This is a genomic window from Shewanella sp. S1-58-MNA-CIBAN-0166 (assembly GCF_040310085.1).
In the GTDB taxonomy this organism is placed as follows: Bacteria; Pseudomonadota; Gammaproteobacteria; order Enterobacterales; family Shewanellaceae; genus Shewanella.
Map to the genome: position 1 here is coordinate 57,672 of NZ_JBEOPN010000015.1, position 45,963 is coordinate 103,634.

The following is a 45,963-nucleotide window of genomic DNA, read 5'->3' on the forward strand; positions in this document are numbered from 1 at the left end:
GAGTATAAAAATAGATAGCTTAGCAACATTTTTCCAATTTATCGGGTGATCAATTAATAGCTCAATATCAACTGTTGGTTGCCCTGACTGGTTACTTAAAAAAAGTAAATTGGATTGCATCTGCACATATATTATCGCCGTAATAAAAAACAATAATTGCGTGACAAAGGGGATATAAAAAATAAAGGCTAATTGGTCTGCCAAAAAAAAGATAATAAATAGACATTCCAGTAACATAGAACATAAAGCAAACAACAATGTCAGTAGCAAGTCACGTTCACTTGTTGATGCAAATTTTTTATCATTTAATATTTGTAAAAAAACTGCCGTACTGGAAATAAATCCTCCCAGAAAGCCCTGTAACTGGAATCGACTGCGTTTTGCTAGTAAGTGAAAACTAAAAAAGCTGAATAACTCTAGACAGGCAACTAAAGGCACAATTTTTAATAGAGGAACGTAGGCTGCAACAACAAACAATGCTACAAGCATGGTCATGTCAAACCATATATGTTTGTCTTTAAAATGATATGAGAGTGGTGTTTTATGCTCCATCGACAATATTTGCCTCTACAACTATGTATCCTGTGGACTAAATCATAAATTATTCAGAACTAACACTTTTCATCACAACATTAACCACTACATTTATCGTGGTCGGCACCGAGCACTTTTTAATATAGCTTAATTATACAGCAAGCCAACTTAAAACGATTTAGTGATTAAACAAATGCTTGTCCAATCTCGTAATCGACAGCTAAGGTGGCTTGATAAATTTTATAGCACGACTTGGCAGGGGGAAATAATATTAAATGTACCGCACTCATCATCGGTAATGAGCACTCACCCTGTGGTGCCAGCATTTAACCGTCCGCCAATAGGATGATCAGATAATTGTTCAACATCCACTAATGAAAAAAATATAGGCCAATAAAGCTTGTCTCTATATTTTAACGTATTCATCTGCCTTAAACACAAATCCTTAATACACTAATCTAAACGCTGATAACTAACGTATTAGAGCGCAAACCCAATAAACATTATCAAACTCAATGCTATCACCGCACGATACCTCAAGGATCATTGAAATGGCATGGGAAGACCGCACGCCATTTGAAGCTATTGAACACCTTTATGGCTTAAACGAATCAAATGTGATTAAACTCATGCGCTCATCACTCAAACGCAATAGCTTTAAGTCTTGGCGAGCCCGTGTTAGTGGCCGTAAAACCAAGCACCTTAAATTGCGACCTGAAGGTATTGATAGGGCTTATTGTCCAACCCAATATAAAATGCGTCAAAAGTAATCACATCAGTGATCAACTAAGGTAAAAAGGCAACATAAAAAAGGGAGATGACAATGCATCTCCCTTAATATTTGTAAGTACTTTAGCCCTCTTTTAACATGTCACTGCACGACTTATTGAGTAACTGACGACAACGCCAAACCCCTAAGATTGCCACAATTAACGCGCCTGCGATTGGAGTGATGCCCCACCATGGCCAATGCATGTATACCACTAACTCAAACACTTGGGTTTTTAGCATGTATAAAGCAAACTCAGCCACAATCACCGCTAATAAACCAGCAATTGCACCAAGCAAAGCAAACTCAATTCCAGTAGAAGCACGAAGTAACCAACCGGATGCGCCAAAAGTTCGCAACACTGCGAGTTCTCGTTGTCGAGTAGCCATGCCAGCCTCAGTTTGCGCAATCAACACCAAGGCACTGGCCAACAACACTAATGCCAACACTAGTGATAGTGATAATGACACTTGATCGATTATTTGCCGTAGCTGCTCAACCATCGCCCCAACATCAATAATCGATATCGTTGGAAATTGTTGGATCAGTTGCAATACCACTTGATTGGCGCTCAGCAAGCTACCATCAGCCGCTAATTGCGCATCATTAAGGTGAAAACTGGCCATCGAGGTATAGGCAAATGGCGCCAACGCTTCAGGGGTAAAAATCATGAAAAAGTTAGGTTGTAGGGTTTCCCACTGAACCTGTCTAATACTGGCAACCTTCACCGAAAAGGATTGATTATCGATGCTATAAGTGAGCTTGTCGCCAAGTATAACGCCTAGTCTATCTGCGACACCGGACTCAACCGAAACATCATCCGCAGCTTGATTAAACTTGCCCTCAAGCAGCTTATTATTTGGCGGTAAAGTATCTCGATAGGTTAAGTTTAGTTCGCGAGAAATCCCCACTCGCCCTTCAGCTCCGCTTTCAGCTTGTTTGCCCGAAATCAACTCCTCGTCGTTAACATGAGTGAGTCGGCCACGTACCACAGGATAAATATCAGTAGCGTTAATATGATTTAGGCTTAAAAAGTCATTTAATGGCTTAGCATCCTCAGGGGCTATATTCACTAGAAAGTAGTTAGGTGCATTTTCAGGTAACTGCTTTTGCCATTCATTAAGTAAATCTTGACGCAAGGCCAAGATGGTGAGCAATAATACCAATGCACTGCTAAATCCAACCAATTGCACAGCATTTTGACGAGCACGACGGCGAAGCCCAGCTAATGCTAGTTGGAAAGGATTGGTGGTTTTCATGCCAATGCCATGACCGAAACGGATCATCACAAAGCCCAGCACACTGAGTAAAAAACCTAACAACAGCACCGCAAGTACCACTGTCATCGTCAATGCTAAACTTCTTGAATACAAATACCCCAACAAGGCCATCGCGGCCAAGCTTAATAATAAATGGAGCCACATGCCCAGCTGCAGGCCTTCTAATTGGCGCTGCAATACTCTTAACGGCGGAATGGCTAACAGCCGCATTAACGGATAAGCAGAAAACATAAATGCACTGATTAGCCCCGTGCTTACACCTAATAGAATAGGCCGTAAATACGGTGGAGAATAAGCGGCTATCTCTGGTGGTAAAAATGCCGTAATGCCAATGTCGAGCAATAACCCGCCCAATAAACCCAGTGCAATACCCAATAAGGTCACTAACGACAAATGCAGCCCGAATAACACCCGAATTTGCTTGCCTGAAGCGCCAAAGGTTTTCAGCATGGCCACAACATCATAGTGGCGTTGACAGTAACGCTGCGCTGCAATACCAATCGCGGCGCACGCTAATGCAATACCGAGTAAACTGGCTAGCAGCAAAAAGCGCTCCGCACGTTGCACAGCTGAAGCGATCGGGGAATCTCCCGATTGCACATCTACCCAACGCTGGCTGTTATTGAGCAAAGGTTTAGCTTGCAGTTCAAAGGCCGTTAGCTGCTCTGCATCGCCAGTAAATTGGTATAAATACGTCACCCGACTACCAGGTTGAATAATACCTGTCGCCGCCACATCATCTAAACGTATGAGTAATACTGGTGAGGACGCAAACGGATTAAACCCTGCATCCGGTAAACGACTAATCTCTTCGGTTAGCGATAACTCACTATTGCCCAATTCAATGCTTTTTGGGTAGCCAAGCAAACCACCTAAACGATTTTCAAACCATGCTTGCCCCTTGCTTGGTAATGCTCGAGTGACACCGTTACTCAGTTCTATATCGCCTTTTAACGGATAACCATCACCTACCGCTTTAACGGTCACTAATTGAAATTTATCGCCCGAATACACCATCGAGTTAAATTGCATGTTAGTGACGTGGGCAAGGCCTAGCTCATTGGCAACAGTAAGGACTTGTGCATCAAGTTCAACCGGTGAGTCGATAATACGGTCGGCGGCAATAAAGTTAGAGGCTTCGCCATTAATGGCCACTTGTAAACGCTCACTAACCCGCGCTAGCCCGGTCACGGATAACACCGCTAACGTAATAGCCAACACAATAAGAATTAATTGTCCTTGAGCGAGTTCACGTTTAAACAATCTCCACGCAATTTGCCACTCCATTAATTAACCTCCGCAACAGGTTCCGCGCTCACATGGGCAGCCTTAAGATTATCTGCGTATGGTTCTGACAAATGGCCATTTTCCATCACTAATTGGCGTGCGCAACGTTTTGCTAAATGTAAATCATGCGTCACTAACACCAACGTGGTGTCACTTTCTTGGTTTAACTCAAACAACATATCAGCAATTTTATCACCATTCACACTGTCTAAGTTGCCTGTTGGTTCATCTGCAAACAGCACTTTGGGTTCACAAATAAAAGCTCTGGCAATAGCCACACGTTGCTGTTCACCACCCGATAATTGTTTAGGCAAATGATTTAATCGATGAGATAAACCAACGCGATTGAGCATGGTTTGGGCTTTCTGCTTGGCATCTTTGACCCCTGCAAGCTCTGCGGGTAGCATAACGTTTTCAAGCGCTGTTAAGGTATCAACCAGCATAAATGACTGAAAGATAAAACTGACTTTTTGCTTACGAAGCGCTGCTTTTTGCTCTTCATTTAATCCGGATAATGCCACCCCATCCAACACTATCTCACCAGAGGTAGGTGTATCTAATGCGGCAAGTAAACCCAATAGTGTCGACTTACCTGAACCTGATGGTCCCAAAATGGCGATACTGTCTCCTTGCTTGACTTCTATATTAATGCCGTTGAGGATAGTCAACTCTCCCTCTTGGGTCACGACAGTTTTATTGAGGTTAGTTACAGTAATGGCACTGGTATTTCGATCGATATTATTAGACATACAATCCTTCTTATATTCGTCACTTAAACGCGTGCTTACCAGCGTGTTTATACTGATAGTTATGAGTGTACCAACCTATGCTGCCACGATTTTGATATTAGGTGATAGCTTAAGTGCAGGCTATGGCATGCCAGAAGATCAGGGATGGGTACAATTATTACGTAACCAGTTGCCTCAGCATCAGATAATTAATGGTTCTGTTAGTGGTGAAACAACGGCAGGAGGATTACGTAGACTCCCGAGTTTACTGGCTTCAAGCCAGCCAGACCTGATTGTCATTGAGCTAGGTGGTAATGATGGGTTGAGAGGTTTTCCACCAAATAAACTGAAATCAAATCTTACAAAAATCATTACCCTATCGCAGCAACAAGGCGCCAAGGTGTTATTAACTGAGATTATGGTACCACCGAATTACGGCCCGAGGTATGCCAAATCTTTTACTCAGATTTATCATCAGTTAGCCAAACAATATACTATTAAGTTAATCCCTTTTTTCATGCAAGATATTGCCACCGACAAAACGCTTATGCAGCGCGATGGCATTCATCCGAATGAACAAGCTCAAGACACTATTACGCAGTTAATGTTACCTTGGATCACACAAGTTTTATCCGAGTAAACACTTAAATTTGAACAAGTTTTGTTCGACATGTTAAAAACATTTTAATAAAGTGATCGAAAGTCATTTTAATTTAAGCATCAATGTTTAAAATGGACACTCAGCAAGCGCATTAAATAAGCATAAACATATAACGATAAACTTTAGACAACAACTAAGGCAATAAGGAAATAATATGTCCGTCAGTCGTCAAAAAAAAGTATACTTGCCAACAGCAACACGTAAAAATCAATACATTACCATTGGTTTTCCGTTAACTGATGAATATCTTAATGCATACAGTGATTTAGAAACTTGTTACGATGAATTTAGCAAACTCGTCTATCAACTAGCCGAAAAGCAAGAATTGTACAACGTGCACGTTGTCACTACCGATAAATTGCCTATGGTACGCTTCCACAGTGAAGCTTATTGCTTAACCACAGATGAGCAATTACGTTTTTTCTATAACCCAGCCCACCATGAGGCTAACCGTTTACACAGCGTTGCAGGCTTTAGAGCTAGAAAACTTAGAATTGTATTTTTAGCCACTGGCAATGACCTTCGCAGTAATTCGGCTGAGTTTCACTCTCATGTACAAAAATTTATAGCTGAATTAAAACCATTATTACCCGTTAAAAATGTGCCAATTAAAGTCCGTGACCACCAGCATATTTCTTATGATTTCTTTGCTAAAGCAAAAGGACTAAAAGAAACCTACGGTTATAAATTACGCGCTGTTGATAGTCGCTATCACCGACGTCATTGCGAGCTACCAGAAAATGTCAGCACGCTCAATTATGTCACCATAAACATTCCAGTTGACCGCCGCATCAAAAAGCAGTTACTCGCAAATGATACCACCGACTTTACCAGTGTTTATCAAAAGGTATGTGACAAGTTTATCGAAGCGACTAAAAGCAAACAGCTTAATCGTGTTGCGGTGGTTGCCAACGGCAAAATACCACTTGTACGTAACAGTAAGTATGAGCAATTAACCAGTACTAACGAATTTCAGATGGTTGGGTTTGATCCTCATGCAGAATCACCAGAGCCGATTTGCCACTGGGATGCGAACAAGCTTGTAGACGTTTTCCGATTTGTGATTGTCGCAGGTAAAAGCGATGAAACAGACGAAGGCTATGGTCGTTTTATGAATCAAGTTGAAGAAGCTATACGTGTATTTACCAATGAGTTCGACATTGATAAAGAACACGCCGATGTCATTTTACGTTTCCATCAACACATCAGTTACAAAGCTTAGTCACTCATAAGCTTTACAGTATAAAAAACGACAGCCTAGGCTGTCGTTTTTGTTTTTAATCAATTGCGTTGTAGTGATGTTGCTGTACTACACCGATTGATTACGCTCCGCAAAACGATTCATCATAGTGGTCACTGATAGTGAAACGCCATGAGCAATTTTATCTGCTAGCTTTTTCTTCATTTGATATTGAATTTTAATCACTTGATGGGTGTTAACCAAGTCTAAAATTACATCATCGCTGGTAGAAACCGCATCGATAAGCCCTAAGTCAATTGCTTGCTGGCCATACCAATGTTCGCCAGTGGCAACTTTAGCAATGTCCATATTAGGACGATAACGGCCGACAAACTCTTTAAAAAGCACGTGAGTTTCTTCTAATTCCTGTTGGAACTTAGCTCTGCCTTCATCAGTGTTTTCACCAAAAACGGTTAAAGTACGTTTAAAGTTACCTGCGGTGTGCTGTTCATAATCAATATCATGATTTTTTAACAAGCGATTAAAGTTTGGTATTTGCGCAATCACCCCAATTGAGCCCACTATCGCAAACGGTGCGGCGTAAACCTTATTAGCCACACACGCCATCATATAGCCACCACTTGCAGCCACTTTATCCACGCAAATCGATAATGGGATATTAGCTTGACGCAAACGATCTAACTGACTTGACGCTAGGCCATACCCATGAACCATACCGCCACCACTTTCAACATTGACCAATACTTGGTCATCTTTATCTGCGATGGTTATAATAGCAGTCACTTCTTCGCGTAATGACGCGACTTCATTGGCATCTATACTGCCTTTAAAATCAATAACGAATACTTTGCCTTTGGTTAAGTTTTGTTTCTCAGCCGCTTTTTCGGCTGCTTTTACTTGCTTTTCATAGGCTTTAAATTGTTTTTTAGGCAGTAACTCTTCTTTCAACTGATGCTTTAATTGCATTAGCTCATCTGAAATATCAGTCAGTCTTAGCTCACCTTTATCAGATTTGTTTTTCATGCTTGCTGCCAGCACAAATATTACTACCGCTAAAATAGCGACAACAATGGTTACCGCTTTTGCTAAAAACAGGCCGTATTCATATAAAAATTCCAAAACTCGCTCCATACAGGGATGACAATCTTGCGGTATTTTAACAGTAATAACCGACAAGTAGACAATAAAAAACCCAGCTAATTGCTGGGTTTCTTAAGATATTGCGTACTAAATAGTAAACATTAGTTACAGCTTTGGATCACATCGCTGTTACTCACAACAATCGTAGCTTGTCCTAAACCTGCTGTTTTTGCAAAACCAGCAACTTGAGACTGCATTTCAACAGTCGCAGCAAGAGCCATTCCGTCTGTTACACCATCTACTTCACCTGGGCTAACAATCGAACTGTGATGGCCTTTAGAGAAGCGTACAGCACCAGAACCTGGCGTTGTAGTATCAACACATCCTAGCGCTAGCGAGGTAATTAACGGTTCAGTACCCGATAATGGGAAACCTTCAACGCTGTTAGGTAATGTTTGGTCACCTAAGTTGCCTGCCCCATCGCCAACCACTTCAATTAAATGCACTGGTAAACCAGTAGCCGCTAATTTTTCGCCATGGTTAATTGGGTCCGCAGAATCGACAGCTGTTTGCACTGCAAAAGCAAATGTTGGTATAAACTCAGCATACACTGCTTGAACTAAAGCAGCATACTCGGCACTACCTTCCTCATAACCTGCAGTATTTGCAGCAGTAACGAGAGCGGCAAACGTACTAGACGCGGTGACATTGGCGAATAACTGTGGACCAAATGCAGCAGAACCAGCAAATGCACCAGCTAAACCACCAGCAGGCGCCACTAACGATGTTGCATTAATAGCATAAGCGTTAGGTAAAGCATCACCCGTCATAGGATTAACTAATCCAGTACTAGCATAAGTAGAGAATGTAGTGCCAACAATGCCACCTAAACTCAAACCTTGTGCACTGATTTTAGACACATCAAATACTTGAGGTTGATTTGCCGCAGCGAGTTGTTGCGCCATTCCAGTCAATAATAATCTTAACCCTAATTGGTCTAAGGTTGCTTGACGGAAATTGTCACGCACTGTCAATGTGCTGGCGATGTTAACAAACACTAATGGGTTACCATTGGTGAACGCATTAGGCTTACCGACTACAGGACCAAAAGCTGGGGCTGTTGCAGATATCTCATAAGTGCCGTCTTTGTCTAAATCAAATGAACGAGCACCGTGCAATGGCATATCAATCGCAATAGTGGCAACACCAGCTGCAGCGTATGTACCCGCATAAGCTAGTGCCATTTCTTTACCACCACCTAAACCATGCATTGCGATTGTGGTTGGCCAACCACTTGTTGGAGGCACAAAAGTTCCACCTTGCGCAGCGGTAAATGCGGCAAGCTTAGCCGCATTCGGTAAGGTAATTTGAACTGAAACAGTTTCATAACCTTTGATAGCCGGAATAGGGTTAAACTTGGTTAAATGTTTCGTTTTATCTGCAGCAGTACCGTCATCAAGTTTCCACTGTTTACCTGCAAGCAATGCTGGGTTACTTAATGCAGCTTGAGGGTCAACACCATTAACAGATGCTTGAGCAAAAAAGTTAGCTTGGCTTAATGTACCCGCCTGTAAAGCTAGCAATACCGACACAGGACTGTCACCTTGAGCAAACCAACGGCCATTAGGTGCTGTTGGAGCACCATCGACGATTGGGATCACACAGCCAGCTGATGAACAATCACCGTAGATTGGCAGTTTAATTTTGGCTGTATAAAGATCAGCCATATCGGCGACTACATAGGCTGCACCCGATGCTGGCGTTAACCCAGCAGCCTGAGCAACTGTCAATCCAGTTGGCGTAGGTGCTTGCACAAATGAAGGTGTGTAAGCAGGATTAGAAGCCATCAATAATTTAGTGGTTTCATACACATCAGCGACTGACTGAGTGGTAAATAAACCTGAAAAACTAATCGATTCAGGATCAACACCGTGTGTTTCAGCAACACCTTTTTCATAACTGTTGACCAGATACTGCAGCATTTTTTGTTGTTCTGTTTCAAGCTGCTGTGTTTCAAAATCTAACTTTAACAGACCATAAGTTGTTGACGGAGCAATAGCACGGCCTAGCGAGTCTTGAATAAGATCTGTAGTCACATAGATATAAGACTGACCCGCTTTTAATGGTTTAATCGGTACTATGGCAACTTTATTGCCTGATGCTTTTGATACAAAATCAACACCAAATTGAAGCTCTTCACCTACTTTACAAGCTGAAACTGAAGGTGCTGATTTACACTCAGCATCACTTGATAATGCTCCGCCCACCGTCGCTTCAAACATACGCACCGCACCAGGTTGAAACACAGAAGCTGCATCTAACGTTAATGCATTGCCCTGTAAATCATTAGCAAGTTCGACAGTAATTGAAATTGGTGAACTAGTTGACCATCCATCTAATGCACCTAATGCAATTTGAGGATCAGTATAGTTACCGCTGGCTTCGCCAGGGATAGATAATGTGCCATCAGTGGTTCCACTGAAGAGTAAGTCGTTTGGTAATGGTACTTTGCTATTAGCAGGATCAAACTGCATATGTGAAACAGGCACTAACGGCTCAGCATTATCTACTGCTTCGTTAAAACTGTCACCACCACATGCTGTCAAGCCAAGAGCAGATGTTATTGCAACACCCAAAATGAGTCTTTTCATCTTTTTTCCCCAAATCTTGTTTTAATAATTTTGTTTTCCCCAAGAATTGGTCACAATAGTCCTATCATGCGACCATAAGGACTTATGTTAGTCCTTAACTATTCTCAAGTTAACGTAAAATTATTGAGTTAGCTACAAGTTTGTTACATGCAAATGACCTATTCTCATACAATTATTAATCATTTGTTTCAAACGGTCGTTTATTTTTTATCCGGTACTAGATTTGACGGGCGATTGCGCTAAGAGGAAATAATCAATCATGTTGGAATATCAAGCTGCAAAAGATTTACTCAATAACAAAACAATCTTGGTTACGGGCGCTGGAGACGGTATTGGTCGTGCAGCATCAATCGAATTTGCCAAACACGGCGCAACGGTAATTTTGCTCGGTAAGACCGTTAAAAAACTCGAAAACGTATACGATGAAATTGTTAATGCCGGTTATCCAAAGCCAGCCATTGTACCGTTAGATATGAAAGGCGCGACCGAACAGAATTATATTGATATGGCAGACACCATTGCCGAGCAGTTTGGTCATTTAGATGGTTTATTGCATAACGCATCTCAGTTGGGGGCATTAGGTCCATTTGAGCATATCGATTTAACCTCGCTTGAAACCATTTTAAAGGTCAATGTCACGGCTCAAGCCATCATGACCAAGTCATTATTGCCTATTATGCGTAAAACCGAGCATGCTTCAATTGTGTTTACTTCTAGCGGTGTTGGACGTAAAGGTCGTGCTTATTGGGGACCTTATGCATTTTCTAAATTTGCCACCGAAGGCATGATGCAAGTGTTAGCTGATGAATGTGACAATACCTCTGTAAGGGTTAATAGTATTAACCCAGGCGCGACTCGTACAGAAATGCGTGCAAAAGCTTATCCTGCTGAAGATCCACAAACACTAAAAACAGCTGAACAAATTATGCCGACTTATTTATTCTTAATGGGTAATGAATCTATCGACACCAATGGCCAGGCACTTAATGCACAATAGTTAACCTGCATGAGTTAACCTGCATGAGTTAACCTGCATGAGTTAACCTGCATGAGTTAACCTGGATTTGGGTTCGCTGAAATAAAAAACGGAAGCAATTGCTTCCGTTTTTGTATTAATAAGCGTCTCAGTTAGAAACTCATATTCTCGGAATTCTGGCTGACTAACTTTTCACCAATTCCTGTCACCATGGTTAACTGTTTCAGATCGGTAAATTTGCCGTTTTTGGTTCGATAGTCAACAATCGCTTTTGCTTTGGCTTGCCCAATACCTTTCAGCGCTTGTAATTCTTCAGCGCTGGCTTTATTGATATTGACCTTTTGCATAGCCGTTGACTTTTTCTCCATCGATTTTGTGGCTTGTTTTGTGGGCTCTGCCATTGTCTTTACCGTTTCAGCGGCGTAAGAATGACTACTTAGCAAGCAACATAAACCCATTAATAATGCAGTTAATGACAATGATTTCATTAGATTCTCCTTTCCTTCCTTAGTTTGCTGGTATGCGTCCTTCTCCATTACCAAGCTCGAACGATTCAGAACGCTATACGTTTCCGAATCGGAGGCTAACTGTAGTCAACAAAACTGAATTGTACAAAAAAACACTAATTTATTCGCTATTATCAGCTGACTGAGTTTGTTTCTGTTTATTTTTAGACATCATTGACGAAGTAAACTGCTTTAATTCACCGAGTAAATGTTGATGAACGTGGGATAATTTAGGCTTGTTGTGTTTGTTAAATGCAATCGGCCGGCACAAGCTCATGGCTTGATAACCTAACCTTGCGGTAAGTAAACCACCACCAAGTCCTTGTGCAATCCGAGCAGACACCTTGCCGGTCATTTCTACTGATAATAATTGGGTACCTAAATCGGTAATCACCTCGGTACTGCCAGCATAAATAATATTCGTCACAATACTACGAATCAGTTTTATGCGGCTCCAGTAACCCAGCTCCACGGCATAAATGGCAGCGACTTCATTAATCATTTTTTGATTTCGCCACAAGATAATAGCCATATCCAGCGCAGCTAAAGGGCTTGCGGCTAATAATAATGCCGACTCAGCAGCAAAGCGGTTAACGCGTTTCTTGGCCAGTAAATCGCGCTCGGATAACACGATATCTTCGAATAACAACACGATTTCTGCATCATTATGTTCATGGCTACAGGCTTGTAAATATTGTTGTTTAGCCTGATTATTTGGGTATTTGGCTAATATTGGTGCCAAAAACGTTTTGGATTCGCCCATTTGCATGCTTTGGGATAATCGTTCAGCTGTGCTTTGATGGTCACTGACTTTTTTAAGATTAACTAACTTACGCCATTCTTTAACCGTAACGACTGTGGCCCATAAGCTAACAATGGATAACACAGAAGCATAAAAACCAAATAACCACGGACTTTGTTGAAAAGAGTCAATTAACCCTATCACGGTTTGTACGATAACCAATAACACCAAACCAATTACCGATAGTGTAGCCAATAACGACCAACGCTTAGCCTTTGCAGGTTTAATGCTGTCTTCCATCGCTACTGGCAATTCAGTTAGCGATTGCTCACAAATAAAGTCAACTTCTTCAAATGATTTAGTCGGCTTAATTGCTTGTTCAGCCGATGGGTTCTCATCTGTCACAATAAGATCTGACTCGGTAAATATTTGCGTTTTTTTTATCGACGAATTACGTGTAGGTTCATTCATAACTAATGCTCACATTTATTCTCAAAATAAAACCATTAAGACAATTTATCGCCTAATAGAAACTCCAAGAGATGGTCGAGACGAATGTGTTCGAATTGCGGATTATTATCATGGATATGGCTCAAATTGGGCGGTAGAAAAGCACTAAAGCTAAACCCTTGTTGTTGCCAAAACTCTGCATCTGGTAATGATGTGGGTACATCTCCTGGGTATACGGTGACTTGCTTACCATCAAGCCCAGTGCCTTTTACCACTTCTTGTTGAACACCCTCTATATTAACCATCCCGTGTTGAGTGGCCTTAATCGCACTTATCGCCATGGTTTCAACTTCACTGCCTTCAAAGTTGGCATAATGTTGGCTTTGTTGCAGCATTGCGGTTAACAAACTAAGCACATGGCTTTGCTGATCACGGGTCACTCTGTCTACTTGGCTGGCAGCAAATAACACTTTATCTATCCGCGGTGAAAATAAGCGCCTAATTAAGCTCGACTGGCCAAACTGAAAACTTTCCATGATGCTGTTTAATGCGCGCCCCATATCATTAAACTGTGCCTGACCATGATTAAGTGCATTTAAACAGTCAACCAACACTAGTTGGCGATCAAATCGAGAAAAGTAGTCGCGGTAAAATGGCTTAACAACTTGTGATACGTACTGTTCATAACGGCGCTTAAGGACATGATAATTTGAATCGCTTGGACTTGCTGATAACTCTGAATGCTGAATTGGGCTTAAGGTAAGCAATGGGAAAAATGTCAATAACGGGGTATTTTCGTATTCGCCCGGTAACAACATACGCCCTGGTTGAGCATGATAAAATCCCTGTTGTCGAACCAAGTCGACCAATAAAGTTTGATACAAGTCAGCAATGTACTTAAGTTGCTGCTCATCAGCTAATTGGCTTAACTCTAACGTCTCTACAGCTTGGGTAAATGCGCTAAATAAGGGCGAGTGACGTAAACATGTCACATTAACCTGTTGCGATAAACACCATTGAGTAAAATCTTGTTTAAGCATCGGTAAATCAAGTAACCACTCACCTGGATAATCAACAATATCTACGTACAAGGTTGCGGTATCAGTTAGCTTTGCTAACAAACCTTGCTGAGGCTGATACTTAATCGCTAAACGTAATTCGGTAATGTTTTTGGTTGAAGCAGGCCAATACGGAGGTGACGAACATAATGCATTCATTGCGCCTTGATAATCAAAACTGGCAATGTCTAAATCGGGTTGCATGGCGCGGTTGACAGCAATTAGTCGACCTTCGCGAGCCACTTGCCATAATGGTAAAGGATTGTGCTTGGCACCTTTGCCAGCATGCAATAACTGGTTTACTAAGCCACTAATAAAAGCGGTTTTACCTGCACCAGATAACCCAGTGACGGCTAATCTGACATGACGATCGGTACTGCGGTTAACAATAGACTGAGCCGTTTGGCTGACTTTAAACAAGGAACGATCTAAAAATCTCATGATGGCTGATGGCTCCCCAAAAAACACGGGCGGATAACCGCCCATTAGAAGGATTAAAGACTATTGATTTGGCGTTTAAGATCAAAGTTGTCTGAGGTGACATGTTCTTCGAGTCGTCTTAAACGGAGTTCTAATCCGTTAAATTGACGATTAACATCAAACAATGCTTGCTTTGCAGGTTCACCTGCTTGCCAAATTTTCTTTTTAATTTCAATATCTTTGTGATTTTCTTTGTTGTCTAAGTTTTGTGGTTTGATGTCTAATATCATCCATAAGGCAATATAAACAACAAACACAATCCCTGTTCCACCGAGTAAGAATATCGACACAGCAATGACTCGCACTAGCCATGTTTCAAAGTTAAAGTAATCTGCAATACCTGAACACACCCCAGCCACTTTACCATTTTTTGGGTTGCGGTATAGAGTACGACCATTAGATGGGACCATGTTTTGCTCTCCATTCTGGTGATTCAGTATCTAAAATCGCTTCTAATGTTTCAATGCGACCGCTCATTTTTTCAGCTTTCGCAATGAGACCATTAAGCTGGTTAAATTCTTCCTCGGTGAGCCCCTGGCTCACTTGTCGCTTACTGCGATAATGAAGAACCAACCAGATAGGTGCCACAACAACCATAAAGATGATAATTGGTGCAATAAGAAGATCCATATCCATAACTCACCTCTGAATAAATTTACGCTTTAGATTTAGGTTGTGCTTTCGCACTCATTTTTGCTTTTAATGCTGCTAATTCATCATTGACAGAATCTTCTGCTTCTAATGCTGCAAACTCGTCAGCTAGAACGTTCTTTTTACCTAAATCATATGATTCTACTTGTGCCTCAAGTCCTTCAACTCGGCGCTCGTATTGTTCAAACTTCATCATTGCATCATCGATTTTGCTTGAATCAAGCTGCTTTTTGACTTCTAAACGTGAAGTGGCAGTTTGCTTACGCATAATGATGGTTTTTTGACGAGCACGAGCATCATTCAATTTTTCTTGAAGTTGAGCGATTTCATCTTTTAAACGAGCGACATGCTCTTCAACAACTTGCAGTTCCATCTCAAGTGTTTGCAATAAACCAACCGTTTTTTGCTTTTCACTCAACGCGGCTTTGGCTAAGTCTTCACGATCTTTGGATAACGCTAACTCAGCTTTATTCTGCCAATCTTGAACTTGCTCTTGAACACGAGCAATCCGGCGAAGTAATTCTTTTTTCTCTGCCAATACTTTAGCGGAGGTTGAACGTACTTCAACAAGTGTGTCTTCCATTTCTTGAATGATAAGACGGACCATTTTTTCTGGATCTTCGGCTTTATCAAGTATTGCGCTGATATTTGAATTAACGATATCTGCGAAGCGAGAGAAAATTCCCATAATGTGTTCCTCAAAATTAACGTGGATGTCGCAGTTGGTATTACACATTACGTGCCAACATTTACAAATGCAACAACATCATATACTTAAACAAATATTTAACTTTTGCTTTCTTTTAACACTCAAGCCATTTATTATGATTTTCACCAATTATTAGTCTAATTCACTAACAATTTTGCGAGTAAGCTAACTGTGAGCAAACAATTCCAGCAAGACAATCTCATCGGCCAATCTAATGCACTGCTTGAAGTATTAGAACATGTGTCTAAAGTCGCGCCATTATCTAAGCCGGTGCTCATTATTGGTGAACGCGGTACGGGTAAAGAATTAATTGCCGAACGACTACATTACTTATCCCCTCGTTGGGATCAAAGCTTTATTAAACTCAATTGTTCTTCATTAAGTGAAAACTTACTCGAAAGTGAACTCTTTGGCCATGAATCTGGTGCATTTACGGGTGCGAAAGGACGACACGAAGGCCGTTTTGAACGCGCCGATGGCGGAACACTGTTTTTAGATGAATTAGCCAACACTTCTGGATTAATCCAAGAAAAGTTGTTACGTGTCATCGAATATGGTGAATTTGAACGAGTCGGTGGCAGTAAAACGGTTCAATCTGATGTGCGACTGATTTGTGCCGCCAATGAAGATTTACCTACCTTGGCTGACAATGGTGAATTCCGAGCGGACTTACTCGATCGTTTAGCCTTTGATGTGATCACCTTGCCACCATTAAGACATAGAACCGAAGACATTATGCCATTGGCCGAACATTTTGCGATTAGCATGGCAAGGCAACTATCACTGGAATATTTTAGTGGTTTTAGTCCGTTGGCGGTAGAACAATTAATGATGCACAGCTGGCCAGGAAATATCCGGGAATTAAAGAATGTCGTCGAGCGAAGTGTTTACCGTGAAGGCGCTGATGGCCAAGAGATTGATCATATTATTTTAGATCCTTTTGCATCTCCCTATCGTCCTGTAAATCGTGTCAAAACCCGCGAACGTCAATTAAATCAAATAGAACATGCACCAACACCAGTGACGGAATCGGCTGAGTTAAATATTAAAACGGAAACATCTGTGGTGCTTAATAGCATCGAATTCCCGATAGATTTTAAAGAATACACCGAAAACAGCGAAATAGAACTATTGCAACGAGCATTAGCTGAAGGCCAATATAATCAGAAAAAAACCGCCGATTTATTGGGCTTAAGCTACCATCAGCTTCGAGGTATTTTGAAAAAGTACAATTTACTCGACAAGAGCTGAATCAAGCTTGGATATGCTCATTGCCCCAATGCAATGAACACTGTTAAAATACCCACTCAAAGTCGATAAAAAATGATCACACTATGCCTGTTATAGTAAAACGCTGGTATCAGCAGATGTCTTTATGTCTCTCCAGCATCATGCTGGCTGCATGCGGACAAGTGCAATTGCCTTCTGGCCTTGTGTATTGCAGTGAAGGTAACCCTGAAAGCTTTAACCCTCAGCTTGTTACATCAGGCACCACTATTGATGCAACTTCACATCAAATTTACAGTAGACTCGTCAATTACAGCCAAGAAAAAGCCGAAATCACACCTGGTTTGGCGACATCATGGCAGGTGTCCGATGATGGTTTAAATTATCTATTTACTTTACGTCAACATGTGAGTTTTCATAAGACCCGCCATTTTACTCCTGCAAGAGACTTTAATGCAGATGATGTGTTGTTTTCGTTTAATCGGATTATTGATCCACTGCATCCCTATCACTTAGTCAGTAGAACCGGTTATCCATTTTTTCAAAGCATTGGTTTTGCTGATTTAATTGGCTACATTGAAAAAGTAAACGACTACCAGGTTATGTTTCATTTAACTCGGAAAGACGCTTCTTTTTTATCTAATCTCGCCACTGACTTTGCCGTAGTGTTGTCGGCAGAATATGGTTATCAACTGTTAGCGCAAGGCACACCTGAAGATATCGATTATTACGCGGTAGGCACAGGACCTTTTCAGCTTAGCCAGTATGTGAAAAATGAATATATTCGCTACAAAAAGAATCCAGTTTATTGGGGCCCTAAGGTCGAGCTTGATCAATTAGTGTTTGATATCACCCCCAGAAGCACCGCACGTATTGCTAAATTAATTACCGGAGACTGCAGCGTTTCAGCATTACCTAAAGCTGGTGAACTGGCAGTGCTTGACCAACATAAAGATATTATTATCGATGCAAAACCTGGATTGAACGTCGCATTTTGGGCATTTAACACTCAAAAACCGCCATTAGATGATGTTCGTGTAAGACGCGCACTTGCGCATGCTATCGATAAAAATAATATTCTAGACGTGGTATATAACGATACCGCTGTCGAAGCGACAGGCGTTTTACCTCCGGCATCTTGGGCTTACAGCAAAAACTTATCTCCAAATGAATATAACCCTGAAAAAGCCAAAGTATTACTGCACCAAGCAGGTGTATCTAACTTATCCATTAATGTGTGGGCCATGCCAGTGGCGCGAATTTATAATCCGAGTGCATTGAAAACAGCGGAGCTCATTCAGGCCGATTTAGCCCGTATTGGCGTAAAACTGAATATCATTAGCTATGATTGGAGTGTATTCACTCAGAAGTTAGCCAGTTCCAATTATGATTCAGTGCTTATTGGTTGGAATGCGGATAATAGCGATCCTGATAACTTTTTCACTCCACTATTAAGCTGCGCCGCATTAGCTTCTAATAATAATCGCTCTCGTTGGTGCAACAAAGACTTTGAACATCTGTTAACCCAAGCTCAGAGCGTATCGACTCAACCTGAACGTAAAGCATTTTATCAATCCGCAGAAGCCATTATTAGCGATCAAGTTCCGCTAGTAACAATCGCACATGCCAAAAAAGTGGTGTTGAAAAAGAGCAATATTACCGCCATGCAAATTAGGCCTTATGGCGGTATTTCCTTCGCCAAAACAACTCAAGCAATAGAGGGAACTGAATAAATGTGGCGTTATCTTTTTAGTCGCATAACCCTGTTTATGGCCACGTCGCTAGTCATGGTGGCCGTACTCTTTATGGCATCAGGACAGTTTCCTGTCAGTAAAGCGTATTCTCTGTCTGGGGTTCAATATCCCACGCTTGAACAACAACAGCAAATAGAGCAAGACTATCAACTACATGATAACCAATTACTGCAGTTTACCGCATACTTGCGCCAGCGCTTATCGGGTAACTTTGGTATTTCCAGTAACTCACAGCAAGAGGTATTGGAGGAGCTTGAAGCAGTACTACCTGCGTCTTTTGAATTATCATTATTTTCTGGTTTTATTGCCGTGTTTTTTGGCGTGCCTATTGGCGTGCTAGCCGCATTAGGTAATAACAAAGCACTGCAACGCAGTATTTTAGCCATCACCTTAACAGGCTATTCTATTCCGGTATTTTGGCTCGGCTTGACCTTATCTATGTGGTTTGGGGTGAATCTCGGCTGGCTGCCTATTTCAGGCCAAATCAATTTACTTTATGAAATTGAACCTGTGACAGGTTTTATGCTGGTCGACACTTTATTATCCGATTCTAGTTATCGCATTCCGGCGTTTCATGATGCTTTATTACACTTGATTTTACCGGCGGTCACTTTAGCGGTACTTCCTTTTACCTTGGTAGTGAGGATCACCCGGCAAGCCATTTTAAATGTGATGAATCAAACCTATATCCGCGCCGCTGAAGCTCGCGGTTTACACACGGCTAAAATTCTACTCCGTCATGTTTTGCCCAATGCCTTAATTCCGGTAATAAAAAGTATTGGTTTAATGCTGGGATCATTTGCCAGCTATGGCATTGTGGTTGAAGTGATATTTTCGTGGCCAGGGGTTGGCAGTTGGTTAGTGTCGGGCATTTACCAGCGTGACTATACTGTTATTCAAGCGGGTATCTTATCTGTTTCATTATTAATTATTTTCTTAAGCATTTTGATTGATTTACTGCATACCGCAATCAATCCTATGAGCAGAAAGGAATTGTATGCCTCGAATTAAAATATACCAAGAAGACCATATAGCCTCGCCTATGTGGCGAATGTGGCAAACATTTTCTGCTAACCCATTTGCGGTGATCGGTCTATGGGCAGTGATTTTTTTATTAATATTAACTATTTTCGCCCCGTTTATAGCGCCTTATTCAGCAGAGATGCAAGACCAACAAGTATTACTTTTACCGCCATCATGGGATCCAGCTGGTACTGTAGAACACTTCCTTGGAACCGACGATCTAGGACGAGATATTTTTAGTCGAATCTTACACGGCGTACAATTAACCTTTGGCATGTCATTATTAATTGTTACTGCATCGCTGATATTTGGTTTTATTATTGGTTCTCTTTCAGGAATGATGCACGGCATAAAGTCGAGTGTGTTAAGCCACTTGCTAGATGCATTACTGTCTATCCCATCGTTATTAATGGCTATTCTAGTGGTTGCTGTCATGGGACCTGGGCTTAATAATGTGTTTTGGGGCGTTGGGATTGCGATGGTTCCACAATTTGTGCGTGCTATCCATCTAGCGGTTCATGAAGAGCTTCAAAAAGAGTATGTTACCGCAGCCAAATTAGACGGTGCCAACTCGTTACAAGTTTTTTGGTATGTCATCATGCCCAATGTATGGGATGTGGTGATTATTCAGGTCACTATGGCAATATCTGCCGCAATACTCGATATTGCCGCTCTCGGTTTTTTAAACCTTGGTGCACAAGCACCGAGTCCAGAATGGGGTGCAATGGTCGCACAAGGGCTTGATAATTTACTGCTTGCGCCTTGGACCGTTACTATCCCAGGTGTCGCGATTTTGTTTACTGTATTATCGGTCAACTTAGTCGGCGATGGTTTACGTTCTGCGCTTGCACCGATAAGAAATTAACCTATGCCTTTACTCGATATTCGTAATCTCACCATTGAATTAGATACACCTGAGGGCACTGTGAAAGTGCTCGAAAAAGTCAGTTTGACTATTAATCCAGGTGAAATCCATGGACTTGTTGGCGAATCTGGCTCTGGGCGCAGTTTATTGGCCAAAGCAATTCTAGGCGTACTAGGTCCTAATTGGCATATTATTGCTGACCGTATGATGTGGGATGGAAAAAACTTATTAGAAATGAGTTCGAAGCAACGACGCTGCCTGATGGGCAGTGAAATGGCGATGATTTTCCAAGACCCTTCTGGCAGTTTAGATCCGGTAAAAACCATTGGCAGTCAATTGATTGAAGCTATGGTACCCAACAAAAATATTCCTTTTTGGCGACGTGGAAAGGCGACCTATTTAAACGCGCAGAAATGGCTCCACAAAGTCGGTATAAAAAAACCAAAACAACTGATGAAGTGCTATCCATGGGAATTGTCTGAGGGCGAATGCCAAAAAGTGATGATTGCGATGGCTGTGGCGAATCATCCTAAATTGCTGATTGCCGATGAGCCAACCAACTCAATGGAGCTCAACACCCAAGCGCAAATTTTCAGACTATTGTCGCAACTCAATCAACTGCAAAACGTGTCTATTTTATTGGTTAGCCATGAGTTAGAAACCATGGTGCACTGGTGTGATAACTTAACGATTTTGTACAGTGGTCAAGTTATGGAATCAGGCCCTGTTAGCGAAATGGTAGCAATGCCTTATCATCCTTACACACGGGCATTATTAAAAAATCTACCTGACCATACTGAAAAAATGCGTCATAAAGCTAACTTACCCACACTGCAAGGCTCTTCGCCGTCGATGCAGCATTTACCTGCCGGTTGTCGGCTTGGTCCACGTTGCCCAGAAGCCCAACGCCAATGTGTAAAACAGCCTAATCTTGAACATATTAAAGACCGCTATTTTGCCTGCCATTTCCCTTATAAAAGTGAGCAAGAAGATGACGATGCCATTGCTTAAAGTAACCGACTTAAGTAAACAATACTTAACCGGTTATAAGCATTTTAAACCTCAATATTATCAGGCTCTCTCTCCGGTTTCATTTGAACTCGGTCGTGGTGAAACCTTGGCTATTGTGGGGTCGGTTGGTTCGGGTAAAAGTACCCTCGCCCGAATTCTAGTGGGTGCTGAACAACGCAGTGGCGGCGACATATTTTTTGAAGGTGAAGCTTTAGAAACACGTAATTTAAAACAACGGTGTCGGTTGATCCGGATGATTTTCCAAGATCCGACAACCTCGCTTAATCCACGTTTATCGATTGGTAACTTACTTAAAGAACCGTTACGGTTTAATACCCAATTAAGTTCAACTGAACGAAAAACATTGGTGATTGAAACCTTAAGAAAAGTCGGCTTATTACCTGAACACGCAGAGTTTTATCCACACATGATTTCCGAAGGCCAAAAACAGCGTGTCGCGGTTGCACGTGCCTTAATGCTTAACCCTAAAATTATTATTGCAGATGAAGCACTAACGGCTTTAGATTTATCGGTCCGGTCTCAGATTATTAATTTGCTATTAAAGCTGCAAAAAGAGATGGGATTATCGTATATTTTTGTATCACATAATCTGAATATTATTCGTCATGTTAGCGATAAAATTATGGTGTTGCAAAATGGTCATATGGTCGAGAAATCTACTACTGAGGCCTTATTTACTTCACCACAACATGAATACACCCAACGACTCATTCAAGAACAAAGTCAATTTATGCAAAAGCGCTAAACTGCTCCAACCACTGTGGTTTTGAGGGCGTTTTAGAAAAAATCAGTGCCAATTGGCCGTCGAACTATTTATCCTAGAGCCAATGTTAAAGGAAGAAGCTTAAATATGATTATTAAACCTAAAATTCGTGGCTTTATTTGTACCACTACTCATCCAGTAGGTTGTGAAGCCAACGTTAAAGAACAAATCGAACTCATTAAGGCCAAAGGCAAAATTGCTAATGGGCCTAAAAAAGTATTAGTGGTCGGTTCTTCAAGTGGCTATGGCCTTTCGTCTCGTATCACCTCAGCATTTGGTAGCGACGCTGCCACTATTGGTGTGTTTTTCGAAAAACCAAGCTCTGAAACCAAACCCGGTACAGCAGGTTGGTACAACACTGCGGCATTTGATAAGTTTGCTAAAGCAGAAGGCTTGTATTCAAAAAGCATTAATTGCGATGCATTCAGCCATCAAGCAAAGCAACAAGTCATTGAGCTTATCAAGCAAGATTTAGGTCAAATCGACATGGTGGTTTACTCACTGGCTTCTCCAGTACGTAAAATGCCTGACACCGGTGAAGTTATCCGTTCATCACTTAAGCCAATTGGCCAAACGTATACTGCCACGGCTGTTGATACCAATAAAAATACCATTATCGACACTTCTGTAGAGCCAGCGACTGAGCAAGAAATTGCTGATACCGTCACGGTAATGGGCGGCCAAGATTGGGAATTATGGATGAGTGCGCTAAGCGACGCTGGCGTATTAGCTGACAATTGCAAAACGGTTGCTTATAGTTACATTGGTACCGAATTGACTTGGCCTATTTATTGGCATGGCGCTTTAGGCAAAGCCAAAATGGATTTAGATCGTGCAGCTCATGCCCTTGATAGCAAATTATCAGCTACTGGTGGCTCAGCTAACGTTGCAGTGTTAAAAAGTGTCGTGACTCAAGCGAGCTCAGCAATTCCAGTAATGCCACTTTACATCGCCATGGTATTTAAGAAAATGCGCCAAGAAGGCTTACATGAAGACTGTATTGAACAAATATACCGTTTATTCAGTGAACGCCTATACCGTGTTGATGGCCAAGCACCAGCTGTTGATGGCGAAAATCGCTTACGCCTTGATGACTGGGAACTTCGCGAAGAAATCCAGCAGCATTGTCGTGATTTATGGCCGTTAGTGACCACAGAAAATTTAAGCGAACTCACTGACTATGATGAATACAAACAAGAGTTTTTAAAGCTGTTCGGTTTTGGTATTGATGGTATCGATTACGAAGCAGACGTGAATCCTAGTGTAACGTTTGATGTTATTGAGCTATAAGCCTAATTTCAACAAGTGTTAACGTAAAACCATAATGCACTGCATTATGGTTTTTTTATGAGCGATACATTGTGAAGATTCATATTTATAACAGTAAAGTCTGTCAAAATGCGGCGAGATTAGCTAATTAACATACCGTTATTGCTAAGCCGTACTAAAACAACCGTCTTATTATCTGAAATCGGGCCTGAAGTATTTCGAATTGAATTCAGCGACATCATTTTATCATACAAATAAATGTAACTCAGCCATGAGTTCATCAAGGCTTAATAACTTAAGTTAAACAACGGGTAAATAAATGAGTACCTGTTGTGGAGATAACGCTTGTCTTGGCTCATGTTGCGCTAACTTATTATCATTACTGTCGAGTCGTTCTAAAAACAACGGGTAATTTCGTAGTGTAATATCATTAGCATTAACCCAATCGCGATACAGGTAATCTATTGCCGCTGTTAGACCATTGTCATCACCACTGTATTTAATCATCGCACATCGTCCCTGAGGGATTGATTTGAGCTTAATCTGGCTCGACTCAGACACTATAGCTTGTGTCTCGGCATTTAACGATACACCAATATCAATTCGATATTGCGTTTTAACAGATAACTCAGGGGTTGAGTAAAGTAGGTTAAAGGTTCTGCAACTTGTAGGAGATAAGCCATGCTGTCGACGCCAATCAATAAATGTTGCAATGGTTTGAGGTAATAAAGCCGGATCACCATGATGTTCCATCACCGCTAATGCCTGCGCATCAAACGAAACAATATCAACCGAGTAAGATTGCTTATCTTGCTGATTAGCATCTACTCGAAATGATTTAAGCGGTTGTTGCTTCGCAAAAAAATTGCCCCAGTCAGGTGCTTGCTGAAACGATTCAGGGCTTTGACCTATACTGCGAGTAAACGATTCGATAAAGTGCTGTTCGTTACGATACGCTAATTTAGCCGCTATTGTGGCCAGAGAAACTTGCTTGCCAAAACCTAATAAATGGGCAGCTTCTAGGCTTTTGAGCAATTCAACATAAGCGTCAATAGACATATGGTACAGCGCAGTAAACAATGGGTCGAAATGACATAGTGGGATGTGGGCAATGTCGGCCAACACTTGTCGATCAAAAGGCTTATTTAAGTGTTGATCTAAATAGGCTAATGCACGCTCAAATGCCTGATCAAGTCTGTGGCTCATGCCCTCTCCTTATGGATTAAATTATTACAGCCAATTATTTATCATAACTAATATAAATTAACGGGTTATTTAAACACATGCAATAAAACACACTTTTGTGCTAACAATGTGGCAATGTACACTAGTCGACTAATTGAATATCTAAACCTTCTAGTAAACTTAAGGCTTCGAACCGACTGAATTTGGCTTGCTTAACGTTATTAGCAGTAATATCAATTTGGTAATTCAACGCATCGGTAAAATTCGCCTTCGTTAAATTTGTATGATTAAATTGGCTTAAATTAAAATCGGTCAGACGCAAATCTGCTTTGTTTAAATTAGCTTCTCTAAAGTCGACATCATGAGCGCGGCAATCAACAAGTGAAAACTCGGGTAAATGCAGCGCATAAAAATTACTGCCATCGAGCAAACATCGTTCAAACTTAATTGTGGTTTGAGTCATAAATTGCGGCCACTCAGCTTTAGTCCAATCAATACCTATGGCTTTACTGTCGCTAAAAGTCACATCATCAAACTCTGTAGCAACAACTGACATTACGCTTAAATTACATTGACTAAAAACACACTCAATAAAATGGCAATGATAGAAATCACTTTGACTAAAATCACATTGGGTAAAATGACAGCGTTCAAAAGTAATATGTTTGAACTGTAAAGCAACGCCCTTGATCGATTCGAATAAGTCATCACTGTAATTTGATAACCCAAACAATTCACTAGGTTGTATATTTGAGATAGTTTTCATGCCTTAAGCACCTTATAAACAAAAAGACCTAGACGTGAGCCTAGGTCTTTTTGTATTTCATCTGTTGCGACGACTTAACTAGTCGGCAACTGGATACTCAATTTCAGCATCAGCTTTAAGTGAGGCAACCACTGCTCGATAATCAGCTTCGCTGTATTGAGGCGCAATACGTTGTTTAAGCGTATTGATGAGGTTGTCATTAATGCCTTCTGCTTTATTGACTTTATCAACCACAATAACCGCATAACCTGTCGCTAACGCTGCAGTATCAATTGTGACACTATTTTCAGCAGGAGCGGCAATTTTGAAGGCTTTATTGGTGATAGCTTGATCAATATCCTGATTAAAGCGACCTAGTTTAGCTAATGTCGTCAATGAAGCACCTGTTAGCGTGTTATTACCCGCTTTTAACTGTGCCATATATTCCGCAGCTTTGTCACGAGCACCGTCATTCGCTTTATCTTGCTGTAAACGTTCAACAATACCAGCTTTTACTTCAGCAAATCCCATAACGCCAGCTGTCTGATGTTTTTTCATGCGAATAACCACTACATGGTTTGGCGCAAGTTCAATCACATCGCTGTTTAAACCACTTGCTAACACTTGGTCAGAAAATGCGGCTTTGATAAATTCAGGATTGTTAAATTTAGCGGGTACGTCATCACGCGAGAATAACTGCGTTGATTGTACTTTTGCATTAACCGCTTGCGCAGTTTCAGCTAAAGTATCAGGGATTTCGTAACTGGTATCAGCCAACTTAGTTTGTAAGCTATAAAACACATCTAAGGCTTTCTTTTCTTGTAGCTGAGCAACAATTTTCGCTTTAACGTTTTCAAAAGCGGTTGCTTGGCTAGCTTGTAAATCAAGCAGCTTAATAATGTGGTAACCAAATTCACTTTTCACAATTGACGAGACTTGATCTTTTTGTAATCCAAAAAGTGCTTCATCAAATGCAGGGTCCATTACGCCTTGTTCAAACCAATCTAACTTACCGCCCTGTTGAGCACTAAGCTGATCGTCAGAATCAGTTTTTGCTAACTCAGCAAAATCTTCACCCGCGGTTAACTTGGCTTCAATAGCATCAGCTTTGGCTTTATCTGCGCTGTCATCGTCAGTTGCGGCGACAAAAATATGCGCAGCAAGACGTTTTTCAGCCGTTTGATATTGCTTTTGATTCTCTTCGTAATAAGTTTTCACTTCTTCATCAGAGGTTTCGCTGTTTTTAGCCATGTCGGCAACATTCAATTCAACATACTCAAGGCTGACTTTTTCAGGGCTCATGTATTGCGAAACATTAGCATCGTAATAAGTTTGAGCTTCTTCATCAGCGACAGAAACAGTTGATAAAAACGGTGTTGAGTCGACGACTAAGTAGCGAATATCACGGGTTTGGCCTTGAACTTCTGCAAGCTGTTTAGCTTCACCGTCAAGCACAAACTCACTACCAACAAGCGCATTTAATAACTGACGACGGGTCATATCTACACGCATCATGTTTCTAAAGCTTGTGGTTTGATAACCTAGTTGACGCAATACTGCTAGGTAGCGTTCGTTATCAAATTGACCGTCGGTTTGAAATGCAGGCTCTTCGATAATCGCTTTCTTGATTTGCTCATCTGATACACGTAAGCCCAACTTGTTGGCAGCTTGATCAATGAGCTTATCGGCAATTAAACGATCCAATACACCTTGCTTAATTCCGTTCATGTAGGAGTCGTCAGCCGCTAATGCAGTAAACATTTCGCCTAGCTGTTGCTCAATACGCGAGCGTTCATTTTGAAAAGCCTGTTCAAGTTCGTTGGCGCCAACTTCGTCACCATTAACAACTGCAGCAGGTACACCCGTGTTTGAGCCTAAATAACTGCTCACACCGGCAAAAGCAAAAGAAAGTATCACAAGTACTAGAATTGTTTTAGCAACAATCCCCTGTGATCCTTCACGAATTTTTTCTAACATCTGAATTCTCGCTTGTTGCGATTAATAAAATAAAAAGGCGCATCACCTTGTGGATGCGCCTTATTGTAAATTATATGGAGTTATCAGACGCTACCACGGGTATGACCCAATACTCCCAATATGTATTATGCTTTGCATAACAATATTGCTTTTCGTAAAAAGCACCGCCTAAGCAGTGCTTGTATTACGAATGCCTTACAAAGGCCACGTTATTAACTATTTAGTTAACAGCGTCTTTTAGCGCTTTGCCAGCTTTGAACGCTGGAATGTTCGCAGCAGCAATTTTAATTTCTTTACCCGTTTGTGGGTTACGGCCAGTACGTTCAGCACGTTGACGTACTTCAAATGTACCAAAACCAACTAGAGAAATCTTATCGCCATCTTTAAGACCTTCCGTTACCGCAGCGATAAAAGAATCTAGTGCGCGGCCAGCAGCAGCTTTAGAAATATCAGCACCAGATGCGATTTTCTCGATTAGTTCAGATTTGTTCATGTCATCCCCTTGAATGTTATTGTCGCGCCGCAACCAAATCTATGTTTAGAGCGGTCTGCGGAGGCTTTATTTTATAAGCTTGATAACACACCAAACTTAGTACGAAAACCAAAAAATGAAATTGGATACTGCTCAACGCCAGATGCCCCAAGGGCTTGGTGCGTCTGACTATCCACAAACCTAGGCTACCACAGGTCAGCGTTTTGTTAAGCCCCTTTTTTCATTTTTTTCATGCTCTACAGCAATTTTTTAACTAACAAGCTATTTTTTAACCACTTCAAAGCCTTCAACTGGTCGCTCAAGCGCCAATTTCAACACTTCATCTATCCAACGCACTGGATGAATGATTAAATCAGCAATCACATTTGCAGGAATTTCTTCCAGATCGCGTTCATTTTCTTGAGGAATTAATACATGCTTAATTCCACCGCGATGGGCTGCTAATAGCTTTTCTTTTAAACCACCAATAGGCAATACTTCGCCACGTAGAGTAATTTCACCTGTCATGGCTACATCACTACGTACAGGGTTACCGGTTAAACTAGACACTAACGCTGTACACATTGCCGCACCCGCAGATGGACCATCTTTTGGCGTCGCACCTTCTGGTACATGCACATGAATATCTCGTTTTTCATAAAAATCATTGTTAATGCCAAGATTTTCAGCACGAGCACGTACTACGGTCATTGCCGCTTGAATCGATTCTTTCATCACATCACCCAGCGAACCGGTATAGGTTAATTTACCTTTACCTGCTACTGAGGTGGCTTCGATTGTTAATAAATCGCCACCAACTTGAGTCCATGCAAGACCGGTTACTTGACCGATTTGGTTATTCGATTCAGCTTTACCGAAATCAAAACGTTGCACACCAAGGAATGACTTTAAATTTTCCTGGTTAACTTCAACCATTTTGACCGTTTTATCAAGCAAGATATGCTTAACCACTTTGCGACAAATCTTCGACAATTCACGTTCTAATGAACGCACACCCGCTTCACGAGTGTAATAGCGAATAATGCCTAAAATAGCGCTGTCATCAACCTTGATTTCTTTTTCTTTAAGACCGTTACGTTCAATTTGCTTAGTCAGTAAATGCTTCTTAGCAATATTGAGTTTTTCATCTTCGGTGTAACCCGATAAACGAATAACTTCCATACGGTCAAGTAAAGGGCCAGGTATATCCATTGAGTTTGACGTAGCAACGAACATCACATCTGATAAGTCATAATCAACTTCAAGATAGTGATCGTTAAAGGTCGCATTCTGTTCAGGATCGAGCACCTCTAATAACGCTGACGATGGATCGCCACGCATATCAGAACTCATCTTATCGATTTCATCGAGTAAGAATAATGGGTTTTTAACCCCTACTTTAGCCATCTTTTGAATGACTTTACCTGGCATAGAACCAATGTAGGTACGACGATGACCACGAATTTCCGCTTCATCACGTACGCCGCCTAAAGCAACACGAACATACTTACGGCCGGTTGCTTTGGCAATCGACTGGCCCAATGAGGTTTTACCCACACCTGGAGGTCCGACTAAACACAAAATAGGCCCTTTAAGCTGCTTAACTCGGCTTTGAACCGCTAAATACTCAAGAATACGTTCTTTGACTTTTTCAAGCCCATGGTGATCGGTATCGAGTACTTCTTGCGCCTTGGCTAAGTCACGCTTTATTTTTGAGCGCTGCTTCCAAGGTACCGCAGTCATCCAGTCAACATAGCTGCGCACAACTGTGGCTTCAGCTGACATAGGTGACATCATTTTGAGTTTGTTTAACTCAGCAGTGGCTTTTTCTTTGGCTTCAACTGGCATGCCAGCTTCTTCAATCTTACGCGCCAATACTTCAAATTCGTCGTGGCTTTCGTCAATATCGCCTAACTCTTTTTGAATGGCTTTCATTTGCTCATTCAAATAGTATTCGCGTTGACTTTTTTCCATCTGTTTTTTAACACGAGTACGGATTCGTTTTTCGACATGAAGCAAGTCAATTTCCGATTCCATCATCGCCATTAAATATTCCAGACGCTCACCGACATTGATCATCTCAAGGACAGATTGTTTGTCTTCAAGCTTCAATGGCATATGTGCAGCCATGGTATCTGCTAAACGAGCGGCTTCATCAATCCCCGACAATGAAGTTAATACTTCAGGTGGGATTTTTTTATTTAACTTGATGTAGCCTTCAAATTGACCGATAGCACTGCGAACTAACACCTCTTCTTCTTTATCACTTAATTCTTCAGACTCGAGGTATTCAGCTGTTGCGGCAAAGAATTCTTCTTCTTGGGTGTATTGCTTGATTTTGGCACGCTGGCCACCTTCAACTAATACTTTTACCGTGCCATCTGGTAATTTAAGCAACTGTAAAATAGAGGCAACAGTACCAATATCGAAAATATCGTCTTTGGTAGGCTCATCAAGATCTGCATCTCGCTGAGCGACTAATAAAATTTGCTTGTCTTGTTCCATTGCCGATTCTAGGCAACGAATAGATTTTTCCCGTCCCACGAATAGCGGAATTACCATATGCGGGTAAACTACCACGTCTCTAAGTGGTAACACGGGGAGTTCGATATGCGCTTCACGCTCTTTAGTCATGGCTCGATTCCGTTTAATGAAATTGACTTATTACTGAGTATATTGGGGTGATGTTATCAGTTTCAATGGCTAATACGAAAAAAGGAGCCCAATGGACTCCTTATTTTTCAACTTCCTGACTATCAGTGCAATTATTGCTCGCCTGAAGCAGCCTGTGTCTCAGTGTTTTCGTAAATCAAAATAGGGGCTGACTCGCCTTTCACTACTGATTCATCAACAACGGCTTTAATCACGCCTTGTGTCGACGGAATATCATACATTGTATCGAGCAAGATGCTTTCAACAATAGAACGTAACCCACGTGCACCGGTTTTACGTGACATTGCTTTTTGAGCGATGGCTTGTAATGCATCGTCACGGAATTCAAGTTCGACATTTTCCATCTCAAATAATGCACTATATTGTTTAGTTAATGCATTCTTTGGCTCAGACAGAATCTGTACTAATGCAGCTTCATCTAACTCAGTTAGCGTAGCAACAACAGGTAAACGACCAATAAACTCAGGAATTAAACCAAACTTCACTAAATCGCCAGGCTCTACTTGGCTAAGGATTTGTGAAATAGTCGCTTTATCCGCTTCGCCTTTTACTTCGGCACCAAAGCCAATTCCGGTTCCGGTGTGTGCACGTTGCTCAATGACTTTTTCAAGTCCAGCAAACGCACCACCACAGATAAACAGAATTTTAGACGTATCCACTTGCAAGAATTCTTGTTGTGGATGCTTACGTCCGCCCTGTGGAGGAACAGAAGCAACGGTGCCTTCAATTAACTTAAGCAACGCTTGCTGAACACCTTCACCCGATACATCACGAGTAATTGAAGGATTGTCAGATTTACGACTGATTTTGTCAATTTCATCAATATAGACGATACCGCGTTCCGCTTTCTCAACGTCGTAATCACATTTTTGCAGTAGCTTCTGAATGATGTTTTCAACATCTTCACCCACATAACCAGCTTCGGTTAATGTGGTTGCATCTGCCATAGCAAAAGGGACATTAAGTGAGCGTGCTAACGTTTCAGCCAATAAAGTTTTACCGCTACCGGTTGGACCTAATAGTAAAATGTTACTTTTACCTAGTTCAACGCCATCTTTAATAGCGCCATTACGTAAACGCTTATAATGATTGTATACCGCTACGGCTAACACTTTCTTAGCCTGATCCTGACCGATTACGTAGTCATCAAGATGTTTGCGTAATTCATGCGGTGTCGGCAATTTGTCTTCATCACGTTTGGGTGAAATCTCTTTGATTTCTTCACGGATAATGTCATTACATAAATCAACACATTCGTCACATACATAAACTGATGGACCAGCAATGAGTTTTCTGACTTCATGCTGACTTTTTCCGCAAAAAGAGCAGTACAGCAGTTTGCCGCTGTCACCGTTATTTTTGTTATCGCCCATTATTCTACCTCTGTTTACAACTTAGGTTGAACCTAAGCTCTGCTTGTAGATACTTATCATAACCACATTGATGACTGAACGCCTTTCAATACAGAATACCTGAAAGTATCTAGAAAATCAGCTACCAGTTTTAGCCGCGACTCGTGAGTAATGAATCGACAATACCATATTCAACAGCTTGAGTAGCACTCATGAAGTTATCACGGTCGGTATCACGTTCAACAACCTCTAACGGTTGACCAGTATGGTCCGCTAACATTTGGTTTAATTTATTCTTAATACCAAGAATTTCTTGAGCATGAATGGCGATGTCGGATGCTTGACCTTGGAAACCGCCTAATGGCTGATGGATCATCACTCGAGAGTTCGGTAAACAATGACGTTTACCTTTAGCGCCACCGGCTAACAAGAATGCGCCCATACTCGCGGCTTGTCCCATACATACGGTACTCACATTAGGCTTAATGAACTGCATAGTGTCATAAATAGCCATACCTGCTGTGACAGAGCCACCAGGAGAGTTAATGTACAAATAAATATCTTTATCTGGGCTTTCTGACTCAAGGAATAATAATTGAGCAACAATAAGGTTAGCCATGTGTTCTTCAACTTGACCAACTAGAAAGATGACTCGCTCTTTTAATAGACGAGAGTAGATATCATAAGAACGTTCACCTTTAGCTGTTTGTTCAACAACCATAGGTACAAGAGCATTGAGTACTGATTCTGGTGCTTTATGCATTATTCATTTCCCTAAAATAAAAATGGCCCGCATGAGAGGAACCTCATACGAGCCATTATAAATGGCGAACGGCTTGTTAAGTCAAGCTTAGCTTACGCTCGTCCGGTAGCCTTGTTCATAAATTCTTCAAAAGCGACGTCTTTAACGGTTACTTTTGATGATTTTAACAATGCTTCCACCGCTTGCTCTTCAAGCGCTACGTTGCGCATGTTTTGCATGAGTTCTTTGTTTGAGTTGTAGTATGAAACAACTTCAGATGGATCTTCATACGCTGAAGCCATAGATTCGATCAATGTATTAACACGATCATCTTCTGCTTTTAGTTCGTTTGTCTTGATGACTTCGCCTAATAGCAAACCGATTTTAACACGACGTTCAGCTTGTTCAGTGAAAAGTTCAGCCGGAAGTTCAGGCATATTTTCAGTTTGACCACCAAAACGCTGCATAGCTTGTTGACGAAGTACATTCACTTCACCCTCAATAAGCGCTTTAGGAATAGCGATGTCGTTTGCTGCAAGTAAACCAGTAATAACCTGTTCTTTCACATTCGCTTTTAACGCTTGTTCTAGTTCACGAGTCATGTTTTTACGGATTTCAGCTTTAAGTGCATCTAAGCCACCTTCAGCAATACCAAACAATGAAGCAAATTCATCATTCACTTCTGGCAGATTAGCCGCTTGAACTTCAGTTAAAGTAATAACGAACTTAGCCGCTTTACCTTTCAAGTTTTCAGCGTGGTAATCTTCAGGGAAAGTCACTTCGATTTCGAATTCATCACCTGTTTTATGGCCTACGATACCGGTTTCAAAACCAGGGATCATACGGTTGCTGCCTAATTGAAGTTCGAAATCATCAGCTTTTCCGCCTTCGAATTCTTCGCTGTCAATAGAACCGATAAAGTTCATTTTAACTTTATCGTCAGCAACTGCTGCACGTTCAACAGCGGCAAAAGTGGCATGTTGCTTACGTAACGTCTCAATCATAACATCAACGTCAGCATCATTAACTTCAGCTTTAGGCTGTTCAACTGCAATGCTATCTAAACCCGTTAGAACAACTTCTGGGTAGATTTCAAATGTTGCAACGAATTCAAAAGAATCACCTTCAGTTGAACCAGGAGTAAATACTGGCGCACCTGCAGGATTTAACTTTTCAGCTACGATTGCTTCAATAAAGTTGCGTTGCATCACTTCACCAGTGATGTCTTGACGAATGGCTTTGCCATAACGCTTGTTGATTTCGCCGATAGGCACTTTACCTGGGCGGAAACCTGGAAGACGAGCACGCTTAGCTTCGCGCAATACATTGTCTTTAACCAATTTCTCGATTTGCTCAGCAGGTACAGAAATAGTTAGGCGACGCTCTAGGCCTTGAGTTGTTTCAACAGAAACTTGCATTGTTTTACCTCGAAATATGTCTGACGTTCTTTGTAATGGTCGACAACTCAACCATTAGATATTCGTTTCTTGACCATGGATTTAGCTCTGAAACCCAGCACAGCGATATTATTGATGCTGAAGACGCTGTTGGTACAGGTAGCTTATTTTTGATATTTATCAAGACGCGACATTATAGCTACCGTTTTTAACAGAGTCGAGCCTGAAAAGGTCGATTTACATGATAAAAACGCCGACTTATGTTCAATTTTGACGTGTTTGCACGTTTAATGTGCGAAATGAGTTTTTGACTTACGCTCGAAAGGACTAGGAGCAAAATAATTATCGTGACCAAATCAAACTTATCTGTACCCGTTAAAAGGGTTATACACGATAGTTTGATTTAATCAGAAAATGGGGTGACTGATGGGGCTCGAACCCACGACAACCGGAATCACAATCCGGGACTCTACCAACTGAGCTACAATCACCATTGAAATGGTACACCCGGCAGGATTCGAACCTGCGACCACCCGCTTAGAAGGCGGGTGCTCTATCCAACTGAGCTACGGGCGCATGGTTACAGTTAGATACTGCATCCTGTCTGGCTGAACAAGTTTACTTGTTCCGTTACTCACTGCAAGAGCAAATAACATTAATTTGGTCGGTGATAGAGGATTCGAACCTCTGACCCTCTCGTCCCAAACGAGATGCGCTACCGGGCTGCGCTAATCACCGAAAATATTGCTTTGTTTTCGAGGCAGAAATTATCTATAAACAATAACGATGTTGTCTCGAGAACGGAGCGCATATTAACGAGTCACCTAGCTATCGTCAACGATTTTTTTAACCCTTATTGCTATATGACGAATTTAGCAGCAAATATCGTGATTAGCATCATAGCGCGAATAGTTTATTCACTGTATTTTCCACGTCTAGCAAATGACACTCTTCAATACGCCTGCTAGAATAACGGCCGATCGACCATTGACTTCAACACCTGTGTCACTCAAAGGAAACTCTATAGCCATGACTGCTCAAATTATTGACGGTAAAGCCATTGCACAATCTATTCGCACCACACTAAAACAAAAAGTAACACAACGTAGACAAGCTGGATTTCGCGCACCAGGACTTGCAGTTATTTTAGTGGGCAGTGATGCCGCATCTCAAGTCTATGTTGGCAGTAAACGCAAAGCTTGTGAGGAAGTCGGTTTTGAATCTCAATCTTTTGACCTTGACACCAATACAACTGAAGCAGAGCTTTTAGCGTTAATCGATGAATGTAATGCCAGTCCAAGCATTGATGGGATTCTAGTACAGCTGCCTTTGCCCGCCCATATTGATGACTCCAAAGTCATTGAACGTATTCGCCCAGATAAAGATGTTGATGGATTTCATCCCTATAATGTCGGCCGTTTAGCTCAACGTATCCCAGTGCTTCGTTCTTGCACGCCGATGGGCATTATGACGTTAATCAAATCAACCGGTATAGATACCTATGGCCTGGATGCAACTGTGGTTGGTGCATCAAACATTGTTGGCAGACCAATGACACTAGAATTATTATTAGCAGGTTGCACAACGACAACCTGTCATCGTTTTACCAAAAACTTAGAACAAAAAGTGCGTCAAGCAGATTTATTAGTAGTTGCCGTTGGCAAACCTGGGTTTATTCCTGGTGACTGGATAAAGCCGGGCGCGATTGTTATTGATGTTGGTATCAATCGTTTGGAGAACGGCAGTTTAGTGGGTGATGTTGAATTTAATGTTGCCGCTGAAAAGGCTGCATTTATTACGCCGGTCCCTGGTGGAGTAGGCCCGATGACCATTGCAAGTTTATTAGAGAACACCCTATACGCATGCGAGCAATATCATAGTTAACTAAATCTCAGATAAGCAAATCTCAGATAAGTAAATTATGCTGATTAAAAACAAAAGCCTGCTATTGCAGGCTTTTGTTTTTATGCGCTAAATAAACTACTTTTTACGCCATGTGGTGCCGCTTGGGCCGCCATCTTCTAACTCAACGCCTAACTCGTTTAAGCGATCGCGGGCCACATCCGCTGCTGGCCAATCTTTTTCAGTACGGGCACGGTTACGTTCAACGATAAGCGCTTCAATCTCTGCCACTTCATCGTCACTGCCCTCCCCTTTAAAGAAAGCCTCTGGCGTTTGGCTGATAAGGCCAAGCACATCTGCTAATTGCTTCAAGCTGACACCTAATGCCGATGCTGCTGCCATATCGGTTGTTTTAAGACGATTGATTTCACGTACCATCTCAAATAACACGGAATAGGCTTCAGGAGTATTAAAGTCGTCATCCATTGCCGACTTAAACTTGGCTACAAACGGTTCAGCAGGCGCAGCATCAACAGTTAAGTCTAAACCTTTAAGTGCTGTATATAAACGCTCTAGTGCTGCACGAGCTTGCTTTAAATTGTCTTCAGAATAATTTAACTGACTACGATAATGACCGGATAATAAGAAGTAACGTACCGTTTCAGCATCATAATGCTTAAGCACATCTCGAATGGTAAAAAAGTTGTCTAATGATTTAGACATTTTTTCACGGTCAACCATCACCATTCCGGTGTGCATCCAGTAATTCACATACGGAGTATCGTGAGCACAGCAAGACTGCGCAATTTCATTTTCATGATGTGGAAACTGTAAATCAGAGCCGCCACCATGAATATCAAAATGTAAGCCTAAATGCTTACTGTTCATGGCAGAACATTCAATGTGCCAACCTGGACGACCAGGACCCCAAGGTGATTCCCAGGTTGGTTCACCCGGTTTAGACATTTTCCATAACACAAAGTCCATAGGATTGCGTTTAGCATTATCTATCTCAACGCGAGCACCGGCTTGAAGCTGGTCTAGGTTTTGACCTGACAACTGTCCATACTCAGGGAATGAGGCAACACTGAATAATACATCGCCATTACTGGCTACATAGGCATGGTCGCGATCGAGTAAACGCTGAACCATATCGATAATTTCTTCAATATGTAACGTTGCTCGAGGCTCAAAATCTGGACGTTTCATGTTCAAGGCATCAAAGTCTTGGTGCATTTCGGCGATCAAACGCTCAGTAAGCGACTCACAAGATTCGTTGTTTTCAGCGGCCCGTTTGATAATTTTGTCATCAACATCGGTAATGTTACGCTGAAAATTCACCTCATAACCGATATAACGTAAATAACGCACTATCATGTCAAACGAAACAAAGGTACGCCCGTGACCAATATGACATAAATCGTAAATGGTCACGCCACAGACGTACATTCCGATTTTACCTGGATTTATTGGTTTAAATTCTTGTTTATCACGGCTAATACTATTGTAAATCTTTAACATCGATTGTTCTCTTTTACACTAATTTATAACGGGAAATGTTAATGCTGAGTTTAGCATGATGTCACCTGTTTTGAACACTGCACTTTATGCGGCAGTTAAGATAAGTTAGAATCGCGCAAATTATTATTTTCAAGTGAGACAACATGATTACTTTACATACCAATATGGGCGATATTACTTTACAGCTAAATGAAGAAAAAGCGCCAATTACCGCGGCTAACTTTATGCAGTATGTTGAAGATGGTTTTTTTGAAGGTACTATTTTTCACCGTGTTATTGACGGCTTTATGATCCAAGGTGGTGGTTTCACTGAAGATATGAGCCAAAAAAGTGTTAAAGCATCAATCAAAAATGAAGCCAACAATGGTTTATCTAACCGTAAAGGCACTGTTGCCATGGCACGTACTTCTGATCCGCATTCAGCGACAGCACAGTTTTTTGTTAACGTGAAAGACAATACTTTCCTTGATTTTAAATCAGAAACTTCACAGGGCTGGGGTTACTGTGTATTTGGTGAAGTGGTTGAAGGTTTAGACATTATTGAAACAATCAAAAATGTTGCCACTGGTAATAATGGTATGCATCAAGATGTACCATTAGAAGCCATTGTGATCAAAAGCGTTAGCGTTAAAGCGTAATTTTGAAGAAAACAATCTTCGTAGGCGATTTGCACTTAAGTGCAGATCGCCCAGATATTACACAAGCCTTCATCTATTTTCTAAACCATGGTTTAGACAATACTGAAGCGCTTTATATCATCGGTGATCTATTCGAAGTTTGGATGGGTGATGATATTGCAGAACCCTTTACCATTGCCATTGCTGAAGCAATCAAAACAGTATCGAACTCAATACCTGTATATTTTATTCATGGTAATCGTGATTTTATGGTTGGCAAACAATTTTGCCTACGAGCAGGCATGAAAATATTACCTGAAGTCTATTGTATCAACTTGTACGGTGTTAATACTGTGATTTTACACGGTGATAGCCTTTGTACCCTTGATATTGCTTACCAGCGATTCAGGCGCTTTAGAAGTCTTGATATAGTGCGTTGGGTCTACTCTCACCTACCTAAAAAGACACGCTTAAACATTGCCGCAAAAATTCGTCAAAAAAGTGTTCAAGGTAATCAGCAAAAACATTATGAAATCATGGATGTTGAGTCAAGTGCGGTAACCGCGCTACTGGCTCGTACTGATTGTCAAAGAATGATCCATGGTCATACTCATCGCCCTGCCATACATCAACTCACTGCACAAGAACAACGTGTTGTGGTCGGTGATTGGTATACTCAAGGCAGCGTACTAAACGTCAGCGAGAAAGGTTGCGAGTTAGTAACATTACCCTTTTCCGAAACAAACTAGGCTCACTAAACAGTATCAACGTTGATATCATCAGTGAGTCTTGGTTTATATCTCGCAATTGTTGGCTATTGTGGCGGTAAACCACTGTGAAAACGAAACTCGCTATCTTCTGTCAAAATTAATTCCATTTCTTTTTCGCGAAAATAATCAATGCGTTCACTGATATCTTCACCGGCAATATCCTCAGCAAGAGCCAAATAATCTTGAAAATGTCGCGCTTCTGATCGAAGTAATGAAGTATAAAACTTAGCGAGTTCATCATCTAAATGCGGCGCAAGTTTGGCAAATCGTTCACATGACCGCGATTCAATAAACGCGCCAATTATTAACTTATCAATTAACGTAAGTGGCTCATGAGTCCGCATATGAATAATTAACTGTTTGGCGTAACGACCGGCACGAATATTACTGTAATCAATACCACGCGCAGTCATAATCTGTAAAACTTGTTCGAAATGATGAAACTCTTCTTTAATCAAACGCACCATTTTACTCATTAAATCAGTGCTGTTAGTGAGGTTTTTATTGGCTATTAATTCACTAGTGATGTCGTTCTTTTTACTGTCGCGAGCTAAAAACTCGAGGGCATTACGGTCTTGTTGATAAACAAAATCTTCATAAGGCTTGGCCCAGGTCTTTAATAGATGTGAACTACTCTTGTCAATCGCATATTTGCGGATCATTAACATTGCAGTTTGCGCAGCTTTAAGCTCACAGTTGCAATGGTCAATCAGCAACGCGGTGAGTTGTTCAGGTTGTTTAGCTTGTTCGACCCAACGGTTTGGTGTCTCACAACCTAAAAAGTCGTAAATAGGGACAAGTAATTGCTGCATAAAATGGATAATCCTCTCAAAAATCTATGTTCATTTTACCTTTAGAGCGATCTTTTCTGAAACCAAAAACGTAATACAACTTGACGAAAGTCTATTTATGTTCAATAAATAAGCTGAGCATCTAATTTAACGATTTAATAACAGATGCCATCGATCACCTTAAATGATGATTCTAAATTGGGATAGAGTCATAACTTAACAACATAGATGTTGGCAATAGAACGATCTCAGTGTTATGCCAACACCATTCCCCTGTTGATAAGTAGATGTGGACTGATTAAGGCGATTGGTAAAAAGCTGTAGTCAGTTCGTCGTTGTTTGGCGAGCTAGGTCAAAAATGCTAAACAAGGATAACTATAATGGTATTGAATCACTTAATGGGACTTTACACTCATCCAAAAAAAGAGTGGCACACAATTGAAAAGAATCACGAAGCGCTAAAGAGCAGCTTGAGTCATGTATTGCTTATCGCGCTGATCCCTGCAATTTGTGCTTATTTTGCAACCGCACACATTGGATGGCATCCCGGAGCTGGAGAACTTCTATTCCTAACCTCAAAAAGCGCACTATTCATGTCAGTTGGGATGTATTTCGGCTTAATTATTGGTGTTATGGCTCTCGCGTATTTAGCATATTGGATGGGCAAAACATTTGATGCGGATCCAACTTATACTCAAGCTCTCGAATTAGCGTCTTATACTGCAACCCCATTATTTATGGTTGGTTTGGCAGCACTCTACCCCGTGTTATGGTTCATTATGATCGTCGGCTTGATTGGTTTGTCTTATTCGGTTTATCTGCTGTATGCCGGTGTCCCTATTATTATGAATATTCCGGAAGAAAAGGGTTTCATTTACGCTAGCTCAGTGGTTACTGCGGGACTTGTGTTATTAGTTGCGCTGATGGCCAGTAGTGTTATTTTATGGAGCATTGGTTTTGGGCCAATGATGCAATAATTTATTGATTATTGATTATTGATTATTGATTATTGATTATTGATTATTGAAAAAATAAAACAAAAAAGGCGCATTCAGCGCCTTTTTTGTTATTCCATAATGCTAATTACGCAAAGGTATCTCTTAACGGTACCGTTAAGTTAAACACTAAATGTTCAGCGCTTGAATCTTTACTGTCTGCACAGAAATAGCCTTCTCGCTCAAATTGAAACGCTTTCTCAGCCGGCGCATTGACTAAGCCAGGTTCAACGAGTCCCTTCACTACTGTGAGTGAATTGGGATTTAGCACTTCATCAACAGTTTCAAAAGCTGCAGGATTTTCACTGGTAAATAAACGATCGTACAAGCGAAACTCAGCAGGTTTCGCTGTTGATGCTTCAACCCAATGAATCACCCCTTTAACTTTACGTCCATCTGCAGGGTTTTTACCTAATGTATCAGCATCGTAAGTACAATAAACGGTGGTAATATTACCATCTGCATCTTTGTCACAACGTTCAGCTTTGATGATATAGGCATTACGTAAACGGACTTCTTTACCTAAAACAAGTCGTTTAAAGTGCTTATTAGCTTCTTCTTTAAAATCTTCAACATCAATGAATAACTCACGTCCAAATGTCAGTTCACGAGTGCCCATGGCTTCATTGTTTGGATGAGCTGCAGCAATAATGGTTTCGGTTTCAGTATCTGAATAGTTCTCAATGATAACTTTTATCGGTCTTAACACGGCCATCGCACGAGGTGCATGTTCGTTTAATTCTTCACGAATACACGCATCTAACATGCCGACTTCAATTAAGTTTTCTTGCTTGGTAACACCAATACGTAAGCAGAACTCGCGAATAGAAGCTGATGTGTAACCACGACGACGTAACCCAGCGATAGTTGGCATACGGGGATCGTCCCAGCCATCAACCAGTTTGCGTGTGACTAAATCGTTTAGTTTACGCTTAGACATCAAGGTGTATTCAAGATTTAAGCGTGAAAACTCATATTGACGAGTGCGATTTGGTGCTTGGAAATCATTTAAATGATCTAATACCCAGTCATATAAACGACGGTTATCTTGAAACTCTAAAGTACAAATCGAATGAGTGATATTCTCAATAGCATCAGAGATACAATGAGTAAAATCGTACATTGGGTAAATGCACCACTTGTCGCCTGTTTGATGATGATGAGCAAATCGAATACGATAAATAATAGGATCGCGCATACACATGAAAGGTGATGCCATATCAATTTTGGCACGCAGTGCACACTCACCTTCTTTGAACTCACCTTTACGCATTTTCTCAAATAACGCGAGGTTTTCCTCAACACTGGTGTCACGGTATGGGCTGTTTTTACCCGGCTCTTTTAATGAACCTCGGTACTCTCTGGTTTGTTCGCCATTTAAGAAACAAACGTACGCCAACCCTTTGGTAATGAGCTCAACTGCATATTGATGTAGTTGATCAAAATAGTTTGATGAATAACGGATATCGCCAGACCATTCAAAGCCTAACCAACGCACGTCTTCCTGAATAGACTTAACATAATTGATGTCTTCTTTTTCAGGGTTTGTATCATCAAAACGTAAGTTACATTGACCTTGATAATCTTTTGCAATACCAAAATTTAAGCAAATAGATTTAGCATGGCCAATATGTAAATACCCGTTAGGTTCTGGTGGAAAACGTGTATGTACTTGGCTGTGCTTACCGCTTTTTAGGTCTTCGTCTATGATATTACGAATGAAGTTACTTGGACGTACTTCGGTGTCCACATGACTCATGGAATTCCTCTTGGCGCACAATGGCAATATGAATAAAAATAGATGATCCTACAGATCTTAAGTAGTTACAACTGCTAGCACTGAAAAAGTTAGCTTGTTAAAGCAAATAAACCCAGCAAAGCCGGGTTTATTGTTTAAATCAATCATCAATACGGTTAACTATTCCGTGACAATACGTATTCCAGGAATAATTTGTTGTGCTTTGCGACCTTTCTTATTCAACCAGAAATAAAACACAACCAAGGCCGCGGCAAAGAAACAGATCCAACCAGCAGACTGCACCGGATGCTGAGTAAATGTAGCCCCCTGATAAACCACAGTTGCAGAACCATAGGCTAATGAAAATGTCCAAATAGCAGCAAAACGGGCCCACTTAGCACCAAACTCATGTACCAAAGCTCCCATTGCTGCAACACAAGGCGTATAAAGCAAGATAAACAACAAGTATGAGAATGCGGCGATCTGGCTTTTAAAGCCTGTTTGAAGCGCACTGAAGGTAGAGGTATCAACAGATAACTCCATTGCTGCTTCATCTAAATCTGTGATACCTGCTATCGCAATTGATAATGGGTCACCAGGTTCAATACCTAATAAGTTTGTTGGAATTGTCGCTAAGCCGACTTTAACACTGTCCCAAATAGACAATAACTCTTCATCATCACCTGCTGAGGTGCTGTATAAACTGTTTAATGTACCGACTACGGCTTCTTTAGCAAAAATGCCGGTAATAATACCAACCGTTGCAGCCCAATTGTCTTGTTCTATTCCCATAGGAGAAAACAGCGGTGTGATTTGTTGGCTAGCAACACTGAGCAAAGACTCTTTACTGTCTTCATGACCGAAAGATCCATCTGTGCCAATAGCATTAACAAAGTTAAGCAGTGTCACCACAATAATGATGGTTTTACCGGCGCCCATAATAAAGCTTTTAGTTCGTTTAGTCGTACGAGACAACACAGCTTTAGACTTAGGCATTTCGTAGCTTGGCAATTCCATAACAACGGCACTGCTTGTGCCCGGCAATACCGTTTTGCGCAGTAGCAAACCGGTGCCAATAGCGGCAAAAATACCAATGATGTACAGTAAAAACACCAAATTCTGGCCTGATTGAGGGAAAAAGGCCGCGGCAAATAAGGCATAAACAGGCAATCGAGCACTACAAGACATGAAAGGCGCCATCATACCGGTAACGATACGTTCACGCTCACTGCCTAATGTTCTGGTTGCCATAATGGCAGGAACCGAACAACCAAAACCAACAATCATTGGCACAAAGGCTTTACCTGGTAAGCCAATACGGCGCATCAAGCCATCAACCACAAATGCTGCACGAGCCATGTATCCAGATGCTTCTAGTACTGAAAGGGCCAGAAATAATGCAGCAACAACAGGAATAAACGTCGCGACAGTTTGGATGCCTTGGCCAACACCGCCAGCTAAAATAGTCACCAGCCAATCAGGCGCTCCAATTGATGACAACAAGGCGCCAAAATGGTCAACAAAAATAGCTCCAGCGGTAATATCGAAGAAATCGATAAAAGAATTACCCACGTTAATACTGAATAAAAACATTAGGTACATAACAAATAAGAAAATAGGAATACCCAACACCGGGTGTAACACTACTTTATCAAGCCTATCTGTGGCGCTTATGTGTTTACCTTGATTTACTGATGCCTCAAACACCTGTTGCACAAAATCGTATCGGGTTGTGGCGATCATAATATCGATGTCTTCGCCGGCTTGCTCTACTCGTAAAGTGCACTGCTTTACTGTGTCGTGTAATTGTACTTCACTTGTTCCACAGCCATCTCCATGGCTATTGGCTAAAATAGCAAGTGCCTGCCCACGGCTCAGCTCAGTAAGACCTTGGCTATCATTTTGCATCTGCAGTGCAGTTACACTTGCTTCAATATCAGTGTGGTACTGCAACATTAATGATTGTACAGAGTCACCTTTTTCCAGCAGTGACATTAATTCAGCTTGTAGTTGTTCTACATCGGCTTGATTTCGTGAGCAAATTGCAACAACAGGACAACCTAAACGTACTGACATGTCGTCAACATTAATGTTGATCCCCAGCTTTTTAGCTGCATCAATTTTATTAATAACAACAATAATCGGAATACCTAACTCACATAATTGGGTGGTTAAATACAGATGACGTTCAACATTTGTGGCATCAACTAGGTTGATGATTGCATCGACTTGTTGATTAGAAAGATAAGCTTGAGCAATTTGTTCGTCTAATGAACAATCGCAGCTATTGCCTGCGGGAAGTAAATCGTAAATGCCTGGGAGATCGGTAAGAAAAATATCCGTCCCTGAATAATTTATCTTACCCGTTTTTTTTTCGACGGTAACACCCGACCAATTGCCAACCTGCTGGCTTGCACCAGTAAGTGCATTAAAAAGAGTCGATTTACCAGCATTGGGATTACCAACGGTGACACAATGAAATTGTTTAGTCATTTTTGAGCACTACCTCGATGATATCGGCTAAATCACAGCGCATACATAATTTACTGCCACGTAAATCTAATTCAACACCCGAGCCCATAGGGGCTCTTCGTATAAAATGAAAACGAGTATTGGGTGTAATGCCCATGGATAACAATTTACGTTTAACAGTTTGCGGTAACGTTAATTGACCTATTTCAGAGATAATCGCCTGATCACCAGGCTTAAGTTCACTCAGCTTCATGTAACACTACCTTCAACAACATTAATAACGTTAAAAATTTTATCGGAACTAAACAAGTTAAACTCAAATCTAGATCAAAGTTTCACTTGTTAACGAGAATAGTTTTCAGTTGTATTACGTATTATGTGACAAATGCCCGTTAGAATATAGTGCGACAAAGATTTTATTTTGTTTTGAGGCTAAACGGACTAAAAATTGGTCACGTTCTCTGTGCGGTCAACAACCCCATGTAACAATCATCGGTCCATTTACCATCTATACAGTTATTCTGTTTTAGCACCCCTTCCAAAACAAACCCCACCTTCTCTAATACATTACGTGAAGCAATGTTTTCTTGAGCACAAAGGCCAATGTATTTATGCATACTGAATTGTAGAGCACCCCAATCAGTTACCGCGCGTAAGCTTTCACTAGCGAACCCTAATCCTTGCTGTTCTGGCGCAATGAGATAGCCTACTTCTGCCCGCCTTAGCTGTGCATCATCACATCTAAAACCAATAAGTCCCACGGCCTGACTATTATCAATTCGCTCAATAACAAGCGTTAACCAATCTCCTGACTCAAAAAGCCATACCGCTTTACGCTGCTCAAATTTAGAGACAATATCTGATTCAGATTCAATGTTTCTAATATGCTGATTAACACCTTCGGCGTTTTTCAAGACAGTTGTCGCCTAAATTGTTAAGCAGCTTCTTTATGTTGCTCTGGATTTAACGCCACAGCGC

Annotated in this window: 40 protein-coding genes and 3 tRNA genes (1 of these 43 cut by a window edge); 15 read left to right on the plus strand and 28 right to left on the minus strand. The window is 41.2% G+C overall.

Annotated features, from left to right (window positions below; translation table 11 throughout):
- Positions 1 to 552: the 5' portion of a DUF4010 domain-containing protein gene (locus AAEY99_RS10990; protein WP_351010493.1), read on the minus strand. The gene continues 312 nt to the left of window position 1, outside the view; 552 of the gene's 864 nt are visible here — the first part of the coding sequence; it begins with the start codon at positions 550 to 552; its stop codon lies beyond the left edge, outside the window.
- 497 nt (positions 553 to 1,049) lie between these two features.
- On the opposite strand from AAEY99_RS10990, the gene AAEY99_RS10995 reads away from it, so the two are divergent.
- The gene (locus AAEY99_RS10995; protein ID WP_351010495.1) at positions 1,050 to 1,304 is read left to right on the plus strand and encodes a TIGR03643 family protein; all 255 of its coding nucleotides are present in this window, start codon (positions 1,050 to 1,052) and stop codon (positions 1,302 to 1,304) included.
- Positions 1,305 to 1,386: 82 nt separating this feature from the next.
- On the opposite strand, the gene AAEY99_RS11000 is transcribed toward AAEY99_RS10995, so the two are convergent.
- On the minus strand, positions 1,387 to 3,870 hold the full coding sequence (locus AAEY99_RS11000; RefSeq protein WP_351010496.1) for an ABC transporter permease: 2,484 nt from the start codon (positions 3,868 to 3,870) through the stop codon (positions 1,387 to 1,389).
- Positions 3,870 to 4,619 carry an ABC transporter ATP-binding protein gene (locus AAEY99_RS11005; protein WP_162022734.1) on the minus strand — a complete coding sequence of 250 codons (750 nt, stop codon included), beginning with the start codon at positions 4,617 to 4,619 and terminating at the stop codon, positions 3,870 to 3,872. Before AAEY99_RS11005 ends, AAEY99_RS11000 begins: the two co-directional genes overlap by 1 nt.
- A 61-nt stretch (positions 4,620 to 4,680) precedes the next feature.
- Here AAEY99_RS11005 and AAEY99_RS11010 point away from each other — a divergent pair, with 61 nt between their 5' ends.
- Together AAEY99_RS11010 and AAEY99_RS11015 are read left to right on the plus strand one after the other, a co-directional pair.
- Positions 4,681 to 5,238 (plus strand): arylesterase, encoded by a 558-nt coding sequence (locus AAEY99_RS11010; RefSeq protein WP_351010498.1) that lies wholly within the window; start codon positions 4,681 to 4,683, stop codon positions 5,236 to 5,238.
- A 175-nt stretch (positions 5,239 to 5,413) separates the two neighbouring features.
- Positions 5,414 to 6,481 carry a DUF3083 family protein gene (locus tag AAEY99_RS11015; protein WP_101087882.1) on the plus strand — a complete coding sequence of 356 codons (1,068 nt, stop codon included), beginning with the start codon at positions 5,414 to 5,416 and terminating at the stop codon, positions 6,479 to 6,481.
- Between the two features lie 87 nt (positions 6,482 to 6,568).
- Here the strand turns inward: AAEY99_RS11015 and sohB are convergent, their stop codons facing one another.
- Positions 6,569 to 7,579, minus strand: coding sequence for a protease SohB (sohB, locus tag AAEY99_RS11020; RefSeq protein WP_162022732.1), 1,011 nt, complete (start codon positions 7,577 to 7,579; stop codon positions 6,569 to 6,571).
- A 122-nt stretch (positions 7,580 to 7,701) separates the two neighbouring features.
- Positions 7,702 to 10,191: a VolA/Pla-1 family phospholipase gene (locus AAEY99_RS11025; protein ID WP_351010500.1), complete on the minus strand. Its 2,490-nt coding sequence runs from the start codon at positions 10,189 to 10,191 to the stop codon at positions 7,702 to 7,704.
- Between the two features lie 259 nt (positions 10,192 to 10,450).
- Here AAEY99_RS11025 and AAEY99_RS11030 point away from each other — a divergent pair, with 259 nt between their 5' ends.
- Positions 10,451 to 11,188: a YciK family oxidoreductase gene (locus tag AAEY99_RS11030; protein WP_351010502.1), complete on the plus strand. Its 738-nt coding sequence runs from the start codon at positions 10,451 to 10,453 to the stop codon at positions 11,186 to 11,188.
- Positions 11,189 to 11,319: 131 nt separating this feature from the next.
- Here the strand turns inward: AAEY99_RS11030 and AAEY99_RS11035 are convergent, their stop codons facing one another.
- The 6 genes from AAEY99_RS11035 to pspA form a co-directional block, all read right to left on the minus strand.
- Positions 11,320 to 11,655, minus strand: coding sequence for a ComEA family DNA-binding protein (locus AAEY99_RS11035; protein ID WP_351010504.1), 336 nt, complete (start codon positions 11,653 to 11,655; stop codon positions 11,320 to 11,322).
- Positions 11,656 to 11,794: 139 nt separating this feature from the next.
- On the minus strand, positions 11,795 to 12,886 hold the full coding sequence (locus AAEY99_RS11040; RefSeq protein WP_351010506.1) for a TIGR01620 family protein: 1,092 nt from the start codon (positions 12,884 to 12,886) through the stop codon (positions 11,795 to 11,797).
- A gap of 35 nt (positions 12,887 to 12,921) precedes the next feature.
- Positions 12,922 to 14,364 (minus strand): YcjX family GTP-binding protein, encoded by a 1,443-nt coding sequence (locus tag AAEY99_RS11045; RefSeq protein WP_351010507.1) that lies wholly within the window; start codon positions 14,362 to 14,364, stop codon positions 12,922 to 12,924.
- Positions 14,365 to 14,417: 53 nt separating this feature from the next.
- Positions 14,418 to 14,813 (minus strand): envelope stress response membrane protein PspC, encoded by a 396-nt coding sequence (pspC, locus tag AAEY99_RS11050; protein ID WP_101087871.1) that lies wholly within the window; start codon positions 14,811 to 14,813, stop codon positions 14,418 to 14,420.
- A complete protein-coding gene (gene pspB / locus AAEY99_RS11055; RefSeq protein ID WP_086019761.1) occupies positions 14,800 to 15,039 on the minus strand; it encodes an envelope stress response membrane protein PspB in 240 nt (79 codons plus the stop codon). Before pspB ends, pspC begins: the two co-directional genes overlap by 14 nt.
- 19 nt (positions 15,040 to 15,058) lie before the next feature.
- Positions 15,059 to 15,742 (minus strand): phage shock protein PspA, encoded by a 684-nt coding sequence (gene pspA / locus AAEY99_RS11060; RefSeq protein WP_011638028.1) that lies wholly within the window; start codon positions 15,740 to 15,742, stop codon positions 15,059 to 15,061.
- Between the two features lie 192 nt (positions 15,743 to 15,934).
- Between pspA and pspF the strand changes: the two genes are divergently transcribed.
- The 7 genes from pspF to fabV all read left to right on the plus strand — a co-directional run bounded on the left by pspF (position 15,935) and on the right by fabV (position 23,717).
- Entirely contained in the window at positions 15,935 to 17,014 is a 1,080-nt protein-coding gene (gene pspF / locus AAEY99_RS11065; protein ID WP_101087869.1) for a phage shock protein operon transcriptional activator, read from the plus strand.
- Positions 17,015 to 17,097: 83 nt separating this feature from the next.
- Positions 17,098 to 18,723, plus strand: coding sequence for an ABC transporter substrate-binding protein (locus AAEY99_RS11070; protein WP_101087867.1), 1,626 nt, complete (start codon positions 17,098 to 17,100; stop codon positions 18,721 to 18,723).
- On the plus strand, positions 18,724 to 19,755 hold the full coding sequence (locus AAEY99_RS11075; protein WP_351010509.1) for an ABC transporter permease subunit: 1,032 nt from the start codon (positions 18,724 to 18,726) through the stop codon (positions 19,753 to 19,755).
- Positions 19,742 to 20,632, plus strand: coding sequence for an ABC transporter permease subunit (locus AAEY99_RS11080; RefSeq protein WP_101087863.1), 891 nt, complete (start codon positions 19,742 to 19,744; stop codon positions 20,630 to 20,632). Before AAEY99_RS11075 ends, AAEY99_RS11080 begins: the two co-directional genes overlap by 14 nt.
- A gap of 3 nt (positions 20,633 to 20,635) precedes the next feature.
- Positions 20,636 to 21,643, plus strand: coding sequence for an oligopeptide/dipeptide ABC transporter ATP-binding protein (locus AAEY99_RS11085; protein WP_101087861.1), 1,008 nt, complete (start codon positions 20,636 to 20,638; stop codon positions 21,641 to 21,643).
- Positions 21,624 to 22,409: a peptide ABC transporter ATP-binding protein gene (locus AAEY99_RS11090; RefSeq protein ID WP_011638034.1), complete on the plus strand. Its 786-nt coding sequence runs from the start codon at positions 21,624 to 21,626 to the stop codon at positions 22,407 to 22,409. Before AAEY99_RS11085 ends, AAEY99_RS11090 begins: the two co-directional genes overlap by 20 nt.
- 105 nt (positions 22,410 to 22,514) lie before the next feature.
- Positions 22,515 to 23,717 (plus strand): enoyl-ACP reductase FabV, encoded by a 1,203-nt coding sequence (gene fabV, locus AAEY99_RS11095; RefSeq protein WP_351010510.1) that lies wholly within the window; start codon positions 22,515 to 22,517, stop codon positions 23,715 to 23,717.
- 279 nt (positions 23,718 to 23,996) lie between these two features.
- Here fabV and AAEY99_RS11100 read toward each other — a convergent pair whose 3' ends face one another.
- From AAEY99_RS11100 to AAEY99_RS11150, 11 genes are all read right to left on the minus strand, one after another.
- Positions 23,997 to 24,902 (minus strand): AraC family transcriptional regulator, encoded by a 906-nt coding sequence (locus tag AAEY99_RS11100; RefSeq protein ID WP_351010512.1) that lies wholly within the window; start codon positions 24,900 to 24,902, stop codon positions 23,997 to 23,999.
- 121 nt (positions 24,903 to 25,023) lie between these two features.
- Positions 25,024 to 25,647 carry a pentapeptide repeat-containing protein gene (locus AAEY99_RS11105; protein WP_351010514.1) on the minus strand — a complete coding sequence of 208 codons (624 nt, stop codon included), beginning with the start codon at positions 25,645 to 25,647 and terminating at the stop codon, positions 25,024 to 25,026.
- Positions 25,648 to 25,725: 78 nt separating this feature from the next.
- Positions 25,726 to 27,603: a SurA N-terminal domain-containing protein gene (locus AAEY99_RS11110; protein ID WP_351010516.1), complete on the minus strand. Its 1,878-nt coding sequence runs from the start codon at positions 27,601 to 27,603 to the stop codon at positions 25,726 to 25,728.
- Between the two features lie 220 nt (positions 27,604 to 27,823).
- Positions 27,824 to 28,096 carry a nucleoid-associated protein HU-beta gene (hupB, locus tag AAEY99_RS11115; protein ID WP_059745462.1) on the minus strand — a complete coding sequence of 91 codons (273 nt, stop codon included), beginning with the start codon at positions 28,094 to 28,096 and terminating at the stop codon, positions 27,824 to 27,826.
- 261 nt (positions 28,097 to 28,357) lie between these two features.
- Positions 28,358 to 30,709 (minus strand): endopeptidase La, encoded by a 2,352-nt coding sequence (lon, locus tag AAEY99_RS11120; RefSeq protein WP_101087842.1) that lies wholly within the window; start codon positions 30,707 to 30,709, stop codon positions 28,358 to 28,360.
- 131 nt (positions 30,710 to 30,840) lie between these two features.
- Positions 30,841 to 32,121, minus strand: a complete 1,281-nt coding sequence (clpX, locus tag AAEY99_RS11125) for an ATP-dependent protease ATP-binding subunit ClpX (RefSeq protein WP_101087840.1) — start codon at positions 32,119 to 32,121, stop codon at positions 30,841 to 30,843.
- Positions 32,122 to 32,251: 130 nt separating this feature from the next.
- Complete coding sequence (clpP, locus tag AAEY99_RS11130) at positions 32,252 to 32,863, minus strand: ATP-dependent Clp endopeptidase proteolytic subunit ClpP (protein ID WP_101087838.1); 612 nt, start codon at positions 32,861 to 32,863, stop codon at positions 32,252 to 32,254.
- A 92-nt stretch (positions 32,864 to 32,955) separates the two neighbouring features.
- Complete coding sequence (gene tig / locus AAEY99_RS11135) at positions 32,956 to 34,260, minus strand: trigger factor (RefSeq protein WP_351010517.1); 1,305 nt, start codon at positions 34,258 to 34,260, stop codon at positions 32,956 to 32,958.
- A gap of 394 nt (positions 34,261 to 34,654) precedes the next feature.
- Positions 34,655 to 34,730, minus strand: a tRNA-His gene (locus AAEY99_RS11140).
- Positions 34,731 to 34,738: 8 nt separating this feature from the next.
- Positions 34,739 to 34,815: transfer RNA gene (locus AAEY99_RS11145), tRNA-Arg, on the minus strand.
- Between the two features lie 85 nt (positions 34,816 to 34,900).
- Positions 34,901 to 34,977: transfer RNA gene (locus AAEY99_RS11150), tRNA-Pro, on the minus strand.
- 291 nt (positions 34,978 to 35,268) lie between these two features.
- On the opposite strand from AAEY99_RS11150, the gene folD reads away from it, so the two are divergent.
- Positions 35,269 to 36,123, plus strand: a complete 855-nt coding sequence (gene folD / locus AAEY99_RS11155) for a bifunctional methylenetetrahydrofolate dehydrogenase/methenyltetrahydrofolate cyclohydrolase FolD (RefSeq protein ID WP_351010519.1) — start codon at positions 35,269 to 35,271, stop codon at positions 36,121 to 36,123.
- A 96-nt stretch (positions 36,124 to 36,219) separates the two neighbouring features.
- Here folD and cysS read toward each other — a convergent pair whose 3' ends face one another.
- Entirely contained in the window at positions 36,220 to 37,602 is a 1,383-nt protein-coding gene (gene cysS, locus AAEY99_RS11160; RefSeq protein ID WP_101087832.1) for a cysteine--tRNA ligase, read from the minus strand.
- Between the two features lie 143 nt (positions 37,603 to 37,745).
- Between cysS and AAEY99_RS11165 the strand changes: the two genes are divergently transcribed.
- Together AAEY99_RS11165 and AAEY99_RS11170 are read left to right on the plus strand one after the other, a co-directional pair.
- Positions 37,746 to 38,240 carry a peptidylprolyl isomerase gene (locus AAEY99_RS11165; protein ID WP_011638050.1) on the plus strand — a complete coding sequence of 165 codons (495 nt, stop codon included), beginning with the start codon at positions 37,746 to 37,748 and terminating at the stop codon, positions 38,238 to 38,240.
- Positions 38,241 to 38,242: 2 nt separating this feature from the next.
- Positions 38,243 to 38,968: a UDP-2,3-diacylglucosamine diphosphatase gene (locus tag AAEY99_RS11170; protein WP_101087830.1), complete on the plus strand. Its 726-nt coding sequence runs from the start codon at positions 38,243 to 38,245 to the stop codon at positions 38,966 to 38,968.
- A gap of 65 nt (positions 38,969 to 39,033) precedes the next feature.
- Here AAEY99_RS11170 and miaE read toward each other — a convergent pair whose 3' ends face one another.
- Positions 39,034 to 39,801: a tRNA isopentenyl-2-thiomethyl-A-37 hydroxylase MiaE gene (miaE, locus tag AAEY99_RS11175; protein ID WP_351010520.1), complete on the minus strand. Its 768-nt coding sequence runs from the start codon at positions 39,799 to 39,801 to the stop codon at positions 39,034 to 39,036.
- 359 nt (positions 39,802 to 40,160) lie between these two features.
- On the opposite strand from miaE, the gene AAEY99_RS11180 reads away from it, so the two are divergent.
- On the plus strand, positions 40,161 to 40,757 hold the full coding sequence (locus tag AAEY99_RS11180) for a Yip1 family protein (protein ID WP_011638064.1): 597 nt from the start codon (positions 40,161 to 40,163) through the stop codon (positions 40,755 to 40,757).
- 106 nt (positions 40,758 to 40,863) lie between these two features.
- Here the strand turns inward: AAEY99_RS11180 and glnS are convergent, their stop codons facing one another.
- The 4 genes from glnS to AAEY99_RS11200 all read right to left on the minus strand — a co-directional run bounded on the left by glnS (position 40,864) and on the right by AAEY99_RS11200 (position 45,899).
- Positions 40,864 to 42,534, minus strand: coding sequence for a glutamine--tRNA ligase (glnS, locus tag AAEY99_RS11185; protein WP_162022719.1), 1,671 nt, complete (start codon positions 42,532 to 42,534; stop codon positions 40,864 to 40,866).
- Positions 42,535 to 42,693: 159 nt separating this feature from the next.
- The gene (feoB, locus tag AAEY99_RS11190; protein ID WP_351010522.1) at positions 42,694 to 45,006 is read right to left on the minus strand and encodes a Fe(2+) transporter permease subunit FeoB; all 2,313 of its coding nucleotides are present in this window, start codon (positions 45,004 to 45,006) and stop codon (positions 42,694 to 42,696) included.
- Positions 44,999 to 45,238, minus strand: a complete 240-nt coding sequence (locus tag AAEY99_RS11195; protein WP_011638067.1) for a FeoA family protein — start codon at positions 45,236 to 45,238, stop codon at positions 44,999 to 45,001. The genes feoB and AAEY99_RS11195 overlap by 8 nt, the downstream gene beginning before the upstream one ends.
- 199 nt (positions 45,239 to 45,437) lie before the next feature.
- Positions 45,438 to 45,899, minus strand: coding sequence for a GNAT family N-acetyltransferase (locus AAEY99_RS11200; protein WP_351010523.1), 462 nt, complete (start codon positions 45,897 to 45,899; stop codon positions 45,438 to 45,440).
- Between the last annotated feature and the right edge of the window lie 64 nt (positions 45,900 to 45,963).

What these genes read in the sequence shown, in the direction of transcription:
- AAEY99_RS10995 (WP_351010495.1), top strand. Translation starts at nt 1,050, where the DNA reads ATGCTATCACCGCACGATACCTCAAGGATCATTGAAATGGCATGGGAA.
- AAEY99_RS11000 (WP_351010496.1), bottom strand. Translation starts at nt 3,870, where the DNA reads ATGGAGTGGCAAATTGCGTGGAGATTGTTTAAACGTGAACTCGCTCAA.
- AAEY99_RS11005 (WP_162022734.1), bottom strand. Translation starts at nt 4,619, where the DNA reads ATGTCTAATAATATCGATCGAAATACCAGTGCCATTACTGTAACTAAC.
- AAEY99_RS11010 (WP_351010498.1), top strand. Translation starts at nt 4,681, where the DNA reads ATGAGTGTACCAACCTATGCTGCCACGATTTTGATATTAGGTGATAGC.
- AAEY99_RS11015 (WP_101087882.1), top strand. Translation starts at nt 5,414, where the DNA reads ATGTCCGTCAGTCGTCAAAAAAAAGTATACTTGCCAACAGCAACACGT.
- AAEY99_RS11025 (WP_351010500.1), bottom strand. Translation starts at nt 10,191, where the DNA reads ATGAAAAGACTCATTTTGGGTGTTGCAATAACATCTGCTCTTGGCTTG.
- AAEY99_RS11030 (WP_351010502.1), top strand. Translation starts at nt 10,451, where the DNA reads ATGTTGGAATATCAAGCTGCAAAAGATTTACTCAATAACAAAACAATC.
- AAEY99_RS11035 (WP_351010504.1), bottom strand. Translation starts at nt 11,655, where the DNA reads ATGAAATCATTGTCATTAACTGCATTATTAATGGGTTTATGTTGCTTG.
- AAEY99_RS11040 (WP_351010506.1), bottom strand. Translation starts at nt 12,886, where the DNA reads ATGAATGAACCTACACGTAATTCGTCGATAAAAAAAACGCAAATATTT.
- AAEY99_RS11045 (WP_351010507.1), bottom strand. Translation starts at nt 14,364, where the DNA reads ATGAGATTTTTAGATCGTTCCTTGTTTAAAGTCAGCCAAACGGCTCAG.
- pspC (WP_101087871.1), bottom strand. Translation starts at nt 14,813, where the DNA reads ATGGTCCCATCTAATGGTCGTACTCTATACCGCAACCCAAAAAATGGT.
- pspB (WP_086019761.1), bottom strand. Translation starts at nt 15,039, where the DNA reads ATGGATATGGATCTTCTTATTGCACCAATTATCATCTTTATGGTTGTT.
- pspA (WP_011638028.1), bottom strand. Translation starts at nt 15,742, where the DNA reads ATGGGAATTTTCTCTCGCTTCGCAGATATCGTTAATTCAAATATCAGC.
- AAEY99_RS11070 (WP_101087867.1), top strand. Translation starts at nt 17,098, where the DNA reads ATGCCTGTTATAGTAAAACGCTGGTATCAGCAGATGTCTTTATGTCTC.
- AAEY99_RS11075 (WP_351010509.1), top strand. Translation starts at nt 18,724, where the DNA reads ATGTGGCGTTATCTTTTTAGTCGCATAACCCTGTTTATGGCCACGTCG.
- AAEY99_RS11080 (WP_101087863.1), top strand. Translation starts at nt 19,742, where the DNA reads ATGCCTCGAATTAAAATATACCAAGAAGACCATATAGCCTCGCCTATG.
- AAEY99_RS11085 (WP_101087861.1), top strand. Translation starts at nt 20,636, where the DNA reads ATGCCTTTACTCGATATTCGTAATCTCACCATTGAATTAGATACACCT.
- AAEY99_RS11090 (WP_011638034.1), top strand. Translation starts at nt 21,624, where the DNA reads ATGACGATGCCATTGCTTAAAGTAACCGACTTAAGTAAACAATACTTA.
- fabV (WP_351010510.1), top strand. Translation starts at nt 22,515, where the DNA reads ATGATTATTAAACCTAAAATTCGTGGCTTTATTTGTACCACTACTCAT.
- AAEY99_RS11100 (WP_351010512.1), bottom strand. Translation starts at nt 24,902, where the DNA reads ATGAGCCACAGACTTGATCAGGCATTTGAGCGTGCATTAGCCTATTTA.
- AAEY99_RS11105 (WP_351010514.1), bottom strand. Translation starts at nt 25,647, where the DNA reads ATGAAAACTATCTCAAATATACAACCTAGTGAATTGTTTGGGTTATCA.
- AAEY99_RS11110 (WP_351010516.1), bottom strand. Translation starts at nt 27,603, where the DNA reads ATGTTAGAAAAAATTCGTGAAGGATCACAGGGGATTGTTGCTAAAACA.
- hupB (WP_059745462.1), bottom strand. Translation starts at nt 28,096, where the DNA reads ATGAACAAATCTGAACTAATCGAGAAAATCGCATCTGGTGCTGATATT.
- lon (WP_101087842.1), bottom strand. Translation starts at nt 30,709, where the DNA reads ATGACTAAAGAGCGTGAAGCGCATATCGAACTCCCCGTGTTACCACTT.
- clpX (WP_101087840.1), bottom strand. Translation starts at nt 32,121, where the DNA reads ATGGGCGATAACAAAAATAACGGTGACAGCGGCAAACTGCTGTACTGC.
- clpP (WP_101087838.1), bottom strand. Translation starts at nt 32,863, where the DNA reads ATGCATAAAGCACCAGAATCAGTACTCAATGCTCTTGTACCTATGGTT.
- tig (WP_351010517.1), bottom strand. Translation starts at nt 34,260, where the DNA reads ATGCAAGTTTCTGTTGAAACAACTCAAGGCCTAGAGCGTCGCCTAACT.
- folD (WP_351010519.1), top strand. Translation starts at nt 35,269, where the DNA reads ATGACTGCTCAAATTATTGACGGTAAAGCCATTGCACAATCTATTCGC.
- cysS (WP_101087832.1), bottom strand. Translation starts at nt 37,602, where the DNA reads ATGTTAAAGATTTACAATAGTATTAGCCGTGATAAACAAGAATTTAAA.
- AAEY99_RS11165 (WP_011638050.1), top strand. Translation starts at nt 37,746, where the DNA reads ATGATTACTTTACATACCAATATGGGCGATATTACTTTACAGCTAAAT.
- miaE (WP_351010520.1), bottom strand. Translation starts at nt 39,801, where the DNA reads ATGCAGCAATTACTTGTCCCTATTTACGACTTTTTAGGTTGTGAGACA.
- AAEY99_RS11180 (WP_011638064.1), top strand. Translation starts at nt 40,161, where the DNA reads ATGGTATTGAATCACTTAATGGGACTTTACACTCATCCAAAAAAAGAG.
- glnS (WP_162022719.1), bottom strand. Translation starts at nt 42,534, where the DNA reads ATGAGTCATGTGGACACCGAAGTACGTCCAAGTAACTTCATTCGTAAT.
- feoB (WP_351010522.1), bottom strand. Translation starts at nt 45,006, where the DNA reads ATGACTAAACAATTTCATTGTGTCACCGTTGGTAATCCCAATGCTGGT.
- AAEY99_RS11195 (WP_011638067.1), bottom strand. Translation starts at nt 45,238, where the DNA reads ATGAAGCTGAGTGAACTTAAGCCTGGTGATCAGGCGATTATCTCTGAA.